Consider the following 56,420-nt stretch of genomic DNA (forward strand, 5'->3'; position numbering starts at 1 on the left):
GCTATCTGCTGGCCAGCATCTGCGCGCTGTCGAGCGACATGGCGCTTTTCCTGATGCTCGACCATTTGGGTGCGGCCCCGATGCTGGCGGCCTTTGGCGGCTATGCCATCGGCTTGGTCGTCCACTGGACGATCAGCATCCGCTTCGTATTCGATACCGGCACCGGTCCCACCCATGCGCAGCGCGCGGGTTTTGTGGCCAGCGCACTGCTGGGCATGGGCATTACGCTTGCCATGGTCGGCGGGCTGAGCCTGATCGGCGTTGCGCCGACGATCGCCAAATTGCTATCCGTTCCGGTCAGCTTCCTCACCGTTTATGCGATCCGCAAGTATGGCGTCTTTGCCCGCGCCTGACCTGCGTCGGGGGGCGCTGTTGGCGCTTCTCGCCTGGCTGCTATGCAGCGCGGCGATGCTGTGGCTGTTCCACGGTGATTTCGCCACGCTCGGTTTCCGTGATCCCGATGACGCGATGCGATTGGCGCAGGTGCGCGACTGGATCGGCGGACAGGCTTTCTGGGATGTCAGCCAGCACCGGGTGAACCCGCCCACCGGCGGCCCGATGCACTGGTCGCGGATCGTCGACATGCTGATCGCCGCGCTGATCCTGCTGCTGCGCCCGTTGCTGGGTATGGCGACGGCGGAGCTGGTCGCTTGCGCGATTGTGCCGCTGCTGCTGCTGGGTGGGCTGACGATGGCCTTCTTCATTGCGGCGAAGCGGATTGCCGGGGCGGGGATTGCACTGCTCGCGGTCGCATTGCTGCTGACCGCACCGTCTATCCTCGTCCAGTTCACGCCGTTGCGGATCGATCATCATGGCTGGCAGATCATGGCGGCGGCTCTGGCGCTGTGCGGCGCGATGGACGCCCGCGCGGCGCGCGGCGGCATCGTTGCGGGGCTGGCGCTGGCACTCTGGCTTCAGATTTCGAGCGAAGGCTTGCCCTATGCCGCGCTGTTTGTCGCAATCTTTGCCCTGCGCCACTGGATCGACCGGGCAGAAACGCCGCGCTATGTCGGTTTCACTGTCGCCCTCGGCGCAGCGGCGCTGATACCGCTCATGTTGTTGCGTGGTCCCGCTGCGGTTTTGGCGCGTCACTGCGACTCCCTCTCGTTCGTTTATGTCTGGCCCTTGGTAGCATTGGCCGTTGCAACGCTTCTGGCTACGCGCTTGATCGGCCCGTCCTCTCCATTGCGCCGTTTCCTGATCGCTGCACTTGGCGGCGGTGCGGCGTTGGCGACCTTCGCGCTGACCGGCGGGCCATGCCTGTCAGGCGATCCCTTCGCGGCGCTGGGACCGCTGGCCTATAAGCTCTGGTATTTGCAGGTCATGGAAGGGCGGCCAATCTGGGAACAGAGCCGGTCGATGGCAGGCGTCATCCTGCTGCCCACGCTACTGGGCCTGATCGCCACATTGCTGGCAGCGCGCGGTGCATGCGGCCCGGCGCGGATGCGCTGGTTGACACTGGCGTTGCTGCTGACCGGTGCCATGCTGGTTGCGATCATGGTGATGCGCGCGGTGTCGGTAGCGCATCTGCTGGCGCTTCCCGGTACCGCCTGGCTGCTCATCGCCTTGTTCCGCCGAGTACAGGCGTCTGCCAGCGCCATCGCGCGGATATTCGGATCGGTCGCGCTGGTGCTGCTGACCCCGGCTGGCCTGTGCGCGCTGTGGGTCGCGATCGCCGCCACGCCCGAACCGGCGAAGAAAGCCAGCGCCAATTGTCGCGCGGCCAGCGTGTTGGCACCGTTGCGTACCCTGCCGACTGCGACCCTGTTCGCGCCGATTGATCTAGGCCCGGACATTCTCGTCCAGACCAGCCACAGCGTTATCGGCACTGCCCATCATCGCAATGCGGCGGGCATCACTGCGGTGATCGAAGGCTTTGTCGATGCACCCGATCAAGCCCGCGCCGTCATCGGCATGACCAGCGCGCGCTATGTCGTGACCTGCGACGGCCTCAGCGAATATCGCCTCTATGGACAAGCCAACCGCAAGGGCCTCGCCGCCCAACTGGCGCGCGGCGCGACGCCAAACTGGCTGGAACCGCTCCCCACCAAAGGCCCGCTCAAAATCTACCGGATCAGGTCGCCACGAAGCTGAGCGCTACCCCGTTCATGCAATAGCGCAGCCCGGTTGGCTTGGGGCCATCGTCGAATACATGGCCCAGATGCCCGCCGCAGCGCGCGCAATGGACTTCGGTGCGGGGATAGCCCAGGTCGAAGTCGCGGCTGGTGCCGACCGCCTTGGGCAGCGGCGCATAGAAGCTCGGCCAGCCGGTGCCGCTGTCGAACTTGGTCTTGGAACTGAACAATTTTTGCCCACACCCGGCGCAGGCGAAAATCCCGGTCCGATGCTCCTTGTTCAGCGGACTGGTGAAGGGATGCTCGGTCGCCTGCTTGCGCAGCACATTATAGGCGAGCGGGGAGAGTCGCTTGCGCCACTCCGCATCGCTCAGCGCAAAAGGATAGGCGGCCTCCGCCCGATCAAGGCCCAGCCGCCACCAGCCCAGCGCCGCCGCGCCGGTCGCCACACCACTCAGGAAAAGTCTCCGGTTCATGACATCCTTGAACACCCTTCAGCCTGTCGTGTTCCTGAACAGATTTTTCCACCAGCGCCCGCCCGACTGCATGACATGGCGGCGGAACAGCAGCACGCCGACCCGGATGATCAGCGCTACGAACGCTGCCTGCCACAGCAGCGCGAGCAGATGGGGCCACAGCACATCATCCTGCGCCGCGCGCGCGATCATGGCGAAGGGCGAACTGAACGGGAATATCGTTGCGGCCACTTCTGCAGGTGATCCCATATGGTCGACGGCGTAGCTGGCAAAGAAGAAGATCAGCATCTGTCCCATGGTCACGGGCATGTTCAGCGTCTGCACCTCCCGCACCGTCGCCGCCTGCGCGCCGATCCCCAGGAATAGCGATCCCAGCAGCGTATAGGCCATGGCGAAATATAGCACGGCGAGGATCAGGAAGATCGGCCAGCCCACCGCTGGCGCAGGCAGGCCCGACGCGGACCCGTGCAGCGCCAGGAAGATCGCAAAGGCCGTACCGCCCCAGAAAGCGATGCCGACAAAGCTCATCGCCAGCATCGCCATCAGCTTGCCGAGGAAAATCGCATCGATCGGCACGGCGGCAGCTAATATCTCGATGATCTTGTTGGTCTTTTCCTCGACCAGATTGGAGAGGATCATGCCCGCCAGCAGGATCGTCAGGAAGAACATGACGACCTGCGCCACTCTGCCGATCAGCAACCGCGCCTGCGCCTGTGCGCCCAGGCTCGTGGCGACCTCCTGCCGTTCCACCTGCACCAGCCGCAGCGTATGTTCGGCCTGCGCCGCGCTGGCGATCAGGCTGAGATCGCCCTGCATCTTGTCGAGATCGTCGGGCTTGCCGGTCAAGATCGGGTGCGCCACCGAGCCCGAAAGGATCGCCACCACCGCCGAATCGGCCCGCGCCAGTTGCTCGCGCGGGGCAGGCGTCAGCGGCACCCGCCGCAACCGGACCAGCGCCTGATCCCCCATCCTTTCGGTCAGACGCTGGTGCGCCCGTTCCAGCCGCGCGGTTTCGCTCGCGGGCATGGCGATGCCGACCATAGGTCGCAGGTCGGTGCTGGAAATCTTCTCACCCAGGCCGCCAAAGGCCATGCCGATCAGAATTGGCAGCAATGGTCCCAGCAGAAACAGGATGAAGGTGCGCGACAGCACCACCGCGGTAAAATCCCGCCGGGCGATGACCAGAGCGGCGCGTAGCATCTCTCTCATGCGTCCTGCTCCCGCGCCTGCGCTTCTTCCATCTGGCGTGCGGTCGCTTCTCCGGCGATGGCGACGAAGGCGTCGTGGAGCCCCGGCCGTTCGATCGACAGGCTCTCAATCCCGGCGTGCCCACGCAGCAATGCGTGCAGCAGCGGCTCGATCCCGTCGTCGGGCAGGGCGAAATGCCACGCGCCATCCTCCACCACCGTATCGGCGGGCAAAGCGCGCCGCCACGCCCCGTCGCTGGCTTTGGTGCGCAGCCGCACCTGCGGGCGCAGCCGATCGCGCGCGTCGGCCACCGTCCCCTCGAACCGGATGCGTCCGCCCGCAACGATGGCGATCCGCTCGCACAGGCGTTCGGCATGGGCGATGACATGGGTGGAAAAGAGGATGGTGACGCCCCGCCGCGCCTGCTCGCGGATCAGCGCCTCCAGCTTCTCCTGGTTGATCGCGTCCAGCCCGGAAAAAGGCTCGTCCAGTACGATCAGCCGGGGTTCGTGGATTATCGTCCCGAACAGTTGCACTGTCTGCGCCATGCCCTTGGACAGCTGGCGGATCGGCTTGTCGATCGCCCCGCCCATGCCATGCCCCTCCAGCATCGCCCGCGCCCGTTCGCGCCCTTGTTTCAGCGGCAAGCCCCGCAATGCGCCCATGAAGGCAATCGCCTCAAACGCCTTCATCGACGGATAGAGCCCGCGCTCCTCCGGCAGATAGCCCACCTGTCGCGCCATCCGCAGCGGCGCGGCGTCGCCCAGCAGCGACCGCACCCCCTCGTCCGGGTCGATGATGCCCAGCAACGTGCGGAGCAGCGTGGTCTTGCCCGCGCCATTCGGCCCCAGCACGCCATAGATCGACCCGGCAGGCACGGCGATGTCGACGCCGTCGACCGCGCGGAAGCTGCCGAATGTCTTGACAAGGCTATGGCCTTCGAGCGCATAGCGGAGGGGCGGGGCCGGAGTGTCGCCGTTCATCCGCTCCTGATAGTGTCCCCCCATGCCAACGCAAATGGAAAGCTTGGAAACCCGCCTGAAGGTACAGGCCGCGTCGCTGGGCTTCGCCGCCTGCGCCATCGCGCCCGCCGACGTGGCCCCCCAGGCCGGGCAGCGGCTGGGCGAATGGCTGGACGCAGGCCATCATGGCGACATGCTGTGGATGGCCGAGCGCGCCGGACAACGCGTATCGCCACACGGCCTGTGGCCCGACGTGCGCAGCGTCGTGATGCTGGGGATGAGCTATGCGCCGGGGCGCGATCCGCTGGCGCTGGCGGACGTGCCGGACCGCGCGCGCATCTCGGTCTATGCGCAGGGCAAAGACTATCATGATGTCGTCAAAAAGGGGTTGAAGGCACTGGCCCGCTGGCTGGTGGAGCAGCAGCCCGGCGCGCTCAAAGTTTTTGTCGATACCGCCCCAGTCATGGAAAAGCCGCTGGCGCAGGGGGCCGGGCTGGGCTGGCAGGGCAAGCATAGCAATCTGGTCAGCCGCCAGCATGGCAGCTGGCTGTTCCTGGGCGCGATCTACACCGAAATCGCGCTGCAACCCGACCCGCCGGAGATCGACCATTGCGGCAACTGCACCGCCTGCCAGACCGCCTGCCCAACCGACGCCTTCCCGTCGCCCTATGTCGTGGACGCACGGCGCTGCATTTCCTATCTGACGATCGAGCATAAGGGGCCGATCCCGCACGATCTGCGGGAAGGCATCGGCAACCGTATCTATGGCTGCGACGATTGCCTGGCGGTCTGCCCCTGGAACAAATTTGCGGACGCGGCTGCGGCCAACAAGGCATTCATAGGCCGCGCCGAACTCGCCGCCCCCGCCATCGCCGACCTGCTGGCGCTGGACGACGCCGCGTTTCGCGAAATCTTCTCCGGCTCCCCGATCAAACGGATAGGCCGCAACCGGATGGTGCGGAATGCGGCGATTGCGGCGGGGAATAGCGGCGACGCGCGCCTGCTGGGACGATTACAGACGCTGGCTGGCGATGATGATTCGGTCGTGGCGGAAGCGGCTGCATGGGCGATCAAAAGGCTGTCCGCCTAACGCGCCCGCAACGCCGTCGCGCAGGCCGCCGGATCGACGTCGCTGCCAGCGGGCGAGCGCGCATCCACATGAGTAACAACGGGCTCCTTGCCGCGTGCCGGGGCATAGAGATAGGTGTCGAGGACGCAGCGGCCATTGGCAAATTGCAGCTTGCGCACCGTCGTTTCGCGAATGTCGAGCCGGGGCGTTCCGAACATCTGGGTCAGCGCGCGCGCATCTGCGCCCATCAGCGGGCCGGGCTTGCCGAAGGCGCTGGCCGGGGGACCGGCGGGCGGCGGCGCGATCCCGGTTTGCGGCACCACGCCGCCTGCACCACAGGCGGCAAGCGGCAGCGCCAGCAGCGCGATCAGGGCAGGGCGGGGGGCGTTCATACAGGCTTCCTTCTGACGCCGTGCAGCATGTGGACCGCCATAGCCGCGCTCCAGATCGGCGCAAGCAGGTTGACCAGGGGAACAAGGAACAGAAGCGCCGAAGCGAGACCCAGAAGCCACCGGCTGCCACGCGGGATCGGCGGATGACCCGGATGGCGCGGCTCGACCATGTCGGCCAGATCGCGGCCCAGCAGATAGGCGTTGAGCGCGAGAAACAGCCCGATCGTTCCCACCCCCGTCACCAGCAGCGCGATGTAAGCGGGCAACGCCAGCAGGTTCCAGCCGATCGTCCGCGCGACCGACGCCAGCGCATAGCGGATGCTGCGTGCCAGCCCGACCGGGCGCGCGTCCGCCGCTGCATCCGGGTAGCGATCCGCCTCTACCGCTGCGATAATGTCGTCGGCGAACAGGCCCATCATTGCCATCGCGGTCGCGCGGAACAGCAGCCAGCCTGCCGCGACAACGATCAGCGCGGTCGCCGCCGCCTCCGCCATGCCACCGCCGCCCCAGCCATAATGGAGGCGCAGCGCATGGACCCCCGCCCACAGCCCCACCGCCAGCAGGGCAAAGACCAGAAGTGTCAGCAGCAATGTCTTGACCAGCAACCGCCGGGCGGCAGCGTGGAAGATCAACGGGAAGGCGCGCAGCGCGGCGGTCAGGACCATCGGGTCATTATCCGGCCTGCCGCGACGCCCGTCAATCGCGCGCTGTTGCATGGGCGCACGCGCGCCGATAGAGACGGCAGCCTGACATTCCCCGCACCATAAGGATTTTGCGTGACCGCTTCCGCTCCAGTTTCGGCCCCGACGCTTGACGTCGTCGCCATCGGCAACGCCATTGTCGATGTCCTCGCGCGCAGCGATGACGCCTTCCTTGCCGAACATGCGCTGACCAAAGGCGGGATGCAGCTGATCGACGCCAAAATGGCGGAAACCCTCTATGCCGACATGCCCCAGGCCAAGGAAATCAGCGGCGGATCGGCCGCCAACACGCTGGCGGGCCTCGCCGCGCTGGGCAAGACATGCGGCTTTATCGGCCAGGTGAATGACGATCAGCTGGGCGCAGTGTTCGCCCATGACGTGCATGCGATCGGCATCCGTTTCGACACGCCCGCCATGACCGGCGACGTGCCGACTGCCCGCTGCCTGATCCTCGTCACGCCAGATGCGCAGCGGACGATGAACACATTTCTGGGTGCCTCGCAATTTCTGCCGGAGGCCGCGCTGGACCTGGATATGATCCGCTCGGCCGGCATCCTTTATCTCGAAGGCTATTTGTGGGATCCGGAGCAGCCGCGGGCGGCGATGCGGGCGGCGATTGACGCGGCGCGGGGGGCGGGGCGCAAGGTCGCCTTCACCCTGTCCGACAATTTCGTGATCGACCGCCACCGCGCCGATTTCATCGACCTGATCGACCATGGCCAGATCGACATCCTCTTTTCCAATGAGGGCGAAATCCAGTCGCTGGCGCAGATTGATGATTTCGACAAGGCCGTGGCGGCGATTGCGGCCAAGGTGCCGGTGCTGGTCTCGACCCGCAGTGAAAAGGGCGCGGTGGCGATCGTCGATGGCGTGCGTTACGAAGCACCTGCTGCGCAGGTCACGCAGATTATCGACACGACCGGTGCTGGCGACCTGTTCGCCGCCGGCTTCCTGGCCGCCCATATCGATGGCCGCAGCGTGGCCGATTGCCTGGCACTGGGCGCAGCGGCGGCGGCCGAGGTGATTTCCCACTGGGGCGCACGGCCGGAGGATGATCTGGGCGTGATCCGCGACAGGCTGTTCGCCTGATCAGTCCGCTTTCTGCTTGCGGAACAGGGTGCGGTCATCGGGGCCAAAGCCCCAGCGCCAGATGACCACGCCATAAGCGCCCAATATCGCCCAGACGCCGACGACCAGCTCGACCCATTCGAGCCGCGGCGGCAGGGCGACAAAGGCGGAACCGACGATGCAGGCGACGCCCGCCGCACTCAGCAACGGCCAGCGCCAGGCGTTGACCGGCGCATCGAGCAGGCGGGACAGCAACCGCGCCTTGACAAAGGCACCGATCGCCAGCGCCAGACACAGGGCGAGGGCGGGCGCTGCGGCCACCGCCATGACCGGCAGATCGAGCTGGCGGGCGAGCAGGATCAGCGCGAAGCTGAAAGCGGCCTGGCAGCCGATCATGCCGAGCGAGATCATTAGGTTGCGGTGGCGGGCGATATAGACGAGCGCCGATTCGCTGACGACCGCGGTCGCAGCGATCACTTCGGCCATCAGCAGGAAGGCAAGCGCCCCGGTGCCGCTGACGAAATGCGGGCCGACCAGCCCCATCACCGCTTCGCCCGGGATGCCCAGCGCCAGCGCGATCCCCGCCTGCGCCGCGATGATCCAGAAACCGACCTGGCTGACCTGCCGCGCAATCGCGGCCATATTCCCCTCCGCCAGATTGCGGGTGATGACCGGACCCAATATCGGGTCGAAGCTGGTCTTGAGCTTTTGCGGCAGCGAGGCGACCTGCTGCGCGATATAATAGATGCCGATCACCGCCGGGCTGACGAACAGACCCAATATCGCCATGTCCAGCCGCCGCGATCCCCATTCCACCCCGTCGGCGGCCGCCAGCGGCAGGTTGCGCCGCGCCAGCCGCCAGAGCCGCCCGGCATCGGGCCGCCAGCCGACCGGCAGGCCATAATGGCGCGCCATCGGGATGATCGAGGCGATGAAGGCGGCGATCATCGACACGGCATAGGACAGGATCAACCCGTCGCGGGTCGAATAAAAGGAAAAGGCGAAGGCGCCGATGCTGATCGCCCAGGGTTCGATGATCGAGCGCGCCCGCACCGTCGCGCCGACATCGAATTTATAGGCGCAGGCGGCCAGCGCCACGTCCGACCCGGCGACCGCAATGACGATCAGCGCCAGCAGCCGGTCTAGGCCATTGATGCCGCTATTGGGAAACATCGCCTGGGGAAAGGCGACCAGCAGGCCTGCGCCGAGCAGCGCGGCGATCATCGTCACCAGCATCGCGTCGGTCACGACATGAGCGTGGGGTCGTTCGGTTTGGCTGAGCGCACCCGCCAGCCCGCGTTTCAGGCCAAGCGTCGCCAATTGCGCGACAAATTCGACAACCAGCACGGCATAGGCGAAGCGACCCAGCGTTTCGGCCCCATAGACCCGGCCCGCGATGAACAGGAAGGGCAGCCGTGCCGCCAGGCGAAGAAGGAAACCGAACACATTGGTCCGCCCGCCCTTGGCCAAGGCGGCGATGTCATCCTCGTCCTTCGACGCAGGAAGCTGCGCGGTCAATCGACTCCCCTCTGTCGTCCCGTCTGATGACTGGAATGTAGCCATGATGGTGCTGACGCGCGACGGCTTATTCGGGCCGCAACGGACGCGCGAGCAGCGCGTCGATCACGGTGCCGAGCGGCATGGCATCGGCCAGCAAGGCGCACACCGCTTCGACCACCGGCATTTCCACCCCCGCCGCGCGCGCGGCATCGCGCAGCACCGGGGCGGTAAACGCGCCTTCGGCCACGGTGCGGCGGTTGGATAGCAGGTCAGCAGCGCTGCGTCCTTCGCCCAGACCCTGGCCCAGCGAAAAGTTGCGGGAATTGGTGGACGAACAGGTCAGCACCAGATCGCCCAGCCCCGACAGCCCGGCCAGCGTTTCTACCCTTGCGCCGCGCGCCAAGCCAAAGCGCGTCATTTCGGCAAAGCCCCGGCTGATCAGCGCCGCGCGGGCATTAAGGCCCAGCCCCGCGCCGTCCGCCACGCCGCACGCGATCGCCAGTACATTCTTGACCGCGCCACCGATTTCCGCGCCGGTGACATCGTCGGACAGATAGGGGCGGAAAGCGGGGCGGGCGATCCGCGCCGCCAGTTGCGCGCCCAATACGGCATCATCGCACGCCAGCGTGATCGCGGTCGGCAATCCCCTGGCCACTTCATGGGCGAAGGTTGGGCCGGACAGGACGGCGATGGGCGATGTCGGCTGCGCTGCACGCGCCACTTCCCCCATCAGCAGGCCGGTGCCCGCCTCTATCCCCTTGGAACAGAGGATCAGCGGCACACCGGCGGGGGCCTGGGCCACAACGCTCCGCAAATGCTGGGCCGGGCTGACCACCAGCAGCATGTCGCAGTCGCCAAGGTCGGCCATCGCACCGGTCCCACGAATGGACGGGGCCAGTGCGATGCCGGGCAGATAGAGCGGGTTCTCCCGCGCCCCGTTGATCGCATCGACGACATCGCTTTCCAGCGCCCAGAGCGTCACGGCCTGCCCGTCGGCAGCCAGCAATTGCGCCAGCGCCGTGCCCCATGCACCCGCCCCGATGACTCCAGCCTTCATGCTTTCACTCCGGCGCCGCGCGCCTTTTCCGCCGCCGGATCGAGCGGCCAGCGCGGCCGGGCGGGAACGGTCAGGTCATCGATCAGTCCCACGGCAAAGCGCTCCGCCCCGGCCCAGGCGATCATGGCCGCATTATCGGTGCAGAGCCATAGTGGCGGTGCGACAAAGGGCAGGCCATGGTCTGCCGCCAGCTTTTCGAGCGCCCCCCGGATCGCCTGATTGGCCGCGACGCCACCGGCCACGACCAGAGCGGTGATTCCGTCCGCCTGCCCCAGTGCGCGGCGGGTGCGGTCGATCAGGCAGTCGATCACGGCCTGCTGGAAACTGGCGGCGATGTCCTGCGTCGAATAATGGCCGGACTGGACCGCGCGCATGACCGCGCTTTTAAGGCCGGCGAAGGAGAAATGCGGTTCCGCCGTGCCGAGCAGCGGGCGGGGCAGGGGAACGGCGTTGGGATCGCCCTGTGCTGCGGCCTTTTCCACCTGCGGGCCGCCGGGATAGCCAAGGCCCAGCATTTTGGCGGTCTTGTCGAAGGCTTCGCCCGCTGCATCGTCGATGGTGGTGGCCAGCCGCGCATAGTCGCCGGGACCGCGGACCAGCAAAATCTGGCAATGGCCGCCCGACACCAGCAGCAGCATATAGGGAAATTCCAGCGTCCGGTCGGACAGGCGCGGCGAGAGGGCGTGACCCTCCAGATGGTTGACCGCGATCAGCGGCTTGCCCGCCGCATGCGCCAGCGCCTTGGCGGTCACCAGACCCACCATCACCCCGCCGATCAGGCCCGGCCCGGCGGTCGCGGCGATCACATCGACCTGATCGAGCGTCATCTCCGCATCCGCCAGCGCGGCTTCGATCAGAGGGCTGAGCGCCTCAACATGGGCGCGGGCGGCGATTTCGGGGACGACGCCGCCATAGGGCCGGTGGGCTTCCTCCTGGGTGGCGAGGCGATGCGCAAGAATCTGGCCGTCGGCCGTCACCAGCGCCGCTGCGGTTTCATCGCAGCTCGATTCCAGGCCAAGGATGATTGTCATTGTCGCTTCCATCTAATGCCCGTGGTCATTAGAGCAAGCCGCATATGATTTTGTCCGAACGACCGTTGCGCCTCGGCACCAGGGGTTCGCCCCTTGCGCTGGCCCAGGCCCGCATGACCGCCCGCGCCTTGTGCGATGCCCATGGCTGGCCCGATAGCGCCGTGGCGATCGTCACCGTCCAGACCAGTGGCGACCGGATACAGGACCGCGCGCTGGCCGAGATCGGCGGGAAGGCGCTGTGGACCAAGGAACTGGACCGGGCGCTGGTCGAGGGCGAGATTGATTTTGCGGTCCATAGCATGAAGGATGTGGAGACGCTGCGCCCCGCCGCGTTCCGTATCGCCGCTATGCTGCCGCGCGCTGATGTGCGTGACCGGCTGGTGGGAGCCGACAGTTTCGATGCGCTGCCCGCCAATCCGGTCGTCGGCACCAGCTCGCCGCGCCGCGCCGCGCAGGTGACGCGCTTGCGGCCCGATGCCACCATCCCCCTGTTCCGGGGCAATGTCGCGACGCGCCTCGCCAAGCTGGCGGCGGGTGAGGTCCATGCGACCCTGCTGGCGGCTGCGGGGCTGGACCGACTGGGGCAGAGCGATGTCGGTGTTACGATTCCCATCGACATGATGTTGCCTGCGCCCTCGCAGGGGGCGGTCGGGATAGAGGCGCGGGCGGACAATGAGGCGGTGCTGGCGGCGCTGGCGGCGATCAGTGATGCTGACACGTTCGATTGCGTCATGGCCGAGCGCAACGTGCTGATGGGGCTAGGCGGCACCTGCCATTCACCGATCGCAGCGCTGGCGCTGGTGGACGGCGACCGGCTGCACCTGCGCGCGGAGATTATCAGTCCGAACGGGCAGGAAACGGTGAGCGAGGACGCCATTATCGACCGGCAGGATTGCGACGCGGCGCAGGCAATGGGTCGTGCGCTGCTGGACCGGGCAAGTCCGGCGCTACGGTCCTTGTTCGAGGCGTGAGGCGGGTTCTCATCCTGCGGCCCGAACCGGGGGCGGGCAGGACGGCGCAGGCCGTGGCGCGGCTGGGTCTGGAGGCGGTGGTGCATCCCCTGTTCGCGCCGCAGGCATTGGAGTGGACAGCGCCGCTGGCCGGGGATTTCGACGCGCTGCTGATGACCAGCGCCCATGCGGTGCGGCTCGCGGGACCAGCGCTTACGGCCTATCGCAAGTTGCCCGCTTATGCCGTCGGCAGCGCGACGGCCGCGGCTGTGCAGGCGCAGGGATTTGACCGCGTGGTCGCGGGCGATGGCAACGCCAGCGCCATCGCGGCACAGATCGCAACTGACGGTCATCGCGCCGTGCTGCATCTGGCAGGCACGACGGTGGCGCCGATGGAGGCGGGACCGCTGCATGTCACGCGGATCGCCGTTTACAGCATGACCAGCCTGCCGCCTGATTCGGCCCTGTTGCATGACGCTGTGCCGGGAACAGTGCTGCTTGTCCATTCGCCCCGTGCGGGGGAGCGGCTGGCGGCGCAAGTCCCCATGGCGGCGCGGGCCGGATTGCATATCGTCGCTATCAGTACGGCGACACTGGCAGCGTGCGGAACGGGCTGGGCCAGCGCACAAGCGCCGGACCAGCCACGCGATGACGACATGCTGGCCCTTGTGCGTGGTTTGTGCGAATGACGGGTGGAATGACAGGCAAAGGGGGCAGCATGAGCGACGAGGACGGCCTTGGCAGCATGACCCCGACCCCGCCTCTTGCACGGCGGCGCAGCATGGTGCCGCTGCTGATCCTGATCCTCCTGGCCTTTGTCGTAGGGGTTGGCGTCACTGTCTGGGCTTGGCCGCAGATCCAGCGCCGCTGGGGCGATCCGCAGCCGCAAGCGGCGAGCGTGGCCCCGCTGCTCAGCAGCAATCCCGCACCTACGCTTGCGCAGCGTCCGCTCACCGCTGACGCTGCGCAGATGCTGGATGCGCAGGTGGTGCAGCTGGAGGAGCGGCTGACCCGCATCACCGTGGAGGCGCAGGCAGCGTCCGGCAATGCCGCGCGGGCCGAAGGGCTACTGGTCGCCTTCGCCGCGCGCCGCGCGCTCGATAGCGGCGCGCCGCTCGGCTATGTCGAGGGACAGTTGCGACTGCGCTTTGGCCAGGCCCAGCCGCGCGCGGTCGCGACCATCATCAATGCCGCGCGTGAGCCGGTGACGCTCGCTGACCTGCGCGGCGGGCTGATCGACATTGGCGACCGGGCAACGACCCCGCCTGCCGATGCGAGCTGGTGGAGCGCGATCGAGCATGAAGCGCGCGAACTGGTGACGATCCGCCGGGCATCGACCCCTTCACCCCGTCCGCAGGCCGGGTTTGACCGGGCGATCCATTATCTCGACGGCGGGCGGGTAAGTGCCGCGCTGGCGGAGGTGGAGCGGCTGCCGGGTCGTGCGGTCGCGGATCGCTGGATCCAGCTGGCCCGCCGCTATCTGGAGGCGCGTCGTGCGCTGGACCTGATCGAGACGGCGGCCATATTGGAGCCACGCGCTCTGCGCAGCGTTGAGGGCGCGCCGGTCGCGCAGACGTCGCCGTTGGCACCCTGATCCAATATTGCGATAAACAGTTTCTCTACTGCGATGAAACCGATGGACGCGAACGGCGTTTGTCACGACACTGTCATCTTTGCCTTTGGGTCAAAGGGATTTTGTCGTCGTGCCACCTTATGCTGCCGTTACCACTTTCTGGAAGGATCGCCTCGCGTCCGGCCCGCGCGCCGTCGCCCGGCCATCGGTCCAGCATCTGGTCGGCAATATGGCACTCCCCTTCGATCTGGCACGCACGCGGGCGCAGGCCGATGCGCTGGCCCAGACTATCCGGGGTGACGGTCGCGCGCTGCTGCTGATCCCCGGCCTGCTGGCGTCGGACGCGCGGATGGAGCCGATGCGCGCGATCCTGAACAGGGCGGGTTTTGACGCCCATCATTGGGGCCAAGGGCGCAATTTTGGCCCGAAGGTGGATAGTCTGGAGGCGATCGACCGTCGGGTGGATGACATACAACGCATGTCTGGTGGTCCGGTAACGCTGGTCGGTTGGAGCCTGGGCGGGCTGTATGCGCGCGAATATGCCAAGCTGGCAGCGACCAAGGTTGGCGGCGTGGTGACGATGGGCACGCCCTTTTCCGGCGACCCACGCGCGAACCATGCCTGGCGGCTCTATCAGTTGGTGTCGGGTACGCCGGTTGATCGTCCGCCCTTTCCCTGCACGCGGGAAGCCAAGCCGCCGGTGCCGACGGTCGCGCTCTGGTCGCGGCGCGACGGGGTGATTTTGCCCGAATGTGCCAAGGGGCGCAGCGGGGAGCGGGATAGCGCGATCGAGGTGGATTGCACCCATATGGGCTTTGCCGCCGCGCCCGAAGGCATTGCCGCCGTGGGCAAGGCGCTGGAGTTGATCAGCGTCTGAGACGCTTGCGCTTTCCTTAAGCCTGGAGCCGTGCCAGTGCTTCGTCCCGGCCGATCAGCGGCAGCAATTGTCCCATGTCCGGCCCATGATCCAACCCGGTCAGTGCGCGGCGCAGAGGGAGGAACAATGCCTTCCCCTTGCGGCCGGTTTCTTCTTTCAGCGTATGGGTGAGGGTGCGCCAGATGTCGGCGTCGAAGGAGGCGTCGGTCAGGATGCGGTGAGCGCTGGCCAGGAAGTCGCGATCCTCAATTTCCGGCGCGGGTGCGTCCACGGGTCCGGTGACGATCCGCCACCAGTCGGCGGCACCGGCGACGGTCTCCAGATTGGGGCGGATGGCATCCCATGCCGGGGCGTCCATGCCTTCGGGCAGGCGCTTGGCGACCGCCTCATAAGGCAATAGATGGACGATCTTCTGGTTGAGGGCTGCGAGTTCCCCTTCGTCGAAGCGCGCGGGGGCGCGGCCGAAATGGGCGAAGTCGAAACTGTCGATCAGGGGCTGCATGGTGGCGAACGGCTCGATCGGTTGACTGCTACCCAGCCGTGCCAGCAGCGAGGCGATGGCGGCTGGTTCCAGTCCGATCTCACGGAAATGGGCGACCCCCAGCGATCCCAGCCGCTTGGACAGCTTGCCCTCGCTGCCAGTTAGCAGCGCTTCATGCGCAAAGGCCGGGAGCGGGGCGCCGAGCGCTGTGAACATCTGGATCTGTGTGGCGGTGTTGGACACATGATCCTCCCCGCGCAGGACGTGGGTGACGCCCATATCGACATCATCGATGACCGAGGGAAGCATGTAGAGCCAGCTGCCATCGGCGCGGCGGATGACCGGATCGGACAGCAATTTGGGGTCGAAACGCTGCTCGCCGCGAATCAGGTCGGTCCAGACGATCGGCTGGTCACGGTCCAGCTTGAACCGCCAGTGGGGTGTGCGCCCTTCGGCCTCGTAAGCGGCGATCTGGTCCGGGGTCAGCGTCAGCGCGGCGCGATCATAAACGGGCGGCAAGCCACGCCCCAGCAAGACCTTGCGGCGGAGGTCCAGGTCCTGGCTCGTCTCGTAAGCGGGATAGACGTGGCCCGATGCCCGCAGCGCTTCAAACCGTGCTTCGTAAAGGGCAAAGCGGTCCGACTGCTTCGCCTCTGCGTCCCAGTGGAGGCCAAGCCATTGCAGGTCGGCGCGGATCGCATCGGCATATTCGGGGCGCGAGCGTTCCAGGTCGGTATCGTCGAGTCGCAGCAGGAACTGCCCGCTGCTCTTCTGCGCCCACAGCCAGTTATGCAGCGCGGCGCGGATATTGCCGACATGGAGGTGGCCGGTTGGCGAGGGGGCGAAACGGGTGATGACGGTCATGGGTTAATCCTAAATCCGTTCGGGCTGAGCGAAGTCGAAGCCATCCACTGAGCGGAGCGAAGTGGCTTCGCTATGCTCAGCTTGACCCTTCGACTTCGCTCAGGGCGAACGGAAAATCATAATGTTCTAAAGGCGTTGGTGATCGGATAACGGCGGTCGCGGCCAAAATTGCGGCTGCCCAGTTTCACGCCGGGGGGCGACTGGCGGCGCTTATATTCCGCGACATAGAGCAGCCGCTCGATCCGCGCGACGGTATCGCGCTCGAAGCCGCGTGCGACCAGTTGCTCGACCGACAATTCCTCCTCGACCAGACCGTAGAGGATCGGGTCCAGTATCTCATAGGGGGGCAGGCTGTCATCGTCGCGCTGATTGTCGCGCAGTTCGGCGCTGGGGGGTTTGGTGATGACCCGCTGCGGCATGACCGGGCCGGTGGGGCCAAAGCCTTCGCCCAGCGACGGGACATTCTCGTTACGCCAACGCGACAGGTCGAACACCGTGGTCTTGTAGGCATCCTTCAGCACCGAATAGCCGCCTGCCATGTCGCCATAGATGGTGGCATAGCCGACCGACATCTCGCTCTTGTTGCCGGTGGTCAGCAGCATGTGGCCGAATTTGTTGGACAGCGCCATCAGGGTCACGCCGCGGATACGCGACTGGATATTCTCCTCGGTCAGGTCGCGCTGGCGCTCTGAGAAAACATCGCTGAGCATCGTGTCGAACGCGCCGACCGCCGGTTCGATGGGGATGGTGTCGTAACGCACACCCAGCAGGCGCGCACATTCGACCGCATCGTCCAGACTGTCCTGACTGGTGAAGCGCGACGGCATCATCACGCACCATACCCGGTCCGCGCCCAGCGCATCGACCGCAACGGCGGCGGAGAGCGCCGAATCGATCCCGCCGGACAGGCCCAGCACCACGCCGGGAAAGCGGTTGCGGTTCACATAGTCACGCAGGCCCAATACCATCGCGTTATAGATGTCGGCGGGGCGCTCGTCGGGGACATGGCAGTCGCCGGGCAGGCAGACCCACTGGCCATCCCATTTCTCCCACTGGGTCAGCACCAGCGCCTCTTCCCAGTCCGGCAACTGCTGCGCGATACCGAAATCGGCGTTCATGACGAAGGATGCACCATCGAACACCAGCTCATCCTGCCCGCCGACGCGGTTGAGATAGACAAGCGGCAGGCCGGTTTCGCGCACCCGTGTGCCAGCCACCATGGTCTGGCGGCGATCATCCTTGTCAACCTCATAGGGGCTGCCATTGGGGCTGATCAATATCTCCGCGCCCTCGGCTTTCAGATGGGCGGTGACGAAGGGGAACCAGATATCCTCACAGATCGGCACGCCGATCCGCACGCCGCGAAAATCGATCGGCGCGGGCAGCGGGCCGGGGGCGAACAGGCGCTTTTCATCGAACGTGCCATAATTGGGCAATTCGCGCTTCTGCCGGATTTGCGTCACCGCGCCGCCCTCCAGCAGGGCGACGACGTTAAACAAGACGCCATGCGCGGCGACCACGGTGCCGACCAGCATCGCCGGGCCACCATCCGCCGTCGCCTGCGCCAGCCGGTCCAGTTCCTGATTCGCGCGCTCGACCAAGGCGGGTTTCAGCACCAGATCTTCGGGCGGATAGCCGATCAGCTGCAATTCGGGATAGACGATCAGGTCCGCGCCAACGGCCTTGTCCCGCCATGCCAGCATCGCGTCGGCATTGGCGGCAAGGTCGCCCACCGATTGGGTCATCTGGGCAAGGGCGATCACAAGTTTGTCGGTCATGAACGGGGCCGTTAGAGCATTTTGCCGCCACGCGCAAAAGCGCCTTTCCAGCAGGAACGGACGCGGCTAAAGGGGCGGCGTTTTCACGCAGCGTCATCAATTCGTCACGCCGCCAAATAGCAGGGGGACTTGGCCATGAAGCTCATGACCGGCAATTCCAACAAGCCGCTCGCGGCCGCCATCGCCGACTATATCGAAATCCCCCTGACCGACGCCAGCGTCCGCCGCTTCGCTGACGAGGAAGTGTTCGTGGAAATCCACGAAAATGTCCGGGGCGAGGATGTGTTCGTGATCCAGTCCACCAGCTATCCGACCAACGACAATCTGATGGAATTGCTGATCATGATCGATGCGCTCAAGCGCGCGTCGGCTAAGCGGATCACCGCCGTCGTCCCCTATTTCGGCTATGCCCGGCAGGACCGCAAACCCGGCCCGCGCACCCCGATCAGCGCCAAGCTGGTCGCGAACCTGATCACCAAGGCAGGCGCCGACCGCGTCCTGTCGGTCGATCTGCACGCGGGGCAGATCCAGGGTTTCTTCGACATTCCCACCGACAATCTGTTCGGTGCGCCGGTCATGTCGGCGGATATTCAGGCGCGCTTTGGCGACCGCAACATCATGGTCGTGTCGCCCGACGTCGGCGGCGTGGTGCGCGCGCGCGCCCTGGCCAAGCGGCTGGACAATGCGCCGCTCGCCATCGTCGACAAGCGCCGCGAGCGCGCGGGCGAATCGGAAGTGATGAACATCATCGGCGACGTGAAGGGCCGCTTCTGCGTGCTGATCGACGATATTGTCGATTCGGCGGGCACACTGTGCAACGCGGCGAGCGCATTGAAGGCCGCAGGGGCAGAGGAGGTCGTCGCCTATGTCAGCCATGGCGTGCTGTCGGGCGGCGCGGTGGCGCGGGTCGAGGCGTCGGACCTGCTGGAACTGGTGATCACCGATTCGATCCAGGGCACCGATGCGGTCAACAATGCCGCGCATATCCGCCACCTGCCGATCGCGCCTTTGCTGGGCGAAGCGATCAAGCGGATTGCTGACGAAAGCTCGGTGTCGAGCCTGTTTGATTGAAAGGTTCAGGCCGCTGGTAGCAATATCAGCGGCATGGACAGGATCATGATCAGCGCGGCCACGACACGCTGGCCGCGCGATATGCCGAGCGGCTTGCCCTGCCAGACCATCGGGCAGGCCAGCACCGCCAGCGCGATCAGCAGGTTGGACAGGGTGGCAGCGCCGCCGACCGGCATGTCCTGCCGCAGCGCAAGGCCCGCGAACAGGGCGACAAAACTCAGGAACCAGCCAATCAGCGCCATGGGCAACTCCTTTGCCCGCGAGTCTTAACCCCGCGAGGTTGCCGAAGGCTTAAGCGGCCCAGGGATCGTAGCTGCCAAAGCTCCAGACATTGCCTTCCGGGTCGAGCGCGCTGTAGCCGCGCCCCGGATAACCGTCATTGTCGCGCGGCTCGTCGACCACCACCGCGCCTTCATTGCGGGCGTGGAGGCAATGGGCATCGACATCGGGCACCACGACATAGACGCATCCGGTGATCCCACCCAGGTCGCGCGCGGTGGACCAGGTGTAGAGCGTTCAGTGGCCATATCCTGCACGCTGCCCAGCATCACCATGCCGGCACCCAGCACCAGTTGTGCATGGTGGATGACGGTCGGGTCGGTATCATCGGCATAGACGGCGTGGCGCACGAAACCGAAGGCGTCGCACAGAAAGTCGATCGCGGCAGGGGCGTCGGCATAGCGCAGGCATGGGATTACAGGCGAACCGGGCATTTTTCCCTCCTTCTCCATAGAGGCGCAGTCTAGCGCAACGGCCGCGCAGCCGCTAGGCGAAGGGGATGACCACCCGCGATGACCTGGCCCTTGCCAACCGCCTTGCCGACGCCGCTGGCGCGGCGATCCGCCCCTTTTTCCGCGCCCGCTATGATATGGAATATAAGGCGGACAAATCGCCGGTGACGGAAGCCGATCGCGCGGCGGAGGCCGCGATCCGGACGATATTGGAGAAAGAGCGGCCGGGCGACGGCATCATTGGCGAGGAATATGGATCGGTGCGCGAGGATGCCGATCGGGTATGGATTCTCGATCCGATCGATGGCACCCGCAGTTTCATCGCCGGGCGACCGATCTTCGGCACGCTGATTGCACTGACGCAAGGGGGGTGGCCGACCATCGGCATCATCGACCAGCCGATCGCCAAAGAACGCTGGGCCGGGATGGCGGGGCAACCGACGACCTTCAACGGCCAGCCGATCCGCACCCGCGCCTGCCGCGCGATCGAGGGCGCAGGCATTGCGACGACCAGCCCGCACCTCTTCGATGATGACGACGTGCCGCCTTATATGGCGCTGGTCGCGGCGGTCTCCGGCGGATCGCCGCGGCAGGGGCCGGTCTATGGCGGGGACTGCTATAATTACGGCCTGCTGGCGTCGGGCTTCCTCGACATCGTAATCGAATCCGGGCTGCAATCCTATGATTTCGCGGCTTTGGTGCCGGTGGTCGAGGGCGCTGGCGGGCTGATGTGCGACTGGCATGGCGAGCCGCTGACTGCCGATAGCGACGGCCATGTGCTGGCGCTGGGCGATCCGGCGCGGCTGGAAGATGTGCTGGAGGCGATGGCGAACGCTGCGCATGGTCACAGCCATTAAGTTACAGGGTTAGGGCGGTCAGAAAATCCCCAGAAACTTCTTGTCCTGGCGTTTCTGCTCGCTTTTGCTGCCCTTGCCCCTCTCATCCTTTGCCGTCGTGCCCTGGCCGACATCGTTTCGCGGATTGCCGCGCTTGGTGCGCTGGGCGATCGCATTGGCACCGGACAGGATCGGGCCGCACGCCGCACCCTTGGCGTCGCCGACATCGGCAAAGGCAATGACGGCTGCCAGTGGCGTCCCCACGACCGCCAGTCCCGCGGCCACACCGCCGCGCGCCAACAGCTCGGGGCTGATGACCGACATGCCGGGACGGGCGAAATAGCCATTGATACCGATCGGCGACTGGCCGGAGAAAAGGCTGATCTTCTTGCTGTCGGCGCGGAAAGCGATGTCGAGGCTTTCGTTGCGGAAGGAAAAGCCGCCCCGCCCGATCATCACATTTTTCTTCGTGTCGATCAGGATCGGGTCGGCGGCCGCCACGCCATTGCGCACGGTGAAGGCGATAAGACCGCAATTGATCTGCACCGGATCCTTGAGCTTGCCCGCAAACATCTTGGTCGCGAAGGTGCCGATGTCGAGTTCAGACAGTTGGACGTTGCGCGCCCACATGGTGCCTGCTGGCAGGATCACAGCGATACGGCCATTGGCGGTCGCCAGCGAATCATGCAGCGTTTCGCCCATCCCCCTCATCTGCACCCGGCCCTTGATCATGCCCGTCGTGCCGGACTGTTCGACACCCCAGCGTGCCAGCAACCTACCCATGGGCGTGGGGGCAAGGCGAATGTCGTAGCTGGTCCTGACCGGCGTGCCACGCGCGTTGATCTCTACGTCCGACGCGACATGGCCGCCCGACATGTCGAAGGTCAGCGGTGAGAGGGTGAGCAGGCTGCGGTCGAGTTTCAGGGTCAGGGCGATGTCGGAGATGGGGACGCGCTCGGCCCGGACGCGCTTGACGCTGTAGGTTACGTTGGCGTCGAAATTGCGGATCGCCTCGACCCGCAGCGGCGTGTCGGGCAGCAGGCGCGGCGTGCCCTGCACCGTCTCGATCGCGCCAGCGGCGCCCTGCTTCTCGATCTTTTCGGGATCATAGCCAAAGAAAGGCGCGGCATCGACGATGTCGAGCGTTTGGGTCGACAGGTCGGCTTTGAGCAACAGGCGGCCATTGGGAAGCGACGCGGTGAAGCGGCCCGCCAGATCGCTGGCGCCAAAGCGTCCCTGCAATTTGGTAAATCTCCATTCGTCGCCGACCTTGATCAGGGCCGATGTGAAGCGATAGGCCCGCGTGTCGGGAATGGCTGCGCCCAGGAAATCGAACAATAGGCTAAGGTTGGGACCGCGGGTGACAAGACGCAGGTCGCTGCCTTCCAACTGCGTCGCGCCGGGCAGTGTGCCGGTAACGTCCACGACCGTCGCCCCCGCCTGCGCGCGCAGTTGCAGGCTGTTCTTGCCGCGCGAGACCGTGGCATTGGGAGAGAGCAAACTGCCTTTGAGCGTGAACGGCTTGTTTCGCATAGTGCCGGTGCCGGACAGACGTATATCGCTGACAAAGCGCGTATCCTTCGCCCGGACCGTCTCGAACCCGATGTCGGCATTGAGTTGCAGGCGCGGATCGCGGTAGCGCAGCGTGGTGCCTGCCAGCCTGGCCTGGGTTATCAGGGGGAACACCATCGGCTTGCCGTCCGCCTTGGGATCGCCCAGCGTCCATGTATTATGCTTATGGTCGCGCGACCATTCCAGATCGACCGCGCCATTGCGCAGCTCCAGCCAGGGCAGTCGGACCTTGTCGGCGAAAATCAGGCTGATCGGCGCGATCCGCGCGTCGATCAGGTCGGCGCGGAACAGGTCGGGCTGGCTCGCCCAGGCCAGATTGGTGATGCGCGCCTTCTCCGCCCGGAACTTGATGCTGATCGGCGCGAAATAGAGCTGGAAATCGCCGCTGACGCGGACTTCGCGCTGGAGCCGATTGCCCAATATCTGTTCGAACGGGCTTTTGAGGAAGCGCCCCTTGGTAATGAACAGGATCAGCCAGATCGCGAAGAGAAAGCCAATGATGCCCAGAAGGAGGCGCACGGGCCATGGCAATCTGCGCCAGTGTTCGCGCAGCGCGGTCGCATGGGCGCGATAGCCTTCGCGGGGCACGTGGGCCGGGCTATCCGAAATCTGCGCATCACCATCGACCATGGCGGCCTCAACGCCCCGGCGGGCGAAATGGCTCCGAAGCGCGCCATGTGCGAATCGCTTGCCTTTCCTTGCCCACCCGCCTATGCGCGCCCTTCGCGATATTCAGTGGGACCGCCCGGCTAACTAGGGCTGCCGGGGCTGTCTGTAATCGTCGCGCTACGCAAAGGAGACGAAAATGCCCAAGCTCAAGACCAAGAGCGGTGTGAAGAAGCGCTTCAAATTCACCGCTTCCGGCAAGGTCAAGCACGGCGTCGCTGGCAAGCGTCACCGTCTGATCAGCCACAACGCCAAATATATTCGCCAGAACCGTGGTACTTCCGTGCTGTCCGATGCCGACGTGGCTCACGTCCGCCTCTGGGCGCCCTACGGCCTCAAGTAAGGAGTAAGGGACAATGGCACGTGTCAAACGGGGTGTAACCACCCGCGCCAAGCATAAGCGGCTTCTGGTACAGGCGAAGGGCTATTATGGCCGTCGCAAGAATACCATCCGCGTCGCCCGTCAGGCGGTCGAAAAGGCTGGCCAGTACGCTTATCGCGATCGCAAGGTCAAGAAGCGCAGCTTCCGTGGCCTGTGGATCCAGCGCATCAACGCGGGTGTCCGCGCTGAAGGCCTGACCTATTCGCAATTCATGCATGGCCTCAAGCTCGCCGGTGTGCAGCTGGACCGCAAGGTTCTGGCCGACATTGCGATGCACGAAGGCGAGGCGTTTAGCGCCATCATCGCCCAAGCCAAGGCTGCGCTGCCCGCAGCATAAGGCCGTCGGTCGCAAGATCGTCAAAAGGGCGCCGGGGCAGATGCTTCCGGCGCCCTTTTTGTTTGTTGCGAATTTGACTGACCCCCGTTCGTTTCGAGCGAAGTCGAGAAAAAAGGCACAGCCAAGTTCGGCGAAGCCAAACCCCAACACTGCACTATGCGCTTCTCGACTTCGCTCTAAGTAAACGGTGGAGGGAGGCTCATCCAAAGGACCAACCCCATGTCGCTGCATCTCTGGTGGCTTTACGTTACCGCCGTGTTCCTGATCTCCGCCACGCCGGGGCCGAACATGCTGCATGTGATGACGCAGAGCATCGCTCATGGCCCGCGTCGAGCGCTGGCGACGATGGCGGGTCTGATGAGCGCGGTGTTATTGTGCCTGATCGCCTCGGCGCTGGGGCTGGGGGCATTGCTCAAGGCATCGCCACGCCTGTTCGACGTGCTGCGTTACGCGGGCGTTGCCTATCTGGTCTGGTTGGGGATCAAGGCCTGGCGCGCGCCGGTTGGCGGGGTTGGTGGCGTGGCGTCCAGGCGTTCGGACCGCGCGCTCTATCTGACCGGGCTGTTGACCGGCCTGTCCAACCCCAAGCTGATCATCTTTGCCGCCGCACTGTTTCCCCAGTTCATCGACCCCAGTCGTCCGTTCGGGACGCAGCTGGCAATCCTGGTGATCAGTTTCGTGGTGATCGAGTTGGGCTGGCAGGCTGCTTATGCGCTGGGCGGGATCAAACTGGCCTGTTGGCTGGCGCCGGTGAACCGCCAGCGCCTGTTCAACCGGGCGACCGGCGTGATGTTCATCGGCTTTGGCGGCGCTTTGCTGGGCGCGCGGGCGTAAGCCTTCCCTTGCACGGCGCGCCTCGCTAAGGCGCGCCTATGTTTCCGCTCCTCAGGAATGACAGTAGATGACAGAGATTAGCGCATTGAAAGCCGGGTTGATTGCCGACATTGCCGCCGCCGACACGCTGGACGCAGTGGAGGCGTTGCGCGTTGGCGCGCTCGGCAAGAGCGGAGTCATTACCGGCCTGCTCAAGACGCTGGGCGGCATGTCGCCGGACGAGCGACTGGAAAAAGGCCCGCCGATCCAGGATCTGCGCGAAGCCGTCACTGCCGCGATCGCCGCGAAGAAGGCGGCGCTGGAGCAGGCGGCGCTCGACGCCCGACTGGCGTCTGAGAAGATCGACATGACGCTGCCCGCCGATCTGGGGCCGCAGGGGAGCGTTCACCCGGTCAGCCAGGTGATGGACGAGCTGGCAGAAATCTTCGCTGATCTGGGTTTCTCGGTCGCGACCGGACCGGAAATTGAGGACGACTGGCATAATTTCACCGCGCTCAACATTCCTGAGACGCATCCGGCGCGCGCCATGCACGATACTTTCTACTTTCCCGATGAGGAGGGGCAGAAGCGGATGCTGCTGCGTACCCATACTTCGCCGGTGCAGATCCGCACGATGATGTCGCAGGAGCTGCCGATCCGCATCATTGCGCCAGGCCGCGTCTATCGCAGCGATTCAGATGCGACCCACACGCCAATGTTCCACCAGATCGAGGGGCTGGTAATCGACAAGGGGATCACGCTGGGGCATCTGAAATGGACGCTGGAAACATTCCTCAAAGCCTTTTTCGAGCGCGAGGATATCGTCCTGCGGCTGCGCCCCAGCTACTTCCCCTTCACCGAACCCTCTGTCGAGGTCGATGTCGGATACACGCTGGTGAATGGCCAGCGGGTGATCGGCGGGGACGGCGATGCGGCCGATGGCGGCTGGCTGGAAGTGCTGGGTAGCGGCATGGTCAACCGGCGGGTGATCGAGGCGTGCGGGCTGGACCCGGACGAATGGCAGGGCTTTGCCTTTGGCACCGGGGTCGACCGGCTCGCCATGCTCAAATATGGGATGAACGACTTGCGGGCCTTCTTCGACGGCGATCTGCGCTGGCTCAAACATTATGGTTTTTCGGCGCTGGACGTGCCCACGCTGAGCGGGGGAGTGGGCGCATGAAGTTCACCCTGAGCTGGCTCAAGACGCATCTCAAGACGGATGCGGATTTGCCCACGATCCTCAAGACGCTCAACGCCATCGGGCTGGAGGTCGACGGGGTCGAGAATCCGGCGGAGAAGCTGGATGGCTTCAAGATCGCGAAGGTCTTGACCGCCGAGCGTCATCCGCAGGCCGACAAGTTGCAGGTGCTGACCGTTGATCATGGCGACGGCACGCCGTTACAGGTCGTGTGCGGTGCGCCCAATGCGCGCGCGGGCCTTGTCGGCGTATTCGGGACCGAGGGCGCGGTGGTGCCTGCCAACGGCATGGTGCTGAAAAAGACTGCCATTCGCGGTGTCGAATCCAACGGCATGATGTGTTCCACCCGCGAGTTGGAGCTGGGCGACGATCATGACGGCATCATCGAACTGGATGCAGCCGCGCCGGTGGGGCAGGTCTATGCCGACTGGGCGGGCCTCAATGATCCGGTCATCGACGTGTCGATCACGCCCAACCGGCAGGATTGCATGGGCGTGCGCGGCATCGCGCGCGATCTGGCGGCGGCAGGGCTGGGGACGCTGAACGCCATCATCGTGCCGGAGATTGCGGGCGTGGGTCCGGGGCCGGACGTGCGGACGCAGGATGCGGAAGGCTGCCCGGCTTTCTTCGCGCGGACCGTGCGCGGCGTGACCAATGGCCAGTCGCCTGAATGGATGGCCAAGCGCCTGAAGGCGATCGGGCAGAAGCCGATCAGCACTTTGGTGGACATCACCAACTATATCATGATCGATCTGGGTCGGCCGTTGCATGTCTATGACATGGCAAGCCTGAAGGGCGGGCTGGTGGCGCGCAAGGGCAAGCCGGGCGAGCAGGTGCTGGCGCTCAACGGCAAGACCTATACGGTCGATGAGACGATGACCGTCATCGCCGACGATCAAGCCGTGCATGACATTGGCGGCATCATGGGCGGCGAACATTCGGGCGCGCAGGACGGCACCACCGACGTGCTGATCGAATGCGCTTACTTCACGCCCGAACGGATCGCGATGACGGGGCAGAAGCTGACCCTGACCTCAGATGCGCGCGGGCGGTTCGAGCGTGGGGTCGATCCGGCCTTTCTGGACGATGGGCTGTCGATCGCGACCAGCCTGGTGGTGCATCTGTGCGGCGGCACGCCCAGCGAGGCGACCCGCGCGGGCGCGCCGCCAGTGACGCCCAAGATCGTGGACTATACCCCCGACCAGTGCCTGACGCTGGCGGGCGTCTATGTGGCGGCGGACGAGCAGAAGCGCATATTGGAGAGTCTGGGCTTTGTCGTGGGCGGGCAGGAAAACCGCACCGATTATGAGGATGGCGTGCCGGTGATCGTGCCGGGCAATTGGTCGATCACTGTGCCAAGCTGGCGGCGCGACGTCGATGGCTGGCCCGACATTGTCGAAGAGGTCGTGCGGATCGTCGGGCTGGAGCATGTGCCGTCCACCCCGTTGCCGCGTATGCCGGGTGTTGCCCGTCCGACCGCGACGGCGGAGCAGCTGGTCGAGCGACGGGTGCGGCGGACGGCGGCGGCACGTGGGCTGGCCGAGGCGATCAACTGGTCCTTCCTGTCGGAGAAGGAAGCCGCTTCGGTGGGCGGGGGGCAGTGGACGCTGGCCAATCCGATCTCGGAGGATCTGAAGGTCATGCGGCCTTCGCTGCTGCCCGGCCTGTTGTCGGCCAGCCGCCGCAATATGGATCGCGGCGCGGCGTCGGTGCGATTGTTCGAGCTAGGGCGGCGCTATTTCAAGCAGGGTGAGCGGGCGACCGTGGGCTTCGTGCTGGCGGGTGAGAAACAGTCGCGCAGCTGGCAGGGGGGCAAGGCGCAGGCTTTTACCGCCTATGATGCCAAGGCTGACATCATGGCGCTGCTGGCGGCTGCGGGCGCGCCGGTCGCCAATCTCCAGAGTTTCGGCGAAGCATCGGCGGCCTATCATCCCGGCCAGTCGGGAACGTTGCGGCTGGGGCCGAAGGTGGTGCTGGCCGAATATGGCGTGCTGCATCCGGGACTGGCCAAGCAATTCGGCCTGAGCGGCACGGTGGTGGCGGGGGAAATCTTCCTCGACGCGATACCGGGCAAGCGCAAGACTGGCTTCATGCGCCCGCCCTATGCGCCGCCTGCCTTGCAGGCGGTGAAGCGCGACTTTGCTTTTGTGGTGGCTGACACGGTTGAGGCCGATGCGCTGGTGCGGGCCGTGAAGGGCGCGGACAAGAAGGCGATTGTGGACGCGCGCCTGTTCGATGTCTTTACTGGGCCGGGCGTGGACGAAGGCAGCAAGTCACTCGCCATCGAAGTCACGCTCCAGCCGGGCGAGAAGAGCTTTACCCAGGAAGAGCTGGACGCGATCAGCACGGCGATCGTGAAGGCGGTGCAGAAGTTGGGCGGGGTGTTGCGGGGCTGAACCGACGCGCGGGCGGGGGAATTACCCCGCCTTCGCCCGAAGCGCGATGGCCATGCCTGCGATCGCCAGCAAGGCACCACCGGCGGCAAGGCCGGTCCAGCGGTAGCCCTCCACCAGTGTGGAGATCAGCATCGCGATGATCGGGATGAGGACGCTGGTATAGGCGGCGCGGCCCGCGCCCATGCGCTGGATCAGGCGGAAATAGAGGGGGAAGGTGACAACTGACCCGGCCAGCCCCAGCCAGGCGACGCCCAGCCAGTAACCCGCGCGCCATTCGGCCACTGGCGGGCCGACGGTGGCAAACGCATAGGCTGCGTCCACCGCTGCGCCGATCAACATTGCCCAGGCCAGCACGGCTATCATCGGCAGGCGGCGGGCAATCTCCATCCCCTGCATGACATTGGCGGCAGACGCGCTCAGCAGTCCGGCGACAGCGAAGCCGACACCCACCAGCACGTCACCCGGCGCGATGTCGGCGGCGCGATATTCATGGGTCAGCATCAGCGCGATGCCGGTCATCGCCACCGCCGACCCGGCGATGAAGGCGCGGCCGACCGGCTGGCGAAAGATCAGGAAGGACAGGATGGAGTTTGGGATGAGCAGCATGGCGTAGATCACCGCGACAACGCCCGATGTCAGCGTGAGTTCGGCGCGATAGACGAAGTTGAAATTGAGGACGAACTGCGCCGTCCCCAGCAAGGCGGCAAAGACCAGCCCTGCGCCACCGATCCGCAACGACACGCCGCGCATCCGGCAAAAGACGGCCATAGCGACCCCCGCCAGCGCGAAGCGATAGCAGACCGACCAGCTTGCCGGGATGCTGCCAATCTGGTCGCGGATGACGATCCAGGTCGAACTCCAGATCAGGGTCACGAGCAGGAAGGGGAAGAGGATGCCGCCCCTGGCACCGGGTTCAGCCATGGTCGAGCGCCCGCAATGCGGCGGCGAGCGGCGCGACGTTGGCGGCGTCCTGCGACCAGTTGGTGACCAGCCGTGCGGCCCCTTCGCCCCATTCATAGAAATCGAAGCCTTGCTCGCGCAGCGTTGCAACCTCTTGCGCGGTCAGGCGGATGAAAAGCTCATTCGCTTCCACGCGGTGAAGCAGGCGATCCGGCACGGCCTGCGCCAGTGCTCGCCCGGCGGCATTGGCGGCACGGGCGTTGGCCAGCCACAGATCACCCTCGACCATCGCCAGGATTTGCGCGGCGAGATAGCGGCCCTTGGAGAAAAGATGGCCCGACCGCTTGCGCCAGCGGGCGGCCTCAGCGGCGCGGGCATCCGCTTCCGGGCCGAAGAAGAGCAAGGCTTCGCCGATCATTCCGCCGTTTTTGACGCAGCCAAAGCTGAGCGCATCGACGCCGGCGCGCCATGTCAGATCGGCAGGCGCGCAGCCCAGATGCGCCACCGCATTGGCGAAGCGCGCACCGTCCATGTGGAAACCGAGGCCATGGGTGCGCGCGATGTTGCCCAGTGCGGCAACTTCATCGGGGGCATAGACGCGGCCATATTCGGTGGCGTTGGTGATGCTGATCGCGCGGGCGGGTATTTGATGCACATCCGGACGGATCGTCGCCAGGCGCGCGCTGACCGCTTCAGGGGTGAGCTTTGCGCCATCCCCCGGCAGCGTCATCAGGCTGGCGCCATGGGTGAAGAAGCCGGGCGCGCCACATTCGTCGACGACGATATGCGCTTCCTCATGGCAGATCACCCCGCCATAGGGCGGGCAGAGCGTCGCGAGCGCGATGCTGTTGGCGGCCGTGCCCGTGGCGATCCATAGCGCGCGGACTTGCGTGTCGAACAAAGCGGAGAAAGCGCCGTCCAACCGGGCGCTCCACTGGTCGCCATCATAGCCATGGTCGGCGCGGTCGGCCGCTGCCATTGCTGCCATGACCTGCGGGCAGACCGGGGTCGCATTGTCGGAAAAAAAGTGCATTGCACGGCGATAGCGGGCGGACAGGGGAGCGCCAAGGGGCCAGCATCGGCACAATGGCCTGATTGGTCAGTATAGTTGACGTTGTTTCGCGCGGCTATTTGTGACATAGGCTCGCCGTCCAACCCAAGGAGACAGACTATGGACGTCGAGCAGACATCGCGCTTTATCGTCACCCCAAGCCATAAGGCTGTGTCGGCGGACGAGCGTGCGGTATTGCTGGCGGACCCTGGTTTCGGGCGGATTTTCACCGATCATATGGTGACGATCCGCTACACCGAAGGGCAGGGCTGGCACAGCTATGCGGTCGGCCCGCGTGAGCCGTTCCAGATCGACCCGGCCTGCGCCGTGCTGCATTATGCGCAGGAAATCTTCGAAGGGATGAAGGCATACCGGCTGGATAATGGCAGCATCGCCATGTTCCGCCCGGAGGAAAATGCGCGCCGTTTCATCGAATCGGCTGAGCGGCTGGCCATGCCTGCTTTGCCGGAGGATGTGTTTCTGGAGGCGGTCGAGGCGCTGGTGCAGATCGACGCCGACTGGATTCCGGGCGGGGAGGGCAGCCTCTATCTGCGCCCCTTCCTGTTCGCGAGCGAGACGTTTCTGGGCGTGCGACCGTCGAATGAGTATATTTTCTGCGTCATTGCCTCGCCCGCTGGTGCCTATTTCAAGGGCGGCAAGAAAGCGGTGACCCTGTGGGTGTCGGAACATTTCACTCGCGCGGCGCGCGGTGGCACGGGCGCGGCCAAATGCGGCGGCAATTATGCCGCATCGCTGGTCGCGCAGAAGGAAGCGATCGGCCATGGCTGCGATCAGGTCGTGTTTCTGGATGCGGCGGAAAATAAGTGGGTCGAGGAACTGGGCGGCATGAACGTCTTTTTCGTCATGGACGACGGGTCGATCGTCACCCCACCGCTGGGCGGCACCATCCTGCCCGGCATCACCCGCAATTCGATCATCACCCTAGCCCGCGCCAAGGGGCATGACGTGCGCGAAGAGCCTTACAGCTTTGCCCAGTGGCGCGCCGACGCGGCCAGCGGTAAGCTGCGCGAGGCGTTCGCCTGCGGCACCGCGGCAGTCGTCACCGCGATCGGCACGGTCAAGAGCGTGGATGGCGACTTCACCATCGGCAATGGCGATGGCGGCATCGTCACCGAAACGCTGCGGGCAGAATTGACCGGTATTCAGCGTGGCACGGTGGCCGATCCGGCGGGATGGGTGCGGACGATTTGATATTTGGGCGCTGTGTGTTCCCGCGCAAGCGGGAGCAGAATGGTATTTGGTTCAGGTCGCTTCCCAATCGCACCCCTAGCGCCTAGACAACGCGCATGGAACGCTTCGACGTCGTGATATTGGGTGGCGGCCTTGTCGGCCTGACCCTTGGCATCGCCCTTTCCGGCCATGGCGTGCGCTGTGCCGTGATCGACCCCGCCGATCCGGTGGATACCACTGCCACCGGCTTTGACGGCCGCGTGTCGGCGATCAGTTCGACCAGTTTCGCGATGCTCTCGGCGATCGGGGTCGCGCCCTTTCTGGAAGGGAAGGGCTGCCCGATCGATCGCATCTGGGTGAGCGACGGGCTGGAGCCGGGGGCGCTCGATTTCGTGCCGGACGCCGACGATGGTGTGATGGGGACGATGATCCCCAATCGCGACCTGCGCATCGCTCTGGCGCAGGCGGCGGCGGGGGCGAGCCGTCTCACCCGCTTCCAGCCTGATCGCGCGATCCATGTCGATCGCAATGCTGATGGCGTGACGCTGACGCTGGCGAGTGGGGCGACGATTCGGGGCGCGCTGCTGGTCGCGGCGGAGGGGCGCAACAGCCCGACGCGCGAAACCGCGGGCATCCGCACCACACGCTGGCAATATAAGCATACCGCCATGGTGAGCGCGATCGACCATGAGGTGCCGCACGCCAACACGGCCTATGAGATTTTCTATGTGGGCGGCCCGTTCGCGCTGCTGCCGATGCTGCCCGGCACACGATCGGCAATCGTATGGACGGTGCCAACGGAACAAGCGCCCGCGATGCTCAAATTGTCCGAGCGCGCTTGGCTGGCCGAAGCGCAGAAGCGGATCGGCGGTTTCCTTGGCGAAATTAGTCTGGCCGGGCCGCGATCCTCCTATCCTTTAGGTTTTCACCATGCCGCGCGGATCACCGACACGCGGCTGGCGCTGGTCGGCGACAGCGCCCATGCAATCCACCCGATTGCAGGGCAAGGGCTAAACCTGGGCTTCCGCGATGTCGCGGCGCTCGTCGAGGTGCTGGTGGAGGGCAAGCGGCTGGGTCTTGATCCGGGCGATGCGCAGTTGCTGGAACGTTATCAGCGCTGGCGCAGTCTGGATTCGCTGTCGGTCAGCGTGGCGATGGACGGGCTGGTGCGGCTGTTCGATGTGCCGGGCCGGTTGCCCGCGCTGGCGCGGCGCGCGGGGCTGGCGGCGGTGCAGCGGACCTCGCTGCTGAAAGGGCGGTTCATGGCCGAAGCGCGCGGGCAGTCGGGCGCGTTGCCGCGGTTGCTGACGGGCGAGATGGTTTAGTTACGGTTAGGAACAGCCCCTCCCGCAAGCGGTAGGGAAACCAAAGCCGAACTGTCAGCTTACGATCAATAGCCGCTACATCATCCGCCGCAGCACATTGTCCTTCAGCACGATATGGTGGCGCAGCGCGGCGGCGATGTGGACGATGATCAGCGCGGCCCAGGCGAAGCCCATGATTTCATGCCCCTCACCGGAAATGTCGGCCAGGACATCGCCTTTGGTCACAGCGAATTTGGGCACGTCGAACAGGAAGAACCAGTTGAGCGGGCGCGTGCCTGCCGATGTCATGATCCAGCCAGTCAGCGGCACCAGAATCATGAATGCGTAAAAGACGACATGGGTGGCGTGCGCCGCCGCTTTCTCCCAGCCGGGCATGGCGGCGGGGAGCGGCGGCGGGCGGTGGCCGATCCGCCAAGCCAATCGTACCAGCGTGAGCGCCAGTACCGTCAAGCCGATCGACTTGTGGACCGGCATCACCGCCCAGTCCTTGGGCAGCGCGTCATGAGCGATACCAAGGACCAGATTGACGATGATCAGGACCGCCATGATCCAGTGCAGGGCGCGCGCGGCAGAGGTATAGCGGTCCATGGCAACTCCTTGGGCTTAGGTGTCAACCCTGCCGGTTCGCGACCAGATTGTCGACAACTGATGGATCGGCCAGCGTACTGGTATCCCCTAGCGCCTGCGCCGACACTTCGCCCTCCGCAATTTTACGGAGGATGCGGCGCATGATCTTGCCCGACCGGGTCTTGGGCAGGCCCGGCGCGAACTGGATGGCGTCTGGCGTGGCGATCGGCCCGATTTCGGTGCGGACCCATTTGACCAGCGTCTTGCGCAACTCGTCGCTTGGTTCTTCATGCGCGTTGAGCGTCACATAGGCATAGATACCCTGACCCTTGATGTCGTGGGGGAAGCCGACGACGGCGGCTTCGGCGACGCTCTCATGCAGCACCAGCGCGCTTTCGACTTCCGCCGTGCCCATGCGATGGCCCGACACGTTGATGACGTCGTCCACCCGGCCGGTGATCCAATAATAGCCGTCCGCGTCGCGGCGCGCGCCGTCTCCGGTAGTATATTTGCCGGGGAAGGTGGTGAAATAGGTCTGGAAGAAGCGGTCATGATCGCCCCAGACGGTGCGCATCTGGCCCGGCCAGCTTTGGGCGATGACGAGATTCCCTTCGGCCGCACCGTCCAGCACTTGGCCCTCCGCATCGACGATCTGCGGCACCACGCCGGGCATCGGCAGGGTGGCGGAGCCGGGCTTGAGATCGGTCGCGCCCGGTGTCGGCGCGATCATCGCCGCGCCGGTTTCTGTCTGCCACCATGTGTCGATGATCGGGCAGCGCCCTTCGCCCACAACGCTGTGATACCAGCGCCAGGCTTCCGGGTTGATCGGCTCACCGACGGTGCCGAGCAGGCGCAGCGACGCGCGGCTGGTGGAATGGACGAATTCGTCGCCCTCCTTCATCAGTGCGCGCAGCGCCGTGGGGGCGGTGAAGATGGTCTGGACCTGATGCCGGTCGACAACTTCCCAGATGCGGGCGGGCGTCGGGTAATTGGGGACACCTTCATATATCAACGTCGTCGCGCCGTTCGCCAGCGGGCCATAGACGATATAGCTGTGGCCGGTGACCCAGCCAATGTCGGCGGCGCACCAGTAGATGTCGCCAGGTCGATAGTCGAAACAGAGTTCGTGGGTCAGCGACGCCCAGAGCAGATAGCCGCCGGTCGTGTGCAGCACGCCCTTGGGCTTGCCAGTCGATCCCGACGTGTAGAGGATGAACAGCGGATCCTCCGCATTCATCGGTTCGGGCTGGCAGTCGGGGGAGACTTTGGCTGCTTCCTCATGCAGCCACAGGTCGCGACCCGGTGCCATGGTCACCGCGCCGCCGGTCGCCTGCACGACGATCACCGTCTTGACGCTGGGGCAATCCTTCAGCGCTGCATCGACATTGGCCTTGAGCGGCACCGCCTTGCCCGCGCGACGGCCTTCGTCCGCGGTCACCACCAGCGTGGAATCGCAGTCGATAATGCGGCCAGCGAGCGCTTCGGGGGAAAAGCCGCCGAACACGACGCTGTGGACCGCGCCGATCCGCGCGCAGGCGAGCAGGGCGAAGGCAGCCTCAGGGATCATCGGCAGATAGAGGGTGATGCGGTCGCCCTTCTTTGCGCCCGCAGCTTTGAGCACATTGGCGAAGCGACATACTTGCTCATGGACCTGCGCGTAGCTGTAGCGGCGCGGCTGCGCGTCGGGCGAATCGGGTTCCCAGATGATCGCCGTCTGGTCTCCGCGGGTCGTCAGATGGCGGTCGATGCAGTTTGCGCTGACGTTCAGCACCCCGTCGGCAAACCATTTGACGCCGAAATCGGCTTCGGCAAAGCTGCTTTCATTCGCGCGGGTGGGGCGCGCGATCCAGTCGAGACGCTGCGCCCGTTCCAGCCAATAGGCGTCGGCATCGTCGATCGATCGGGCATAGTCGGCGGCGCGGGCGGCCTTGTCCATCAGCGCATTTTTGGCCCAATCCTCCGGCACCGGGAAAAAATCGTCAGACATCGGGCATCCTTTCCGTAGCGAAACCGTTGTTTGACTGGCCTTCTAACGTCCTGATGTCGCGACCGGAAGCGCTGTTCATGCCGTTTATCATCATCCTTTTGGTCGATATGACCGAAGCTCTTGATCGACCGTTCCGCATTTTGCCGCTTTCCCCAGCGCGCAGGCACGCCTAACAGGAATCGCCTATGTGGCTTCTCTATCAATTTCCGCTCTGCCCCTTCTCACGCAAGGTCCGCCTGCTGCTGGGAGAGAAGGGCGTAGGCTATGATCTGGTGCGCGAATCGCCCTGGTTGATGCGCGACGAATTTCTCGATCTGAACCCGGCCGGCACCACGCCGGTGATGGTGGAGGAGAGCAAGGGCATTACCCTGATCGACAGCCAGGCGATCTGCGAGTATTTCGAGGAGACGGTGGAGAAATTCCCGCTCATCTCCGGTACGGCGGCCGGCCGGGCAGAAGTGCGGCGGCTGACCGCCTTTTTCGACCAGAATTTCTATGGTGATGTGGTCGGCCCGCTGTTGCACGAGCGGATGAAGAAACGCCTGACTGAGCGCGCCCCGCCCGACGCCCGCATCCTGCGCGAGGCGATGAAGCGGGCGAATGTGCATATGGATTATATGGACTATCTGCTCGACCATCGCAGCTGGATGGCGGGCGGTACGCTGAGCCTCGCCGATATTGCCGCGGCAGCGCATCTGTCTGTGGCGGATTATCTGGGCGGCATCGACTGGCAGGGGCATGAGCCGGTGCGGCGCTGGTATGCGGGGTTCAAATCCCGCCCGTCATTCCGGCCGCTCCTGTCAGAACGGATGGAGGTTATCACTCCGCCGCCCCATTATGAGAAGCCGGATTTTTAAGGGACGCTAAAGCGCGTCTCCCTTTCAATCCGTCTCCGCCGCCAGATAGACACGGTTGCGGCCATGTTCCTTGGCCAGGTAGAGGGCGCGGTCGGCGGCCTTGAGGGCGCTGCGGGGGTCGTCATAGGCCAGCACATTGGCGACGCCGGCGGAAAAGCTGACCCGTTCCATCCGTTCGCCATTGGAGCGGTTGACCAGACTACGGGTGGCCAAGTCTTCACGCACCGCGTCCACGGCTTCGCACGCTTCAGCGGCGGTCTTGCCCCGGAACAGCATGACAAATTCCTCGCCACCATGGCGGGCGACGTGACAATGGTCGTCGGACGCTTTGGCGAGCAGCCCGGCGACAAATTTCAGCACCCGGTCGCCCGTGTCATGCCCATGGGTATCGTTGACATGCTTGAAATGGTCGATGTCGCAAAAGGCGACTGACAGCGTCTCGCCATTATCCTGCGCCAGCTTCACTTCCTCCCGCAGCACGCCTTCAAAAGCGCGACGGTTGGGCAGGCCGGTCAGATGGTCATGTTCGGCAGCGCGGCGGGCATTTTCCAGGCTGGATTTTAGCGCCTGCGTTTGCTTCTGATTGTCGCGCAACTGGGTTTCGACCAGCCGGGTCTTTTCGACCATTGAGCGGGTCAGGCCCACCAGACGCGCCAGCACGGGTTCGGCATCGCTGCCCTCGGCCAACCCCTTGGCCTGTTCCTGCAAAGCGGCGCCATAATCCTTCGCCGAATTGCGCGATTCGTGCATCAGGCCGGTAAACTGGGTCAGGTTTTCCTCGACCTTGTCCAGCATCGTGGCCAGCGAATCGGGCGTGACTTCATCGGCCCGCTGATCGGCGGCGACTGATTCGATCCAGCCGTTGGTGATCTTGCCGCGCTCCATCAGCACGGCCTTGATCGCCTTTTCCACGCCGATATTCGCACCGGTCAGATAGTCGAGCGCGACGCTGAAATTGATGGGCGTCAGGTCCAGATCATGGGCGAACAGAAAGTCGCCAATCTCGCCATAGAGTTGGCGGCGGCGGTTCACTTCGCGGTTGGATGCGGAGCCGGGACGGGGTCGCTGATCTTCCGCGGTTGCCTCCTCATCAGGCTTGCCCGACAGGCCTTTCGCCCATCGTGCCAGTCGGTCGGTCAGCCCATGTTGCGGGCTAGCGGAAGGTGAAATGGCCCCAGTCATGTTGGCTATAACGGCGGTCGCGAAACAAGGTTAAGAGGCAAGAGAGAGAAAAATCTGTGAGGGCCGGTGCGGCACGAATGGGCAAAGCCCATTGTCAAATATCAGCCGTTACCAGCCAGTCGCGGAAGATGCGCACGGCGCGGGTCTGGAGCGCGCGGGGGCGGCAGACGAAATAATAGCGATAGGGGCTTTCGACCCTGATCGGGAACAGGCGGACCAGCCTGCTATCGGCTGCTTCCTTGAAATGGCTGGCGTGCATGAAGGCGACCCCAAGCCCCTGAGCGGCGGCCTCCAGCATCAATTGGCCTGAATCATAATTGTCCGTCGCCAGCGGTTGCAGGTCGGGCAGGCTGACAGCCTCCTTCCATGCATCGAACGCCAATGGCATGTCACGGTGCAGCAGCACGGTATGTTGGGCCAGTTCCCCTGGTGATGTCAGCGCATGAGGCGGTTCGAGCAGAGATCGCGCGCCGATGGCATAGACTTCGTCATGGTCCAGTTCATGCGCATAGAGCGCTGCATCAATATCCTTTGACAGCACGATCGCCGCGTCCAACCCTTCGCCCAGCCGCGCGACGGCATAGGGCGTCGTTTCGATGTCGATGTGCAATTGCGGGTGCAGCGTGCGCAGCGCGCCCAAATGGGGGAAGAGCCGCTGCGTTGCGAACAACGGCATGACCGCCAGCCGCAGGCGCAGCTGGTTGCCGCCGCTCTGGATATTTTCCAGCGCCTGGGCGAGGGAATCGAGGGCCGGGGCGATATCGTCAAGCAGTCTCTGGCCCTCGGCATTGATTTCCAGCGCCTGATGCTTGCGGTCGAACAGGGGGCGACCGATGAAGCGTTCGAGCGCCTGAACGCGCCGGCTGAGTGCTGGAGTCGAGAGCGCGAGTTCCTCTGCCGCCGCCTTGACCGAGCCAAGGCGCGCTACCTGAACAAAGGCCTCCAGGGCCGTAAGTGGCGGCAGTCTGCGCATCTCTAATCACTAATCCGAAGCCGGTGCGCTGCGTCGCATCATCTCTTTTTGTCGATCGCAGAGCCAGCCGGTCCCAAGCATCCTGACCGCACTGAGCAGGAAAATCTCCAAAATGGCAAGATGCATTTTCTGCAACTCCTCTTTTCTTTTCGCACTTGCAATAAAGTCTGCCGCGCTGCACATAGGAGGTGCCTTTCAGGCATCCTCTCCTAAAACTTTCCGGGCTGGCCTTTGGGTCGGCCCTTTTTTTGTGCCATTCGTTTCGGGCCTGCCCCCTTTTTCTGGCTCTGGCGTTTCCTATCTCGTTACGGAAGCGACAAGGACAGGACAGCATCATGGCGCAAGAGGACAGCACGGGACGACGGATTCAGGTCGCCAATGCGCGGCCGGAAGATGCCGGACGCGGGCTGGCGCGGCTGCCCCTGGCGGTCATGGCGGAGTTGAACCTGGCCGAAGGCGATGTTGTCGAGATCATCGGCAAGCGATCGACCGCCGCGCGGGTGGTGCGCCCTTACAAGGAGGATGAAGGGCTGGACGTGCTGCGCCTGGACGGGTTGCAGCGCGCCAATGCCGGGGTCGGCTCCGGCGACTTCGTGCATATCGATAAATTGGAGTCCCGCGCCGCGCAGCGGGTCGTGTTCGCACCTGCACAAAATAATCTGCGGCTTCAGGGCCATCCCGAAGCGTTGAAGCGCGTATTCTTTCAGCGGCCGCTGACGGCGGGCGATGTGGTTGCAACCGCGGGTCAGCAACAGGTGCCGCCCGGCGACATGCCGCCCCAACTGCGCCAGATGCTGGCCGCGCCCGCCTATGCCTTGCAGGAAATCCGGCTGGTGGTGGTGTCGACCATCCCCAAGGGGATCGTCCATATCGATGCCGAGACCGAGGTCGAGCTGCGCCCCGAATATGAGGAGCCGAAGGAGGCTCGTCGCGCCGATGTGACCTATGACGATGTCGGCGGCATGGCGGACACGATCGACCAGTTGCGCGAGATGGTCGAGCTGCCTCTGCGCTACCCCGAACTGTTCCAGCGGCTCGGCGTCGATCCGCCGCGCGGGGTGATGCTGCATGGTCCGCCAGGGACGGGCAAGACCCGGCTCGCGCGCGCCGTCGCGAATGAATCGGAGGCCGAATTCTTCCTGATCAACGGGCCGGAAATTGTCGGGTCGGCCTATGGCGAATCCGAAAAGCAGCTGCGCGAGGTTTTCGAGGCAGCGGCCAAGGCTGCGCCGTCGATCCTGTTCATCGACGAGATCGATTCGATCGCACCCAAGCGGGGACAGGTGACCGGCGAGACCGAAAAGCGGCTCGTCGCGCAATTGCTTACCCTGATGGACGGGCTGGAGCCACGCACCAATCTGGTCGTGATCGCGGCCACCAATCGCCCCGAAGCGATTGATGAGGCGCTGCGACGTCCTGGTCGCTTCGACCGCGAGATCGTGGTCGGCGTCCCCGACGAGCGCGGGCGGCGCGAGATATTGGGTATCCATACGCGCGGAATGCCGCTGGGCGACACGGTCGACCTGTCGGAACTGGCGCGCATGACATACGGCTTTGTCGGGGCGGATCTGGCCGCGCTGACCCGCGAGGCTGCGATTGACACGGTGCGCCGTTTCATGCCGCGCCTCAATCTGGAGGACGGGACGATTCCGCCGGACGTGCTGGAGGAATTGTCGGTTACGCGCGATGATTTCATGGCCGCGATCAAACGGGTCCAACCCTCGGCGATGCGCGAAGTGATGGTGCAGGCACCCAATATCGGCTGGTCCGACATTGGCGGGCTGGACGAGGCGCAGATGCGGCTGAAGGAAGGGGTAGAGCTGCCGCTTAAAGACCCCGACGCCTTCCGCCGCATTGGCATCCGTCCGGCCAAGGGCTTCCTGCTCTATGGCCCGCCCGGCACTGGCAAGACTTTGCTGGCCAAGGCAGTCGCGCGGGAGGCGCAGGCCAATTTCATCGCGACCAAATCAAGCGACCTGCTGTCCAAATGGTATGGCGAGAGCGAGCAGCAGATTGCCCGGCTGTTCGCCCGTGCGCGGCAGGTGGCGCCGACCGTCATTTTCATCGACGAACTCGACAGCCTGGTCCCCGCGCGCGGCAATGGCATGGGCGAACCGCAAGTGACCGAGCGGGTGGTGAACACGATCTTGGCGGAGATGGACGGGCTGGAAGAACTGCAATCAGTGGTCGTCATCGGGGCGACCAACCGGCCGACGTTGGTCGATCCCGCGTTGCTGCGGCCGGGGCGGTTCGATGAGCTGATCTATGTGCCGGTCCCCGATCAGGCGGGGCGCCAGCGCATCCTGTCGATCCATACGGGCAAGATGCCGATGGCCGACGATGTCGATCTGGCATCGCTGGCGGAGCGGACGGAGCGCTTTACTGGCGCGGATCTGGAGGATCTGGCGCGCCGCGCTGGCCTGTTTGCGCTGCGCCAATCGCTGTCGGTCGACAAGGTGACGATGGCGCATTTCGAGGCAGCGCTGGAGGAAACCCGCGCGTCAGTGACGCCGGAAATGGAGCATGAATATGAAAAGATCCAGGCGACGCTGAAGCAGAAGGCGATGCAGGTCGATCCGATCGGCTTCGTCGCGCCGGGCATGTTGCGCGGGCGGGAGCGGGATTAACGAAACGCGCAGGTGGCAAAGGAAACCATCTGCCGCCTGCGCGTTCCTTGTCATGCACATGCAAAGCAGCTTGCCAGTCGCGCCGATATTTGCGACGCCCGACCACGACTATAGACAGACGGATAGTGATGGCCTCCATACCCTTGAAAAAGAAAAACATAACGGGCGGCAAGGCAGGTGCGGGCCGGTTCTTCCAGCAATGGGGCATGTTTTTCCGCCAGTTCGTCAAACATCCCGGCATGATCGGATCGGTCATCCCTTCGTCCGCCGCTCTGGTGAACCGGATGCTGGACCAGGTCGATTGGCACAATACTCGGCTTTTCGTCGAATATGGACCGGGGGTGGGCACTTTCACCCAGGCGATCCTCGACCGGCTGCATCCCGACGCCACCCTGTTGGCGATCGACCTGAACCTGGATTTCGTCGCCTATCTGGAGGCGCAGTTCGACGATCCACGGCTTAAGGTCGTGCATGGATCGGCCGCTGATGTACGCCGTTTCATTCGGGAAGCGGGGAAGCCCCAAGCCGACTATATATTGTCCGGCATCCCTTTTTCGACGCTGCCCGATGGCGTGGGAGCGGCGATCTGCGCCGAGACACGGGCTGCATTGCGGCCGGGTGGGGCGTTTCTGGTCTATCAATATTCGCGCTATGTCCGCCGCTTGCTGGCCCCGGTTTTCGGGCGGGTCAGCGATGAACTGGAATGGCGTAATATTCCCCCCTGCCGGATGTTCTGTGCCGTGCGGGAAGAGGCGCTGGCGCAGGCGGCCTGATTTGGATTAATCCAAATCAACATCGCCAAGAATTATAAGACATTATTCTCGCCGTTTATTTGACTTCACTGGCATATTGCGTAACGGATGCCCCCCGGGACTGTGGGGGTTTTGGGGATGGCGTCATACGCCACGGATGGGGATAAATGGGCGGACTTGTTTCTGTCCGCCGCGCTTGATCCGCAAAATTGGGACGGGGCGATCAGGGCCATGGCTAATGCTACGGGCTCGCGTCATGGCCAGTTGATCGGCTTTGGTCCTGGTGCCAGCGGCTTCAACTGGATCAGCGACATTGATGACAGCATCATCGCCAAGACCGCCGCGATCGACCAGTCCCGGCCCGACCTGAATTTCCGTGTCGCCGCAGACGGGCTGGCGGATAATCCCCAGATCGTCCACGAAGCGCATTATGACGTCGCCCGCCAGTCATTGCGGTCCGACGACTATCTCGACCTGTGCGCCGATTTCGACATTTTCGACGGCTGCCAGACCCGCCTTCTGGCTGGACGGGAAGGGATGATCGGGCTGGCGCTGCTGCGCGACAGCAAGGACGGGCGCACGACGCAGGAACAGCGTGACCTGTTCGGCGAAATTGCAGGCCACGCCCGCACCGCCGTGCGGCTCCAGCGCGCGATTGAGCAGCAGGGATTTTCGTTGCTGTCGGGCACGTTCGAGGCGATGGACCGGGCCTGCTGGTTGCTCGATGCGACGGGCCGGGTCGGCGGCATGACTCCGCGCGCCGAAGCGCTGCTGGCGACCAGCCGTATCAGGGTGACCGACGGCTGGCTGGCAAGCGAACGGGCGGACGAAAGCCGCGCCATCACCCGCGCCGTCCGCACCGTGATCGACCCGCCCGGCCGCGCGGCTGACCCGGTCGCGCTGGGCGACGACGCCGGTGGGGTTGGGATCATGCTTGAAATTTATCCACTGCCCAGCCGGCCCTGGTCCCTGCCCTTCGCGCCGCGCGCCATCGTGATCGCACGGGTTGGTGCGCCAAGCGACCGTCATGTCCAACTGCTGATGCGGACATTCAGCCTGACCCCGGCCGAAGCGGACATCGCCATCCGGCTGGCGGCGGGCCAGTCCCGCGCCGACATTGCGGCCGCACGATCCGTGTCGGCGGAGACATTGAAGGTGCAGTTGCGCAGCATCTACGACAAGACCGGGTGTCGCCGGGAATCGCAACTGGTGCGGATCGTCGGTCTGATCAGTCACTGATCGCGACCGTAGGCGACGCGCCCATCCTGTCCGAAGGGATGAGAACCTAAGTCCAATTTTCCCGTCCGTCCGGGCGCGTCACTCTCCTGCTTCAGCCGGGGGGAAACCGGCGTCACGAACGGGAGGATGATATGAAAAGGACGTTGCGCCTGATGAGCGCGGCGGGCGCGCTGCTGCTCACCGCCACCGCTGCGCCGGCCATGGCCGGCACCACCGCCGATCTGCTCAAGCGCCTGCATGAAAAGGGCATCCTGACCGATGAGGAATATCAGGATCTGCTAAAGGGCCAGAGCGCCGAAGCCGCACAGGCACCGCCGGTCACTCCCGATGCGTCCGGCGGCAAGCCGCTCGTCCGTATGGCCGACAGCGGCGTCGGGCTGCAAATGGGCGATGTCACGCTCAAATTCTCCGGTTCGGTCAATGGCTTCTACGTCCATGACAATGGCGAAGCACCCAGCGCCACCAACACCGTCGTGGGCGGCGTGGCGACGGTTGGCGGCAATAGTTCGGCGGTCCGCAACGGGCTGCTGCCTGGCTTCCTGAAAGTGGAGGCGATGACGACACAGGCAGGCTGGGATGTCGGCGCGCATTTCGGCATGTATCCGGGCATCAACTCGGTCAATTATGCAGCGGCCGGCGGTGCCAACGGCCCCGGCAATCCCCGTGCGCTCCAGACCGCAGGGATCGATTTTCGCCAGACTTATCTGACCTTTGGCCGGGCGGGTTTTGGCGAAGTGAAGATCGGTCGCGACATCGGTCTGTTCGGTTCAGAAGCGATCCTCAACGACATCACCTTGCTGTCGTCAGGCACGCCTGCGGGCAATGTCGCGCCATCCAACACGACGCTGGGGCGCATCGGCACTGGCTATATCTACACCGATTTCCAGCCGCAGATCACTTATACGACGCCCAGTTTCAATGGCTTCACCGCCAGCATCGGCATTTTCGAGCCGCTTTCTTCCCTGACGGGGCCAGCTGAATCGAACAAGCAGCCCGGCTTCCAAGCCAAATTCGTCTATGATGGCAAGCTGGGCGATGTCGCGACGCGACTGTGGCTGTCGGGGATCAGCCAGAAGCATAATGTGATCGCCGGGCCGGACTATACCGGCTGGGGCTGGGACGCGGGTGCGAAGGTCACGTTCGGGCCGATCACGGTGGTTGGCACCTATTATGATGCGTCGGGCCTTGGCACCACCGCGCTCAACCTGTTCGACACCGATGGCCTTGGCAACCGGCGCGACAGCCATGGCTTCTATCTTCAGGGGCTGGCGACGTTCGGCAAAATCTCGGTCGGGGGCAGCTATGGCGAAAGCCATCTCGATTATGCCAGCGCAGCCGATGCGCTCGCCAATCCGCTGCTGGTGGACAAGAATGGCAGCTGGGTCGGGCAACTGCGCTATGGCCTGAACAGCTGGGTCACGCTGTTGGGCGAATATGTCCACACGACGTCGAAGGCGCATAATGACAACAAGGCCAGTTCGGACGCGCTGGCGGCGGGGGCGATCCTGTTCTTCTGACCGGCTGATCGACCCAAGGAACAATGTGACGGGGCGGGGGCTGCATCCTAAACAGGGATGCGGCCCCTTTCCGTTTGCAAAGACGATGGAAAATAAAGAGAGGGGCGTCGAGGGGATCGCCATGAAAATTATCGTCCTGCCCGCCTTGCTCTTGTCCATTACCACGGCCGCGCTGGCTCAGGCGCCGGACGATGCGGGCGACACGCCGTCCATCATCGTCACCGGCACCGGCCTGTCGCTGCCGCCCGGCACCTCGGCCTATGGATCGGTCGTGATCGAGCGCGCCCGGTTGCAGGACAGCGCGTCGGGGCGGATCGAAAGCGTGCTGGGCGATGTTGCGGGTTTCCAGCAGTTTCGCCGGTCCGACAGCCGATCCGCCAACCCTTCAGCGCAAGGGGCGACCCTGCGCGCGCTGGGCGGCAACGCGTCGAGCCGGACGCTGGTGCTGCTCGACGGCGTGCCGATGGCCGATCCCTTTTTCGGCTATATTCCGTTCAGCGCGCTGGTGCCTGACCGGCTGTCGGTCGTCCGGGTGACGCGCGGCGGCGGCATTGGTGCGTTCGGTGCGGGGGCGGTCGCTGGCACCATAGAACTGGCCAGCGCCACGCGCGACCAGTTGCCGACCTTTGGTGCAAGCGCCTTGTATGGCAGCCGAGAATCGACCGAATTGTCTGCGACCTTCACCCCCGACCTTGGCAGCGGCTATGTGTCGTTGTCGGGCCGATGGGACCGGGGCGACGGGTTCCAGACAACGCCCAAGAGCCAGCGCGTCGCGGCCACCGTGCCAGCCGCCTATGACGGCTGGTCCACCAATTTGCGCGCGGTCGCGCCCATTTCCGCTACCGCCGAACTGCAATTTCGCACGACCCTGTTTCAGGATAACCGCACCCTGCGCTTTGCTGGCGCGGACAGTATGAGCCAGGGGCAGGACGCCAGCATCCGCTATATCAATCGCGGACGCTGGCAGGTCGATGCGCTGGCCTATATCCAGGCGCGCAACTTCTCCAACATCGTCATGTCGGCCTCGACCTTTCGCAAGTCGCTCGACCAGCGCAACACGCCTTCCACCGGGCTTGGCGGCAAGATCGAACTGCGCCCGCCGGTTGGCGGCAATCACTTGCTGCGCGTCGGCATCGATACCCGCTTTGCCACCGGCGATATGTTCGAGGATGCGTTTAACGCCAATATCACGAGCAACCCGGCGACCTTCCGCCGCCATGCCGGGGGCGAAGAGCTGACCAGCGGCGTCTTTGTCGAGGATGACTGGACGATCGGTAATCTGGTCCTGACCGGCGGAGTGCGAACCGATCGCTGGTCGATCCGCAACGGTTTCTATCGGCAGGTGAGCGCCACCACCGGGGCGGCGACCAATAGCGCCTTTGCCGACCGGTCCGACTGGGAAGTGTCGGGCCGGGTCGGCGCGCTCTACCGGGCGAGCGAGGCCATTGCCGTGCGCGGCGCGGCCTATAGCGGCTTCCGCCTGCCGACGCTGAATGAACTCTATCGGCCTTTCGTGGTCTTTCCGATCACGACCCAAGCCAATGATGCGCTGACCCCCGAAAAGCTGAAGGGCGCAGAGGGGGGCATCGACTTGACCCCGGCACCGGGTGTCACCTTGTCCGCTACCGCTTTCTACAACCGGCTGGACGATGCCATCGCCAATGTGACAAATCCTTTGGTCGCCAACACGCGCAAGCGGCAGAATGTCGATCGCATCGTCGCCAAGGGGATCGAACTGACCGCAGCGGCAGCGCTGGGCGATCTGCGGCTGTCAGCGTCCTACGCCTATAGTCACAGCCGCGTCCACGCCCCTGGCGCTGCTTTCAATGGCCTGACCCCGGCACAAAGCCCGCGTCATGCCGCCAGCGCGACGATCGCCTACAGCCCGGCGCAGGGACCGACCCTGTCCACCACGCTGCGCTATGTCGCCAAACAATATGAGGATGATCTGCAAAGCGACGTCCTGCCCGACGCGCTGACCGTCGATGCCATCGCGCGGCTGCCAGTCGGCCCTGGCGTGACATTGGTGGCGCGGGGCGAAAATCTGTTCGACAAGGCGGTCGTCACCCGCAATGCGGGCGGGTCGATGGACCTGGGCACGCCGCGCACCCTGTGGATCGGTGTCAGTTTCGCGCATTGACAGGCCGGTGGTCGTGCATCAGTGGGCCTGATCTTGCCTGCATCGGCAGACCGGCTATGGCTGCTGCATGACGAAGCAGGGGAATTGGGCTGTCGGGGCCGATGTCACGATTGCGGACGTGGCCGCGCGGGCGCATGTGTCCATTCGCACCGTGTCCCGCGTCATCAACGGATCGCCCAAGGTCAATGCGGAGACGCGCGCGACGATCCTGAGCGCGATCGAAGCGCTGGGTTTCCGGCCCAGCGCGCGGGCGCGGGGGCTGGCGACCGGACGGTCCTATCTGATTGGCATGATCCATAATGACAGGAATGTGCTGGTGCTGGGCGAGGTGCAGCGCGGCTTGGCAAACGAAGCGACCGCGCAGGGCTATGAGGTTATCGCCCATGCAACGCCTACGGGCGAGGATGGATCGATCGAGGATGTGCTGGATTTCGTGCGGCGGTCCCGTGTCGATGGGGTTATCATCCTGGCCCCGGTATCGGGCGTGCCGGGCCTGGCCGACGCTCTTCACGACGTCGGCATCCCGGCAGTGGCGCTCTCGTCCGTCAGCCTTGCCGGGTTCGACGCTATGCTTGTGTCCGACGAGCGCGGTGCCGCCGCGCGGGTGGCGGAGCATATCGTGGCACTGGGCCACAGGCGCGTCGCCCATGTGTCAGGCCCGCCAGCCATACTGTCGGCGCACGAGCGGCGTGCAGGCTTCCTGTCCGCCTTGACCGCGGCGGGGAGAACGCTGGTGGGCGAGGCGGCTGGCGATTACAGCTTTGAATCGGGCGTGACGGCGGCGGAGCGACTGCTGTCGATCGATCCGATGCCGACCGCGATCTTTGCGGCCAATGATATTATGGCCGCCGGTGTCATCAAGGTGGCCGCCTCACGCGGCCTGATGGTGCCGCGCGACCTGACCGTCATAGGATTTGATGGCAGCCTGTTGGCCAGGATGATCGTCCCGGCGCTGACGACGGTGCAGCGTCCGATGGGGGAGATGGCGCAGATGGCCGCGCGGTGCCTGTTCGACATCATCGCCAAACGGCCTACCGAAACGCTGATGCAGGTCGATCTGCCGCTGCTGATCGCGGAATCGAGCGCGCCGCCGCCCGCCTGACGGCGTGCATATGGCCCCGCAGGGCGGGTTGATTCACGAAGATGTCGGGGGGAGAAATGGTGCTGCCGGTGAGGATTGAACTCACGACCTCAGCCTTACCAAGGATGCGCTCTACCACTGAGCTACGGCAGCACTCTTTCACGTCCACGGGCCTGTTCGGCCTGCGGAGCCGGGCCTATGGCTGCGCGCGCCGCCCTTGTCAAGGCGGGTTGCGGCCGATGCCACATTTTGCTTAAGGCCATGCCATGACTAGCGAACAGGATGATCGCAAGGCGCGGCTGGCGCAGGCGCTGCGCAACAATCTGCGCCGTCGCAAGGCGCAGGCGCGCGAAGTGGTGCTGCCCCCGCCTGCGCCCGACAGTCCGAAAAATTAAAGCGGCGCGCAGGCGCCTTCCAGCCACGCCTTTGCGTCGCCATCAAGCTGCGGCCCCACGACCGACAGCACTTTGGCATGATAGGCGTCGACCCATGTCCGCTCGTCGGCGCTCAGCAGGTCGAGCGCGATCAGATGACGGTCGATCGGGGCGAAGGTGAGTGTTTCAAAGCCCAGCATCGGTTTTTCCGCGCCCGGCACGGCGCGTTCTTCCACCAGCACCAGATTTTCGATGCGGATGCCATATTCGCCAGTCTTGTAATAGCCCGGCTCGTTGGACAGGATCATGCCCGCCTGCAACGGCTCGTCGCCGCCGCCGAAGGTCGCGATCCGCTGCGGTCCTTCATGCACCGACAGGAAGCTGCCGACGCCATGGCCGGTGCCATGGGCATAATCCAGCCCCTGTGCCCAAAGGAACTGCCGCGCCAATATATCAAGCTGACCACCGCGCGTCCCGACCGGGAACACCGCGCGCGCCAGTGCGATATGGCCCTTCAGCACCAGCGTGAAGCGCTCCTGCATCTCGCGCGTAGGCGTGCCAATCGCCAGCGTGCGGGTCACGTCGGTGGTGCCGTCGCGATATTGACCGCCCGAATCGACCAGATAGAGGGTGCCGGTCTCGATCGGGCGGTTGGTCTTTTCCTCGACCCGGTAATGCACCACCGCGCCGTTCGGCCCGGCGCCGCTGATCGTGTCGAAGGACAGATCCTCCAGCAGGCCAGTGTCCTTGCGAAACGCTTCCAGCCGGTCGGCGGCAGTCATTTCGGTCTGGCCGCCCTTGGGCGCTTCGACCGATACCCAATGCAGAAAGCGGCTCAATGCCGCGCCGTCGCGGGCTTGCGCCGATTTATGCCCGGCAATCTCGACCGGATTCTTGATCGCCTTGGGCAGGATCGCGGGATCGCGCAGCGGCAGCACGGTCGCGCCGCCATTGTCGAGCGCCTCGAAAATAGCCGCCACCGCCCGTTCGGGATCGGCCACCACGCTCTTGCCCGCAAAACCGGCCAACGCATCGGCAAAAGCAGCGCGATCATGCACGCGCACGGCATTGCCCAGATGCTTGGTGACCGCTTCGTCCATCTTTTCGGGCGCGACATACAGATCGGCGGTCGCGTCGGCGTGGACGATGGCATAGGCCAACGCCACTGGCGTCCGGTCCACATCCTTGCCCCGGATATTGAAGGTCCAGGCGATTGAATCCAGCGCGGACAGCACTGCCGCGTCGGCCTTTTTCTCGACCAGCCAATCGGCCATCGCCTGCCGCTTTTCCGCCGCGCTCTGCCCGGCAACGCGGTCGTCATGGACGACCAGCCGGGCATCGCTGGGGGCAGGGCGGTCAGGCCAGACCAGGTCGATGGGGTTGGTGTCCACCGCGACCAACTGTGCGCCCTTTTCCGCCAGCGCGGCGCTGGCCTGCTCGACCCAGGAACGGGTGTGGAGCCAGGGATCATAGCCGATCCGCCCGCCCGCCGGGGCATGGGCTTTCAGCCAAGCCGCGATTGAGGTCTGCGGCACGCTTTCATATTGCCACAAAGCGCCATCAACCTGCTCACGCACTTGCAATGTGTAGCGGCCATCGACAAAGATCGCGGCCTGTTCCGGCAGCACGACCGCGCTGCCCGCAGACCCCTGAAATCCGGTCAGCCATGCGAGGCGCTGGGCATAGGCGCCGACATATTCGCTCATATGTTCGTCGGTCAAAGGCACGACGAAACCGTCCAGCCGGTCGCGCACCAATTGCGCGCGCAGGGCGTTGAGACGGTCTTGATAGGTGGACATTCATACTTCCTTGCGTATCGGCCCCCTTGCGCAGGCCATAATGGCAACAACATAAGCAGGCTGTGGCACATATGCCAGCGCCCGCCTTGCTCCCTTGCAGATGGATAGTGAATGACCGTAAACACCATGCCGCCCGTTGCCGCTCCAGTCGCGCTGGCCAGGCCGCACAGCATCACCCATCATGGCATCACCGTCAGCGATGACTATGCCTGGCTGCGCGATCCGGGCTACCCGGACGTCAAGGACGCGGATGTGCTGGCCTATCTGGCGCAGGAAAATGCTTGGTTCGAGGCCGCCATGGCCCCGCACAAGGGGCTAACCGACGCGCTGTTTGCCGAGATGAAGGGACGCATCAAGGAAGATGACAGTTCCGTTCCGCAAAGGGATGGCGACTATATCTACTGGCGCGCGTTCGAGACAGGGGCGCAATATCGCAAATGGTATCGCAAGCCCGTGGTGGGCGGCCCGGATCAGCTGATCCTGGACGAACCGGCGCTGGCGGAGGGCCATGATTATTTCCGGCTGGGTGCCATGTCGGTCAGCCCCGATGGCCGCTACCTCGCCTATGCGATCGACAATGACGGGTCGGAACGATTCGAGGCGCGGATCAAGGACCTGTTCACCGGCGAGATTTTGCCCGAATCGATCCCCGATACGCTGTCATCTTTGGTGTGGACGTCCGACAGCAAGGGGCTGCTCTATGGCCTCGCCAATGAAAATTGGCGCACCGACAATGCGCGGCTGCACTGGCTGGGGCAGAGCGTCGCCTCCGACGTCGAGCTGTTCCATGAAGATGATGAGGGGTTCCGTGTTTCGATCGGCCTCACATCATCGGAAAAATGGATCGTCATCGCGACCGGCGATCATGTGACCACCGAAGCTTGGCTGATCCCTGCCGACAATCCCACTGCGCCGCCTTTGCTGGTGGCTGCGCGGCAGGCGGGCCGGGAATATGATGTCGATGAACATGATGGCACGCTCTATATCAAGACCAACGACACCCATCCCAATTTCCGGCTGGTGAAGGCGACGCTGGACGCGCCCGATCAGTGGGAGGAAGTCATCGCGCCCGACGCCCATTTCTACCTGACCGACTTCACCCTGTTCAAACGCTTCTACGTCACCGAAGGGCGGCAGGACGGCCTCGACCAGATCGAGCTTCGCGATTATGCGACCCACACGCCAAAACGCCTGCCTTTCCCGGAGGCGAGTTATTCCGCGTCGCTGGATGATAATCCCGAATATGATGTGACCGTGCTGCGTATCGGCTATGAATCGATGGTCACGCCCGACACTATCTTCGACTATCATATTGCCGAGGAGCGGTTCGAGCTCCTCAAGGTGCAGGAAATCCCGTCGGGCTATGACGCGACCCGCTACGCCACCGAGCGGCTGATGATCCCGGCGCGCGACGGCACACAGATTCCGGTATCGATCGTCTATCCCGCCGACCTGCCCCGCGACGGCAGCGCGCCGCTGCACCTTTATGGCTATGGCGCCTATGGCATGGCGATGGAGCCGGGCTTTTCGACCGGGCGGCTGTCGCTGCTCGACCGCGGCTTTGCCTTTGCCATCGCCCATATTCGCGGCGGCGACGATCTGGGCCAGCAATGGTATCTCGACGGCAAGCTGGACAAACGCAACAACACCTTCACCGACTTTGTCGATGTGGCCAAGGGGCTGATTGACCTTGGCTATACCAGCAAGGGGCGGATCAGCATTTCGGGCGGCTCTGCCGGGGGCGAACTGATGGGAGCGGTGATCAATAGCGATCCCGATCTGTGGGGCGCGGTTGTGGCGCATGTGCCGTTCGTCGATGTGCTGAACACCATGCTGGACGAGACGCTGCCGCTGACGCCGGGCGAATGGCCCGAATGGGGCAACCCGATAGAGGACAAGGCTGCGTTCGAGACGATCCTGGCCTATGATCCTTACGCCAATGTGAAGGCGCAGGATTATCCGCCGCTGATGGTGACGGCAGGGCTGAACGACCCGCGCGTGACCTATTGGGAGCCGGCCAAATGGGTCGCCAAGCTGCGCGCAACCAAGACCGACGACAATGTCCTGCTGCTCAAGACCAATATGGGCGCAGGCCATGGCGGCAAGTCGGGCAGGTTCGAGAGCCTGCACGAAAGCGCGGAGGAATTTGCGTTCATCCTGTGGCAGATGGGGATGGCCGGGGCGTGACAGAGCCAACCCATTCCCGATCAAGCCGGGGGCAGGCTCAGCCCGAACGGAGGAGAGGGTAATGCCCGCCACTTACACCACGCACATTACCGCCCAGCCTGCCGACATCGACATACTCGGTCACGTCAACAACGCGGTCTGGGTCCAGTGGATGGAGCAGGTCGCGACCGAGCATTGGACCCATGATGCCGATCCGGCGCATGTCGATGCCTATGTCTGGGTCGTGACCCGCCACGAGATCGACTATCGCGGCAATGTGGCGGAGGGCGAGACGGTGACGGCCCGCACCTGGATACCCGATGGCCCGCGCGGTGCGCGCTTCGACCGGCTGATCGAGTTTACCGGACCCGACGGCAAGGTGAAGGTCACGGCCAGATCCACCTGGGCGATCGTGGACAAAGGCACGGGCCGCATATTGCGCGTGCCGCCGGAAGTGGCGGCGAATTTTGTGGATTGAGGGTGGGTGACCACTGCTCCGTTCGTTTCTCGACTTCGCTCGAAACGAACGGAAAATGGTTTATTCCCGCACCACCTCAAACACATCCCCAATCCCCGGCTCGACCGGCATATCCTCCCGCTCGGCCGCCTGCCGGTTCCACATCACGGCATAGAGACCGTCGGCCCGGACCAGATCGGCGTGGCGACCGCGTTCGACGATGCGGCCCTGGTCCAGCACGATGATCTCGTCAGCGTCGACCACGGTGGACAGGCGGTGCGCGACGATCAGGGTGGTGCGTTTGCGCGCAATGTTGCGCAGCACGTCCTGAATCTCATTCTCCGTCCGGCTGTCGAGCGCGCTGGTCGCTTCGTCCAGCACTAGGACTGGCGGGTCTTTCAGCAATGTCCGGGCAATCGCCACCCGCTGCTTCTCGCCGCCCGACAGTTTCAGACCCCGTTCGCCAACGCGGGTCTCATAGCCCTTGGGCAGGCTCAGGATGAAGTCGTGGATCGACGCGGCCTTGGCGGCGGCTTCGATCTCGGCCTGCGACGCGCCTTCGCGGCCATAGCCGATATTATAGCCGACCGTGTCGTTGAACAGCACCATGTCCTGCGGCACGATGCCGATGGCCGCGCGCAGCGAGGACTGCGTCACAGTTGCGATATCCTGCCCGTCGATGCTGACTTGGCCCGCCTGAATATCGTAGAAGCGGAACAGGATGCGCGCGATGGTGGATTTGCCCGCGCCAGATGGCCCGACGATCGCCAGCGTCCGGCCCGCAGGCACGGTGAAGCTCACATCGTGCAAAATCTCCCGTTCGGGATCATAGCCAAAGCGCACATGATCGAACCGCACTTCGCCGCCGGACGGGACAAGGGCAGGCGCGCCGTTCGCGTCGGCAATCTCCTGCGGCGTGTCCATCAGCTTGTACATCGCCTCCATGTCGATCAGCCCCTGGCGGATCGTGCGATAGACCATGCCGAGCAGGTCCAATGGTCGGAACAGCTGGGCCAGCAGCGTATTGACCAGCACTACGTCGCCCGTCGTGAACTGCCCCCGGCTCCATCCCCACACGGTATAGCCCATCGCCCCCGCCATCATCAGGTTGGTGATCAGCGACTGGCCGATATTGAGCCAGGCCAGGCTATTCTCGCTCTTGACCGCAGCCTGCGCATAACGCCGCATCGATGTGCCGTAACGTTTCGCCTCGCGTTGTTCCGCGCCGAAATATTTGACCGTCTCGAAATTGAGCAGGCTGTCGACCGCATGGGCGACGGCGTTGGTGTCCATGTCCACCATGTCGCGGCGCAGCTGGTTGCGCCATTCGGTCACGGTGCGGGTGAACCAGATATAGAGCGCGACCATCGCCAGCGTGACCACGACCAGCCACGCACCGAACTTGACGAAGAAGATGGCGCAGACCGCGACCAGCTCCAGCACGGTAGGGGCGATGTTGAACAGCAGGAAATAGAGCATCGTGTCGATGCTCTTGGTGCCGCGTTCGACAATCTTGGTGACAGCGCCGGTGCGCCGGTCGAGATGGAAGCGCAGCGACAGGCGGTGGAGATGGACGAACACATCGTCGGCCAGCCGCCGCCCGGCCTCCTGCCCGACCTTCTCGAACACCGCATTGCGCAGATTGTCGAACAACACGCTGCCAAAGCGCGCGCCCGCATAGACCGCGACCAGCGCGATGGCCAGGCTGGCCGCCGGTTCCATCCCCGGCACCATCCGGTCGATCGCGGCCTTATAGGCAAAGGGCATGGCCAGGCTAATGGCCTTCGCCGCCAGCACGCACAACATGGCGACCACCACCCGCCGCCGTAGCGCCGGGGCGTCCGCCGGCCACAAATAGGGCAGGAACCGCCGAAGCGTCGCCCAGACAGGGGGCAAGGGCGCAGATGTGGGCATGTCAGGGGGCATAGGCGCTATGTAGAGCGCGGCGCGGGATTATCCAGCGGTGGTTTAGAGGGTGCGATAACACACGACATCCGTTCGTTTCGAGCGAAGTCGAGAAACCGATGCACAACGTTTCTCGACTTCGCTCGAAACGAACGGCCAAAGTAGAAGCGGCCTCCCTACCGCCCAAATTTCTTCTGCACCTTCCCGTAGCGCAACTTCCGCGTTCCCGGCTTGCCTTCGGTCGCACGGCCCCTGGGCGCGGCCACCTGCTGTTCGTGGGGCAGGCCCAGTTCTTCGGCCTCCAGCTTGCGGATTTCGTCGCGGATGCGGCCGGCTTCCTCAAACTCCAGGTCGGCGGCGGCGGCGCGCATTTTCTTTTCCAGATCCTCGATATAGGCGCGCAGGTTATGGCCCACCATGTGGGGGCGGTCGGCGTCGCCGGTTTCGATGAGCACGCTGTCCTTGTTGGACACATGGGCGATGATGTCGCCAATGTTGCGCTTGATCGTGGTCGGCGTGATGCCATGTTCGCGGTTATAGGCTTCCTGCTTCTCGCGCCTGCGCCCGGTTTCGTTGAGCGCGCGCTCCATCGAGCCGGTGATCCGGTCGGCATAAAGGATCACCCGCCCGTCGACGTTCCGGGCAGCGCGGCCGATCGTCTGGATCAGCGAGGTTTCGGAGCGCAAAAAGCCCTCCTTGTCAGCATCCAATATCGCCACCAGCCCGCATTCGGGAATGTCCAGCCCCTCGCGCAGCAGGTTGATGCCGATCAGCACATCATAGACACCGAGCCGCAAGTCGCGGATCAGCTCGATGCGCTCCAGCGTCTCGACATCTGAGTGCATGTAGCGAACCTTGATCCCCGCCTCATGCATGAACTCGGTCAGATCCTCCGCCATCCGCTTGGTGAGCGTGGTGACGAGCGTGCGATAGCCGTTGGCCGTGACCTTGCGACATTCGTTGATCAGGTCGTCAACCTGATCCTCGACCGGCTTTATCTCGACCGGCGGGTCAATGAGGCCGGTGGGGCGGATCACCTGTTCGCTGAATACGCCGCCGGTCTGCTCCATCTCCCATTTGCCGGGCGTGGCGGAGACGCTGACCGTCTGCGGGCGCATCGCGTCCCATTCGTTGAAGCGCAACGGGCGGTTGTCGATGCAGCTGGGCAGGCGAAAGCCATATTCGGCCAGCGTGATCTTGCGCCGATGGTCGCCCCGCGCCATCGCGCCGATCTGCGGCACGGTCTGATGGCTTTCATCCACGAACAGCAGCGCATTCTCAGGCAGATATTCAAACAGCGTCGGCGGCGGTTCGCCCGGCAGGCGGCCGGTCAGGAAGCGGCTGTAATTTTCGATGCCTGCGCATGATCCCGTCGCGGCGATCATCTCCAGGTCAAAATTGGTCCGCTGCTCCAGCCGTTGCGCCTCCAGCAGCTTGCCCTCCGCCTCCAGCTCCTTCAGTCGCTCGGTCAGCTCGAAACGGATCGCCTCCATCGCCTGTTTGAGCGTCGGGCCGGGGGTCACATGGTGACTGTTGGGAAATACCTTCACATAATCGAGGCTGGCGACTTTCTTGCCCGACAGCGGGTCGAACTCGACGATCGCCTCAATCTCGTTGCCGAAGAAGCTGACGCGCCACGCGGTATCTTCATAATGGGACGGGAAAATCTCCAGATTGTCGCCCTTCACCCGGAAATTGCCGCGCGCAAAGCCGGCATCGTTGCGCTTATATTGGAGCGCGACCAGCTTGCGGATGATCTCGCGCTGATCCTCTATCCCGCCCTTCTTCATCGAGAAGGTCATGGCCGAATAGGTTTCGACCGAGCCGATGCCATAGAGGCAGGAGACCGACGCGACGATGATGCAGTCGTCCCGTTCCAGCAGCGATCGCGTCGCCGAATGGCGCATCCGGTCGATGCTCTCGTTTACGCTGCTTTCCTTCTCGATATAGGTGTCCGACCGCGCGACATAGGCTTCGGGCTGGTAATAATCATAATAGCTGACGAAATATTCGACAGCATTGTCGGGGAAGAAGCTTTTGAACTCGCCATAAAGTTGTGCGGCGAGAATCTTGTTGGGGGCCAGGATCAGCGCCGGGCGCTGCAACGCCTCGATCACCTTGGCCATGGTGAAGGTCTTGCCAGAGCCTGTGACGCCCAGCAGCACCTGATCTCGCTCCCCGGCCAGCGCCTGTTCGACCAGTTCGGGGATCGCGGTGCGCTGGTCCCCCGACGGCTCATAATCGCTCACCAGCGTGAAGGGCCGCCCCCCTTCGCTCTTGTCCGGC

The 56,420-nt window shown here is 64.5% G+C and carries 49 protein-coding genes, 1 tRNA gene and 1 pseudogene (2 of these 51 cut by a window edge); 27 read left to right on the forward strand and 24 right to left on the reverse strand.

Translation table 11 applies throughout. The features are described from left to right. Nucleotides 1-353, forward strand: the 3' portion of a protein-coding gene (locus KRZ98_RS15205) for a GtrA family protein (RefSeq protein ID WP_217674295.1). 31 nt of this gene lie to the left of the window's left edge; 353 of the gene's 384 nt are visible here — the last part of the coding sequence; its start codon lies beyond the left edge, outside the window; the stop codon is at nucleotides 351-353. Beyond that, nucleotides 331-2,094 carry a hypothetical protein gene (locus KRZ98_RS15210; protein ID WP_217674296.1) on the forward strand — a complete coding sequence of 588 codons (1,764 nt, stop codon included), beginning with the start codon at nucleotides 331-333 and terminating at the stop codon, nucleotides 2,092-2,094. The genes KRZ98_RS15205 and KRZ98_RS15210 overlap by 23 nt, the downstream gene beginning before the upstream one ends. Here KRZ98_RS15210 and msrB read toward each other — a convergent pair. The 3 genes from msrB to KRZ98_RS15225 are packed head-to-tail and all read right to left on the reverse strand — an operon-like array spanning nucleotide 2,075 to nucleotide 4,722. Continuing rightward, complete coding sequence (gene msrB, locus KRZ98_RS15215) at nucleotides 2,075-2,551, reverse strand: peptide-methionine (R)-S-oxide reductase MsrB (protein WP_217674297.1); 477 nt, start codon at nucleotides 2,549-2,551, stop codon at nucleotides 2,075-2,077. The genes KRZ98_RS15210 and msrB overlap by 20 nt on opposite strands. 18 nt (nucleotides 2,552-2,569) lie before the next feature. Then, complete coding sequence (locus KRZ98_RS15220) at nucleotides 2,570-3,760, reverse strand: ABC transporter permease (RefSeq protein WP_217674298.1); 1,191 nt, start codon at nucleotides 3,758-3,760, stop codon at nucleotides 2,570-2,572. Next, the gene (locus KRZ98_RS15225) at nucleotides 3,757-4,722 is read right to left on the reverse strand and encodes an ABC transporter ATP-binding protein (RefSeq protein ID WP_217674299.1); all 966 of its coding nucleotides are present in this window, start codon (nucleotides 4,720-4,722) and stop codon (nucleotides 3,757-3,759) included. The genes KRZ98_RS15220 and KRZ98_RS15225 overlap by 4 nt, the downstream gene beginning before the upstream one ends. A gap of 34 nt (nucleotides 4,723-4,756) precedes the next feature. Between KRZ98_RS15225 and queG the strand changes: the two genes are divergently transcribed. Then, the gene (queG, locus tag KRZ98_RS15230) at nucleotides 4,757-5,791 is read left to right on the forward strand and encodes a tRNA epoxyqueuosine(34) reductase QueG (protein ID WP_217674300.1); all 1,035 of its coding nucleotides are present in this window, start codon (nucleotides 4,757-4,759) and stop codon (nucleotides 5,789-5,791) included. Here the strand turns inward: queG and KRZ98_RS15235 are convergent. Next, nucleotides 5,788-6,162 carry a hypothetical protein gene (locus KRZ98_RS15235; RefSeq protein ID WP_217674301.1) on the reverse strand — a complete coding sequence of 125 codons (375 nt, stop codon included), beginning with the start codon at nucleotides 6,160-6,162 and terminating at the stop codon, nucleotides 5,788-5,790. The two genes, queG and KRZ98_RS15235, sit on opposite strands and share 4 nt — an antisense overlap. Continuing rightward, nucleotides 6,159-6,827: an EI24 domain-containing protein gene (locus tag KRZ98_RS15240; protein WP_217674416.1), complete on the reverse strand. Its 669-nt coding sequence runs from the start codon at nucleotides 6,825-6,827 to the stop codon at nucleotides 6,159-6,161. The genes KRZ98_RS15235 and KRZ98_RS15240 overlap by 4 nt, the downstream gene beginning before the upstream one ends. A gap of 111 nt (nucleotides 6,828-6,938) precedes the next feature. Between KRZ98_RS15240 and KRZ98_RS15245 the strand changes: the two genes are divergently transcribed. Further along, the gene (locus KRZ98_RS15245) at nucleotides 6,939-7,952 is read left to right on the forward strand and encodes an adenosine kinase (protein WP_217674302.1); all 1,014 of its coding nucleotides are present in this window, start codon (nucleotides 6,939-6,941) and stop codon (nucleotides 7,950-7,952) included. Here KRZ98_RS15245 and KRZ98_RS15250 read toward each other — a convergent pair whose 3' ends face one another. From KRZ98_RS15250 to tsaD, 3 genes are read right to left on the reverse strand one after another with little or no spacing between them, the layout of a single operon-like run. Beyond that, nucleotides 7,953-9,494, reverse strand: coding sequence for a lipopolysaccharide biosynthesis protein (locus KRZ98_RS15250; protein WP_254798461.1), 1,542 nt, complete (start codon nucleotides 9,492-9,494; stop codon nucleotides 7,953-7,955). 22 nt (nucleotides 9,495-9,516) lie between these two features. After that, on the reverse strand, nucleotides 9,517-10,488 hold the full coding sequence (locus tag KRZ98_RS15255; RefSeq protein ID WP_217674304.1) for an NAD(P)H-dependent glycerol-3-phosphate dehydrogenase: 972 nt from the start codon (nucleotides 10,486-10,488) through the stop codon (nucleotides 9,517-9,519). Then, a complete protein-coding gene (gene tsaD, locus KRZ98_RS15260; protein WP_217674305.1) occupies nucleotides 10,485-11,519 on the reverse strand; it encodes a tRNA (adenosine(37)-N6)-threonylcarbamoyltransferase complex transferase subunit TsaD in 1,035 nt (344 codons plus the stop codon). Before tsaD ends, KRZ98_RS15255 begins: the two co-directional genes overlap by 4 nt. A gap of 44 nt (nucleotides 11,520-11,563) precedes the next feature. Here tsaD and hemC point away from each other — a divergent pair, with 44 nt between their 5' ends. The 4 genes from hemC (at nucleotide 11,564) to KRZ98_RS15280 (ending at nucleotide 14,919) form a co-directional block, all read left to right on the forward strand. Continuing rightward, nucleotides 11,564-12,490, forward strand: coding sequence for a hydroxymethylbilane synthase (hemC, locus tag KRZ98_RS15265; protein WP_217674306.1), 927 nt, complete (start codon nucleotides 11,564-11,566; stop codon nucleotides 12,488-12,490). Further along, nucleotides 12,487-13,158, forward strand: a complete 672-nt coding sequence (locus tag KRZ98_RS15270) for a uroporphyrinogen-III synthase (RefSeq protein ID WP_217674307.1) — start codon at nucleotides 12,487-12,489, stop codon at nucleotides 13,156-13,158. The genes hemC and KRZ98_RS15270 overlap by 4 nt, the downstream gene beginning before the upstream one ends. A 29-nt stretch (nucleotides 13,159-13,187) precedes the next feature. Further along, complete coding sequence (locus tag KRZ98_RS15275) at nucleotides 13,188-14,063, forward strand: hypothetical protein (protein WP_254798463.1); 876 nt, start codon at nucleotides 13,188-13,190, stop codon at nucleotides 14,061-14,063. Nucleotides 14,064-14,172: 109 nt separating this feature from the next. After that, nucleotides 14,173-14,919 carry an alpha/beta fold hydrolase gene (locus KRZ98_RS15280; RefSeq protein WP_217674309.1) on the forward strand — a complete coding sequence of 249 codons (747 nt, stop codon included), beginning with the start codon at nucleotides 14,173-14,175 and terminating at the stop codon, nucleotides 14,917-14,919. 16 nt (nucleotides 14,920-14,935) lie between these two features. Here KRZ98_RS15280 and gltX read toward each other — a convergent pair whose 3' ends face one another. Further along, a complete protein-coding gene (gltX, locus tag KRZ98_RS15285) occupies nucleotides 14,936-16,264 on the reverse strand; it encodes a glutamate--tRNA ligase (RefSeq protein WP_217674310.1) in 1,329 nt (442 codons plus the stop codon). A gap of 116 nt (nucleotides 16,265-16,380) precedes the next feature. Further along, nucleotides 16,381-18,042, reverse strand: a complete 1,662-nt coding sequence (locus tag KRZ98_RS15290; RefSeq protein ID WP_217674311.1) for an NAD+ synthase — start codon at nucleotides 18,040-18,042, stop codon at nucleotides 16,381-16,383. Nucleotides 18,043-18,177: 135 nt separating this feature from the next. Here KRZ98_RS15290 and KRZ98_RS15295 point away from each other — a divergent pair, with 135 nt between their 5' ends. After that, the gene (locus KRZ98_RS15295; RefSeq protein ID WP_119746953.1) at nucleotides 18,178-19,113 is read left to right on the forward strand and encodes a ribose-phosphate pyrophosphokinase; all 936 of its coding nucleotides are present in this window, start codon (nucleotides 18,178-18,180) and stop codon (nucleotides 19,111-19,113) included. Between the two features lie 5 nt (nucleotides 19,114-19,118). Here KRZ98_RS15295 and KRZ98_RS15300 read toward each other — a convergent pair whose 3' ends face one another. Together KRZ98_RS15300 and KRZ98_RS15305 are read right to left on the reverse strand one after the other, a co-directional pair. After that, a complete protein-coding gene (locus KRZ98_RS15300; protein ID WP_217674312.1) occupies nucleotides 19,119-19,355 on the reverse strand; it encodes a hypothetical protein in 237 nt (78 codons plus the stop codon). Nucleotides 19,356-19,404: 49 nt separating this feature from the next. Beyond that, nucleotides 19,405-19,826, reverse strand: a pseudogene (locus KRZ98_RS15305) (VOC family protein). A gap of 65 nt (nucleotides 19,827-19,891) precedes the next feature. Here KRZ98_RS15305 and KRZ98_RS15310 point away from each other — a divergent pair. Next, nucleotides 19,892-20,701, forward strand: a complete 810-nt coding sequence (locus tag KRZ98_RS15310; RefSeq protein WP_217674313.1) for an inositol monophosphatase family protein — start codon at nucleotides 19,892-19,894, stop codon at nucleotides 20,699-20,701. A gap of 18 nt (nucleotides 20,702-20,719) precedes the next feature. Here the strand turns inward: KRZ98_RS15310 and KRZ98_RS15315 are convergent, their stop codons facing one another. Next, entirely contained in the window at nucleotides 20,720-22,882 is a 2,163-nt protein-coding gene (locus KRZ98_RS15315) for an AsmA family protein (RefSeq protein WP_217674314.1), read from the reverse strand. A 175-nt stretch (nucleotides 22,883-23,057) separates the two neighbouring features. On the opposite strand from KRZ98_RS15315, the gene rpmI reads away from it, so the two are divergent. The 5 genes from rpmI (at nucleotide 23,058) to pheT (ending at nucleotide 28,044) form a co-directional block, all read left to right on the forward strand. Then, nucleotides 23,058-23,261: a 50S ribosomal protein L35 gene (rpmI, locus tag KRZ98_RS15320; protein ID WP_004208916.1), complete on the forward strand. Its 204-nt coding sequence runs from the start codon at nucleotides 23,058-23,060 to the stop codon at nucleotides 23,259-23,261. Nucleotides 23,262-23,274: 13 nt separating this feature from the next. Further along, nucleotides 23,275-23,637 carry a 50S ribosomal protein L20 gene (rplT, locus tag KRZ98_RS15325; protein WP_006952270.1) on the forward strand — a complete coding sequence of 121 codons (363 nt, stop codon included), beginning with the start codon at nucleotides 23,275-23,277 and terminating at the stop codon, nucleotides 23,635-23,637. Between the two features lie 219 nt (nucleotides 23,638-23,856). After that, on the forward strand, nucleotides 23,857-24,471 hold the full coding sequence (locus KRZ98_RS15330) for a LysE family translocator (RefSeq protein WP_217674315.1): 615 nt from the start codon (nucleotides 23,857-23,859) through the stop codon (nucleotides 24,469-24,471). 67 nt (nucleotides 24,472-24,538) lie between these two features. Further along, nucleotides 24,539-25,630 (forward strand): phenylalanine--tRNA ligase subunit alpha, encoded by a 1,092-nt coding sequence (gene pheS / locus KRZ98_RS15335; RefSeq protein WP_217674316.1) that lies wholly within the window; start codon nucleotides 24,539-24,541, stop codon nucleotides 25,628-25,630. Then, nucleotides 25,627-28,044, forward strand: a complete 2,418-nt coding sequence (gene pheT / locus KRZ98_RS15340; RefSeq protein ID WP_217674317.1) for a phenylalanine--tRNA ligase subunit beta — start codon at nucleotides 25,627-25,629, stop codon at nucleotides 28,042-28,044. Before pheS ends, pheT begins: the two co-directional genes overlap by 4 nt. A 21-nt stretch (nucleotides 28,045-28,065) precedes the next feature. Here the strand turns inward: pheT and KRZ98_RS15345 are convergent, their stop codons facing one another. Continuing rightward, complete coding sequence (locus KRZ98_RS15345) at nucleotides 28,066-28,965, reverse strand: DMT family transporter (protein WP_217674318.1); 900 nt, start codon at nucleotides 28,963-28,965, stop codon at nucleotides 28,066-28,068. Further along, complete coding sequence (locus KRZ98_RS15350; RefSeq protein ID WP_217674319.1) at nucleotides 28,958-29,977, reverse strand: low specificity L-threonine aldolase; 1,020 nt, start codon at nucleotides 29,975-29,977, stop codon at nucleotides 28,958-28,960. The genes KRZ98_RS15345 and KRZ98_RS15350 overlap by 8 nt, the downstream gene beginning before the upstream one ends. Nucleotides 29,978-30,115: 138 nt before the next feature. On the opposite strand from KRZ98_RS15350, the gene KRZ98_RS15355 reads away from it, so the two are divergent. Both KRZ98_RS15355 and KRZ98_RS15360 read left to right on the forward strand, forming a co-directional pair. Next, on the forward strand, nucleotides 30,116-31,207 hold the full coding sequence (locus KRZ98_RS15355) for a branched-chain amino acid aminotransferase (protein ID WP_217674320.1): 1,092 nt from the start codon (nucleotides 30,116-30,118) through the stop codon (nucleotides 31,205-31,207). Between the two features lie 95 nt (nucleotides 31,208-31,302). Continuing rightward, nucleotides 31,303-32,511 carry an FAD-dependent monooxygenase gene (locus tag KRZ98_RS15360; protein ID WP_217674321.1) on the forward strand — a complete coding sequence of 403 codons (1,209 nt, stop codon included), beginning with the start codon at nucleotides 31,303-31,305 and terminating at the stop codon, nucleotides 32,509-32,511. Nucleotides 32,512-32,586: 75 nt separating this feature from the next. On the opposite strand, the gene KRZ98_RS15365 is transcribed toward KRZ98_RS15360, so the two are convergent. Continuing rightward, entirely contained in the window at nucleotides 32,587-33,099 is a 513-nt protein-coding gene (locus KRZ98_RS15365; RefSeq protein ID WP_217674322.1) for a cytochrome b, read from the reverse strand. A 22-nt stretch (nucleotides 33,100-33,121) separates the two neighbouring features. Then, entirely contained in the window at nucleotides 33,122-35,065 is a 1,944-nt protein-coding gene (acs, locus tag KRZ98_RS15370) for an acetate--CoA ligase (protein WP_217674323.1), read from the reverse strand. A gap of 185 nt (nucleotides 35,066-35,250) precedes the next feature. Between acs and KRZ98_RS15375 the strand changes: the two genes are divergently transcribed. Beyond that, complete coding sequence (locus tag KRZ98_RS15375) at nucleotides 35,251-35,922, forward strand: glutathione S-transferase family protein (protein ID WP_217674324.1); 672 nt, start codon at nucleotides 35,251-35,253, stop codon at nucleotides 35,920-35,922. Nucleotides 35,923-35,946: 24 nt separating this feature from the next. Here KRZ98_RS15375 and KRZ98_RS15380 read toward each other — a convergent pair whose 3' ends face one another. From KRZ98_RS15380 to KRZ98_RS15390, 3 genes are all read right to left on the reverse strand, one after another. After that, a complete protein-coding gene (locus KRZ98_RS15380; RefSeq protein WP_217674325.1) occupies nucleotides 35,947-37,104 on the reverse strand; it encodes a GGDEF domain-containing protein in 1,158 nt (385 codons plus the stop codon). Nucleotides 37,105-37,198: 94 nt separating this feature from the next. Next, on the reverse strand, nucleotides 37,199-38,077 hold the full coding sequence (locus tag KRZ98_RS15385; protein WP_217674326.1) for a LysR substrate-binding domain-containing protein: 879 nt from the start codon (nucleotides 38,075-38,077) through the stop codon (nucleotides 37,199-37,201). 9 nt (nucleotides 38,078-38,086) lie between these two features. Continuing rightward, on the reverse strand, nucleotides 38,087-38,260 hold the full coding sequence (locus KRZ98_RS15390; RefSeq protein WP_217674327.1) for a hypothetical protein: 174 nt from the start codon (nucleotides 38,258-38,260) through the stop codon (nucleotides 38,087-38,089). Nucleotides 38,261-38,412: 152 nt separating this feature from the next. Here KRZ98_RS15390 and KRZ98_RS15395 point away from each other — a divergent pair, with 152 nt between their 5' ends. The 6 genes from KRZ98_RS15395 to KRZ98_RS15420 all read left to right on the forward strand — a co-directional run bounded on the left by KRZ98_RS15395 (nucleotide 38,413) and on the right by KRZ98_RS15420 (nucleotide 47,454). Beyond that, nucleotides 38,413-40,704, forward strand: coding sequence for a CDC48 family AAA ATPase (locus KRZ98_RS15395; RefSeq protein WP_217674328.1), 2,292 nt, complete (start codon nucleotides 38,413-38,415; stop codon nucleotides 40,702-40,704). Nucleotides 40,705-40,832: 128 nt separating this feature from the next. Beyond that, nucleotides 40,833-41,477, forward strand: coding sequence for a class I SAM-dependent methyltransferase (locus KRZ98_RS15400; RefSeq protein WP_217674329.1), 645 nt, complete (start codon nucleotides 40,833-40,835; stop codon nucleotides 41,475-41,477). A gap of 117 nt (nucleotides 41,478-41,594) precedes the next feature. Then, nucleotides 41,595-42,695, forward strand: a complete 1,101-nt coding sequence (locus KRZ98_RS15405; RefSeq protein ID WP_217674330.1) for a helix-turn-helix transcriptional regulator — start codon at nucleotides 41,595-41,597, stop codon at nucleotides 42,693-42,695. A gap of 131 nt (nucleotides 42,696-42,826) precedes the next feature. After that, nucleotides 42,827-44,212: a porin gene (locus KRZ98_RS15410; RefSeq protein ID WP_217674331.1), complete on the forward strand. Its 1,386-nt coding sequence runs from the start codon at nucleotides 42,827-42,829 to the stop codon at nucleotides 44,210-44,212. A 121-nt stretch (nucleotides 44,213-44,333) separates the two neighbouring features. Continuing rightward, nucleotides 44,334-46,352, forward strand: coding sequence for a TonB-dependent receptor (locus KRZ98_RS15415; protein ID WP_217674332.1), 2,019 nt, complete (start codon nucleotides 44,334-44,336; stop codon nucleotides 46,350-46,352). Nucleotides 46,353-46,419: 67 nt separating this feature from the next. After that, nucleotides 46,420-47,454 carry a LacI family DNA-binding transcriptional regulator gene (locus tag KRZ98_RS15420; RefSeq protein ID WP_217674333.1) on the forward strand — a complete coding sequence of 345 codons (1,035 nt, stop codon included), beginning with the start codon at nucleotides 46,420-46,422 and terminating at the stop codon, nucleotides 47,452-47,454. A 57-nt stretch (nucleotides 47,455-47,511) separates the two neighbouring features. Here the strand turns inward: KRZ98_RS15420 and KRZ98_RS15425 are convergent. Then, nucleotides 47,512-47,586, reverse strand: a tRNA-Thr gene (locus KRZ98_RS15425). A gap of 113 nt (nucleotides 47,587-47,699) precedes the next feature. On the opposite strand from KRZ98_RS15425, the gene KRZ98_RS24435 reads away from it, so the two are divergent. Then, nucleotides 47,700-47,828, forward strand: a complete 129-nt coding sequence (locus tag KRZ98_RS24435) for a hypothetical protein (protein ID WP_302849118.1) — start codon at nucleotides 47,700-47,702, stop codon at nucleotides 47,826-47,828. Here KRZ98_RS24435 and KRZ98_RS15430 read toward each other — a convergent pair. Further along, nucleotides 47,825-49,606 (reverse strand): aminopeptidase P family protein, encoded by a 1,782-nt coding sequence (locus tag KRZ98_RS15430; protein WP_217674334.1) that lies wholly within the window; start codon nucleotides 49,604-49,606, stop codon nucleotides 47,825-47,827. The genes KRZ98_RS24435 and KRZ98_RS15430 overlap by 4 nt on opposite strands. Before the next feature lie 111 nt (nucleotides 49,607-49,717). Between KRZ98_RS15430 and KRZ98_RS15435 the strand changes: the two genes are divergently transcribed. Then, nucleotides 49,718-51,793 carry a S9 family peptidase gene (locus KRZ98_RS15435; RefSeq protein ID WP_217674335.1) on the forward strand — a complete coding sequence of 692 codons (2,076 nt, stop codon included), beginning with the start codon at nucleotides 49,718-49,720 and terminating at the stop codon, nucleotides 51,791-51,793. 61 nt (nucleotides 51,794-51,854) lie between these two features. Next, entirely contained in the window at nucleotides 51,855-52,250 is a 396-nt protein-coding gene (locus KRZ98_RS15440; protein WP_119746998.1) for a thioesterase family protein, read from the forward strand. Nucleotides 52,251-52,310: 60 nt separating this feature from the next. On the opposite strand, the gene KRZ98_RS15445 is transcribed toward KRZ98_RS15440, so the two are convergent. Together KRZ98_RS15445 and uvrB are read right to left on the reverse strand one after the other, a co-directional pair. Next, nucleotides 52,311-54,155 (reverse strand): ABC transporter ATP-binding protein/permease, encoded by a 1,845-nt coding sequence (locus tag KRZ98_RS15445; protein WP_217674336.1) that lies wholly within the window; start codon nucleotides 54,153-54,155, stop codon nucleotides 52,311-52,313. A gap of 155 nt (nucleotides 54,156-54,310) precedes the next feature. Next, a protein-coding gene (gene uvrB / locus KRZ98_RS15450) for an excinuclease ABC subunit UvrB (protein WP_217674337.1) crosses the window boundary here: on the reverse strand, nucleotides 54,311-56,420 show its 3' portion. 74 nt of this gene lie beyond the right edge of the window; 2,110 of the gene's 2,184 nt are visible here — the last part of the coding sequence; its start codon lies beyond the right edge, outside the window; it ends in the stop codon at nucleotides 54,311-54,313.

The organism is Sphingobium sp. AS12 (assembly GCF_019097845.1).
GTDB lineage: Bacteria > Pseudomonadota > Alphaproteobacteria > Sphingomonadales > Sphingomonadaceae > Sphingobium.

Bases quoted from the DNA above. Each gene is read 5' to 3' on its own strand.
- KRZ98_RS15430 (WP_217674334.1), bottom strand. From the start codon at position 49,606: ATGTCCACCTATCAAGACCGTCTCAACGCCCTGCGCGCGCAATTGGTG.
- KRZ98_RS15290 (WP_217674311.1), bottom strand. From the start codon at position 18,042: ATGACCGACAAACTTGTGATCGCCCTTGCCCAGATGACCCAATCGGTG.
- KRZ98_RS15420 (WP_217674333.1), top strand. From the start codon at position 46,420: ATGACGAAGCAGGGGAATTGGGCTGTCGGGGCCGATGTCACGATTGCG.
- KRZ98_RS15445 (WP_217674336.1), bottom strand. From the start codon at position 54,155: ATGCCCCCTGACATGCCCACATCTGCGCCCTTGCCCCCTGTCTGGGCG.
- msrB (WP_217674297.1), bottom strand. From the start codon at position 2,551: ATGAACCGGAGACTTTTCCTGAGTGGTGTGGCGACCGGCGCGGCGGCG.
- KRZ98_RS15255 (WP_217674304.1), bottom strand. From the start codon at position 10,488: ATGAAGGCTGGAGTCATCGGGGCGGGTGCATGGGGCACGGCGCTGGCG.
- KRZ98_RS15435 (WP_217674335.1), top strand. From the start codon at position 49,718: ATGACCGTAAACACCATGCCGCCCGTTGCCGCTCCAGTCGCGCTGGCC.
- KRZ98_RS15405 (WP_217674330.1), top strand. From the start codon at position 41,595: ATGGCGTCATACGCCACGGATGGGGATAAATGGGCGGACTTGTTTCTG.
- KRZ98_RS15210 (WP_217674296.1), top strand. From the start codon at position 331: ATGGCGTCTTTGCCCGCGCCTGACCTGCGTCGGGGGGCGCTGTTGGCG.
- hemC (WP_217674306.1), top strand. From the start codon at position 11,564: ATGATTTTGTCCGAACGACCGTTGCGCCTCGGCACCAGGGGTTCGCCC.
- pheS (WP_217674316.1), top strand. From the start codon at position 24,539: ATGACAGAGATTAGCGCATTGAAAGCCGGGTTGATTGCCGACATTGCC.
- KRZ98_RS24435 (WP_302849118.1), top strand. From the start codon at position 47,700: ATGACTAGCGAACAGGATGATCGCAAGGCGCGGCTGGCGCAGGCGCTG.
- KRZ98_RS15385 (WP_217674326.1), bottom strand. From the start codon at position 38,077: ATGCGCAGACTGCCGCCACTTACGGCCCTGGAGGCCTTTGTTCAGGTA.
- KRZ98_RS15395 (WP_217674328.1), top strand. From the start codon at position 38,413: ATGGCGCAAGAGGACAGCACGGGACGACGGATTCAGGTCGCCAATGCG.
- KRZ98_RS15410 (WP_217674331.1), top strand. From the start codon at position 42,827: ATGAAAAGGACGTTGCGCCTGATGAGCGCGGCGGGCGCGCTGCTGCTC.
- rplT (WP_006952270.1), top strand. From the start codon at position 23,275: ATGGCACGTGTCAAACGGGGTGTAACCACCCGCGCCAAGCATAAGCGG.
- KRZ98_RS15365 (WP_217674322.1), bottom strand. From the start codon at position 33,099: ATGGACCGCTATACCTCTGCCGCGCGCGCCCTGCACTGGATCATGGCG.
- KRZ98_RS15355 (WP_217674320.1), top strand. From the start codon at position 30,116: ATGGACGTCGAGCAGACATCGCGCTTTATCGTCACCCCAAGCCATAAG.
- KRZ98_RS15235 (WP_217674301.1), bottom strand. From the start codon at position 6,162: ATGAACGCCCCCCGCCCTGCCCTGATCGCGCTGCTGGCGCTGCCGCTT.
- KRZ98_RS15240 (WP_217674416.1), bottom strand. From the start codon at position 6,827: ATGGTCCTGACCGCCGCGCTGCGCGCCTTCCCGTTGATCTTCCACGCT.
- acs (WP_217674323.1), bottom strand. From the start codon at position 35,065: ATGTCTGACGATTTTTTCCCGGTGCCGGAGGATTGGGCCAAAAATGCG.
- KRZ98_RS15225 (WP_217674299.1), bottom strand. From the start codon at position 4,722: ATGAACGGCGACACTCCGGCCCCGCCCCTCCGCTATGCGCTCGAAGGC.
- KRZ98_RS15345 (WP_217674318.1), bottom strand. From the start codon at position 28,965: ATGGCTGAACCCGGTGCCAGGGGCGGCATCCTCTTCCCCTTCCTGCTC.
- KRZ98_RS15315 (WP_217674314.1), bottom strand. From the start codon at position 22,882: ATGGTCGATGGTGATGCGCAGATTTCGGATAGCCCGGCCCACGTGCCC.
- gltX (WP_217674310.1), bottom strand. From the start codon at position 16,264: ATGACCGTCATCACCCGTTTCGCCCCCTCGCCAACCGGCCACCTCCAT.
- KRZ98_RS15360 (WP_217674321.1), top strand. From the start codon at position 31,303: ATGGAACGCTTCGACGTCGTGATATTGGGTGGCGGCCTTGTCGGCCTG.
- KRZ98_RS15250 (WP_254798461.1), bottom strand. From the start codon at position 9,494: ATGGCTACATTCCAGTCATCAGACGGGACGACAGAGGGGAGTCGATTG.
- KRZ98_RS15275 (WP_254798463.1), top strand. From the start codon at position 13,188: ATGAGCGACGAGGACGGCCTTGGCAGCATGACCCCGACCCCGCCTCTT.
- KRZ98_RS15220 (WP_217674298.1), bottom strand. From the start codon at position 3,760: ATGAGAGAGATGCTACGCGCCGCTCTGGTCATCGCCCGGCGGGATTTT.
- KRZ98_RS15375 (WP_217674324.1), top strand. From the start codon at position 35,251: ATGTGGCTTCTCTATCAATTTCCGCTCTGCCCCTTCTCACGCAAGGTC.
- KRZ98_RS15350 (WP_217674319.1), bottom strand. From the start codon at position 29,977: ATGCACTTTTTTTCCGACAATGCGACCCCGGTCTGCCCGCAGGTCATG.
- KRZ98_RS15300 (WP_217674312.1), bottom strand. From the start codon at position 19,355: ATGGCGCTGATTGGCTGGTTCCTGAGTTTTGTCGCCCTGTTCGCGGGC.
- KRZ98_RS15400 (WP_217674329.1), top strand. From the start codon at position 40,833: ATGGCCTCCATACCCTTGAAAAAGAAAAACATAACGGGCGGCAAGGCA.
- KRZ98_RS15310 (WP_217674313.1), top strand. From the start codon at position 19,892: ATGACCACCCGCGATGACCTGGCCCTTGCCAACCGCCTTGCCGACGCC.
- tsaD (WP_217674305.1), bottom strand. From the start codon at position 11,519: ATGACAATCATCCTTGGCCTGGAATCGAGCTGCGATGAAACCGCAGCG.
- pheT (WP_217674317.1), top strand. From the start codon at position 25,627: ATGAAGTTCACCCTGAGCTGGCTCAAGACGCATCTCAAGACGGATGCG.
- KRZ98_RS15415 (WP_217674332.1), top strand. From the start codon at position 44,334: ATGAAAATTATCGTCCTGCCCGCCTTGCTCTTGTCCATTACCACGGCC.
- queG (WP_217674300.1), top strand. From the start codon at position 4,757: ATGGAAAGCTTGGAAACCCGCCTGAAGGTACAGGCCGCGTCGCTGGGC.
- KRZ98_RS15380 (WP_217674325.1), bottom strand. From the start codon at position 37,104: ATGACTGGGGCCATTTCACCTTCCGCTAGCCCGCAACATGGGCTGACC.
- KRZ98_RS15295 (WP_119746953.1), top strand. From the start codon at position 18,178: ATGAAGCTCATGACCGGCAATTCCAACAAGCCGCTCGCGGCCGCCATC.
- KRZ98_RS15440 (WP_119746998.1), top strand. From the start codon at position 51,855: ATGCCCGCCACTTACACCACGCACATTACCGCCCAGCCTGCCGACATC.
- KRZ98_RS15330 (WP_217674315.1), top strand. From the start codon at position 23,857: ATGTCGCTGCATCTCTGGTGGCTTTACGTTACCGCCGTGTTCCTGATC.
- KRZ98_RS15390 (WP_217674327.1), bottom strand. From the start codon at position 38,260: ATGTGCAGCGCGGCAGACTTTATTGCAAGTGCGAAAAGAAAAGAGGAG.
- rpmI (WP_004208916.1), top strand. From the start codon at position 23,058: ATGCCCAAGCTCAAGACCAAGAGCGGTGTGAAGAAGCGCTTCAAATTC.